Genomic DNA, 51,902 nt, shown 5'->3' with positions numbered 1-51,902 from the left:
CGTAGTGTGCGACGAGCGGCGCAAGCTCGCCGCCGAACAGGCGGTCCAGCAGCCCCTGGCTCTCGCCGGTGACGTACTCCTCGCGACTGACGAGCGGCCGGTAGCGGGCGCGCCCGCCCTCGCGCTGGGAGGCGACAGCTTTCTTCTTCAGGAGGCGGTTGATGAGGGTCTTGACGGTCGCCTCGCCCCACCCCTGCGGGCCGCCGACGTCGCGCACCAAGTCCTCGGCGCCCAGCGGGCCCTGGGCCCACAGCGCCTCCATGATCTGGCTTTCCGCTCCGGAGATCCGGGCCATCAGAGCCGCGCCATGTCTTACACCTGTAGCTCAGATGGAGCGTACGCCTGTAATCGAAAGCGTCAAGCGGCGCGGTCGGCGAACCGAAGGTGGGCGCGGAGTCCCGCCGCGAGCGAGGCGGCGAGCAGGCCCAGGAGGATGCACAGGCTGGCCTCCGCCAGGCCCGGGGCGATGGTGGCGAGGTCCGGCGTCGGCCGCACGTTGGCGAGCCCGATCGACATGTTGAGCAGGCCATAGGCCGCGGCGGTCAGGCCGAACAGCGGCGCCGCCACGAGCACCGACGACAGGATCGTCTCGCCGCGCGGCGTCCGGCGGCCGCCGAGCTGGCCCACCCAGACCGCCACGGCGGCGATCAACAGCACGAGAAGCAGGAACAGGAAGACCTGCACCACCACCGAGGCGTGGGCGAAGACGGCGATGAGGGTCAAGCGTTGCGCAGGCATGCGGGCTCTCCTGAACCACAACTGTATTCGCGCGAAAGTTACGCATGTAATCCAAACTGTCAACCGCGCCGTTCAGGGGAAATGCGCTGATTTCGCCGCATCGCAGCATCGCGTCGTCAGGCGAAGTGGGAACGGGTTCGCCGCCCGGAGGGCGCGATAAATTGAAGTTTGAGCGCAGCAGGACGCAAGAGCGGGGACCACTTTTGCTGGCTGTCGCCCTAGACGTGCGCACATCGGCGGACCTACATGCCGCCGATGCCCGGCAAGACGCTCTACGACAAGATCTGGGACGCCCACGTGGTCGCCGAACAGGACGGCGAGACGATCCTCTATATCGACCTGCACCTGATCCACGAGGTGACCACGCCGCAGGCGTTCGCCGGCTTGCGCGCCAACCATCGCCCGGTGCGCCGCCCCGACCGCACCCTTGCCGTCGCCGACCATAACGTGCCGACCGAGGGCCAGGGCCGGGGCGTGGACGCCGTCGCCGACGACGAGGCGCGCCTGCAACTGCAAACGCTCGAGCGCAACGTCCAGGACTACGGCATCGAGTTCTTCCCGATGGGCGATGTGCGCAACGGCATCGTCCATGTGGTCGGGCCCGAGCAGGGCCGCACCCAGCCCGGCATGACCATCGTCTGCGGCGATTCCCACACCTCGACGCACGGCGCCTTCGGGGCGCTCGCCCACGGCATCGGCACCTCCGAGGTCGAGCACGTGCTCGCCACCCAGACCCTGCGGCAGCAGAAGGCGAAGAACCTGCGCGTGCTGATCGAGGGCACGCCCGCTCCCGGCGTCGGCGCCAAGGACTTCGCCCTCGCCGTGATCGCCGCGATCGGCACGGCCGGCGGCGCCGGCTACGTCATCGAGTACGCGGGCTCGGCAGTCCGGGCGCTCTCGATGGAAGGGCGCATGACGCTCTGCAACCTGACCATCGAGGCCGGCGCGCGGGCGGGTCTGGTCGCGCCGGACGCGACCACCTTCGACTACCTGCAGGGCCGTCCCGCCGCACCCAAAGGCGGCGCCTGGGAGATGGCGCTCCCCTATTGGCGGACATTCTTCTCCGACCCCGAGGCCGTGTTCGACCGCGAGGTCAGGATCGACGCCGCGGCCATCGCCCCGCTGGTCACCTGGGGCACCAGCCCGGAGGACGTGATCCCGGTCACCGGCCTGGTTCCGGACCCCGCCGACTTCGCGAGCCCCGACAAGCGCGCCTCCGCCGAGCGGGCGCTGGAGTACATGGGCCTTCGCGCCGGCCAGCCGATCGCCGGCGCCGCGGTCGACGTGGTGTTCATCGGCTCGTGCACCAACAGCCGGCTGGAGGACCTGCGGACCGCCGCCGCCATCGCGCAGGGCCGCCAGGTCGCCCCCGGCGTCCGCGCCATGGTGGTGCCGGGCTCCGGGCTGGTGAAGGCGCAGGCCGAAGCCGAGGGCCTGGACGAGGTGTTCAAGGCCGCCGGCTTCGACTGGCGCGAGCCGGGCTGTTCGATGTGCCTGGGCATGAACCCCGACCGCCTGGCGCCGGGAGAGCGCTGCGCGTCGACCTCCAATCGCAACTTCGAGGGCCGCCAGGGCCGCGGCGGCCGCACCCACCTGATGAGCCCCGCCATGGCCGCGGCCGCCGCGCTCGCCGGCCGCATCGCCGACGTCCGGGAGTTCCTGCGGTGATCACCGGCCTGCACCACATCGCGATCGTCGTGCGCGACTTCGAGGCGGCCCGCTCCGGCTACGCGCGGCTGCTCGGCGTCGAACCGATGGCCCAGGATGGCGACGGCGCGCAGCGCGCCTGGTTCTGGCTCGACAACATGGGGCTGGAGGTCATCGCGCCGGCCGGCGAGGGGCCCGCCAGCGTGCGGGTCCGTGCGCGCCTCGATGAGGCCGGCGAGGGCGTCTGGCTGATCGCCTTCACGGTCGCGGACCTGCGGGCCGCCGCCGCGCTGTGCGAGCGGCGCGGCCTCGCCGTCTCCGAGCGGACCGAGCGCGCGGTGATGTTCGAGCAGGCCTCGACCGGCGGCGTGCAGATCGCACTCATGGGCTTCCCGCCGCTGCCGTCGCGGGCCGGGCCGCCGCTCTCGGCGCTCGACCACGTCGTCGTCCGCACCGCCAATATCGACCGGGCGGTCGCCAACTTCGGCGGCCGGCTCGGCCTAGACCTGCGGCTCGACCGCGCCAATCCGGGCTGGGGCGCGCGCCAGCTGTTCTTCCGCTGCGGCGACGCGGTGGTGGAGTTCGGCGCCAGCCTGAAGGCGCCGGTCTCCGAGGCGCCCGACAGCTTCGGCGGCCTCGCCTGGCGGGTCACCGATCCCGACGCCGTGCACGCCCGCCTTGCAGGAGCCGGCTTCGACGTCTCCGAGGTCCGACAGGGGCGCAAGCCCGGCACCAAGGTCTTCACCGTCCGCGATGCGCCGGCCGGCGTCCCCACGCTCATGCTTTCCGCCGAACCCGCGCCGCAGCCGGCCTAGCGTCGACCGTGCTGCGTTGAATCGGGAGGTCGCCGAACTGTCTGCTAAGGTGAGCGCGGAGCGGGTGGGAGTCCTGGAGAGCTGGAATGGCTATTTCGGCTGCTAAGATGGATGCGCGCGGGGCCGACGTGCGGATCACCGACGAGCGGCTGGAGGTCGCGTTGCGCGATGGCCGTACGGTGACGACGTCGCTGGCCTGGTTTCACCGCCTGGCGGCGGCCGCGCCCGAGGCCCCCCGCGTGTGGGAGCCCGCCGCCGCAGGACTTGGAATTCACTGGCCGCTGATCGACGAGGACCTCAGTGTCGAGGGCCTGCTGCGCAGCGGCGACTTCGGCTGATCCCTAAGAGACCTCATTCGCCAATGCAGCCCTTCACCCGACTCGACGCCAAGCTCGCGCCGCTGCCCTTGGCCAACATCGACACCGACCAGATCATCCCCAAGCAGTTTCTCAAGACCGTGGAGCGCGAGGGGCTGGCCAAGGGCCTGTTCTACGATCTGCGCTTCGACGCCGACGGCCGCGAGAAGCCGGACTTCGTCCTCAACCGCCCGGAGTACAAAGGCGCGGGCGTGCTGGTCGCCGGCGACAACTTTGGCTGCGGCTCGTCCCGCGAGCATGCGCCCTGGGCCCTGATGGACTTCGGGATCCGCTGCGTGATCTCCTCGAGCTTCGCGGACATCTTCTACAGCAACTGCTTCCAGAACGGCCTGCTGCCGGTGGTGCTCAAGCCCGACCAGGTCCAGCAGCTGATGGCCGAGGCCAAGGGCGGCAACCACCTCGTGACCGTCGACCTCGAGGCGCAGACCATCGTCGCGCCGTCCGGCGAGACGTTTCGCTTCGAGATCGATCCGACCCGCAAGGAGAAGATGCTGCAGGGTCTGGATGCGATCGGCGAGACGCTGCAGGCGGCCGGGGCGATCGACGTCTACGAGATGAAGCAGGCGCTCGCCCAGCCCTGGCTGGAGGGCGCGTGATCCAGCCCGCCCCGCCCCCGCCTGCGGTGCACGCGGCCGCGACCGCTCCGCCTTCGCCGCCGTCCTCGACCGTCATCGTCACCTGCGCGATCGGACCGGGCGAAGTCACTCGCGACTGCGCCACTGATCCCGATCCCGGGCATCCCGGCGCGGCCGATGCGGTGATCGCCAGTCTCGCCGCCCATCCGCTGCGGCTGCCCGGCGCACGCATCGAGCAGCGGGTCACCGTCGGGCTGGTCCGCGCCAACCTCGGCAAGCCGCACCCCTTCGGCCCCGCGCCCGTCGCGCCCTACAAACCCGACAGCATCACCATCGACAGCGCTGTCGAACCCGCCCGCTACTATCCGGATCGGGCCGCGCGGATGATGGTGCAGGGGCAGGCTCTCGCCCGCTGCAAGGTGACCGACGAAGGCCGGCTGGACGAGTGCTGGGTCCGCGGCGAGGAGCCCGCCGGCTATGGCTTCGGCGTCGCCGCTCTGCTGCTTGCGACCCAGGCCATGCGCGCCCCTCCGCCGGGTCCGGGCGAGCCCGCCTACGACTGGCGCAGCTTCGACGTGCCGATGAACTGGAGCCTGCCCGCCACCACGCCCCGCCCGGCATCTTCGCCATGACCGTCGTGATCGCCGGCACGGTGCGCGTGCCGCCGGAGAGCCTCGCGCGTTTCAAGCCGCACATGCAGGCGATGCTGGCCGCCAGCCGCGCGGAGGACGGCTGCCTCGTCTACTCCTACGCCGAGGACGTGGCCGAACCCGGCCTGATGCGGGTGTTCGAAGCCTGGCGCGACGAGGCGGCGTTGCAGGCGCACTTCCAGACCGCCCATATGGCCGCCTGGCGGGCCGCCTGGCCGCAGTTCGGCGTCGGCGACCGCCGGCTCACGCTCTACGAGGTGACCGCCGAGCGGCCGCTCTGAGGTTCGCGGCTAACTCGCAAGACCGCCAAGACGAGGCGCCCGCGGGCTTCCCCCGGCGCGCGCCATCCCCTAGGAGACCGCGCGGCAACCCGAAGGACGCCTATGACCGACCTGATTCTCCTGCCCGGCGACGGCATCGGCCCCGAGGTGCTGGCCGAGGTGAAGAAGGTGGCCGCGAGGCTGACGCCGGACCTCGCCCTGGACGAGCATCCGTTCGGGGGAACGAGCTTCGACCAGCTGGGGACGCCGCTCTCGGATCGGACGCTGGCCGCGGCCAGGGCCGCGCGCGCGGTGCTGATGGGCGCGGTCGGCGGCCCGAAGTGGGCCTCGGCGCCGCGCGACAAGCGCCCGGAGGCCGGTCTCCTCGCCCTGCGCGCCGGCATGGGCGTGTTCGCCAACATCCGGCCGGCGCTCTGCTTCCAGCCGCTGGCCGACGCCTCGACGCTGAAGCGCGAGGTGGTCGAGGGCCTCGACATCGTCATCGTGCGCGAGCTGACCGGCGGCGTCTATTTCGGCCAGCCGCGGTTCATCGAGGACCTGCCGGGCGGCGGCCGCCGCGGCGTCGACACCCAGGTCTACACCACCGCCGAGATCGAGCGGGTCGCGCGTGTGGCCTTCGATCTCGCCCGCGGCCGCCGGAACAAGGTCACCTCCTGCGAGAAGTCCAACGTCATGGAGACCGGCCTGCTCTGGCGCGAGGTGGTGACCGATCTCCACAGCCGGGAGTTCGCCGACGTCACGCTCGAGCACATGCTGGCCGACAACGCCGCCATGCAGCTGGTGAAGAACCCCCGTCAGTTCGACATCATCCTCACCGACAACCTGTTCGGCGACGTGCTCTCCGATGAGGCCGCCCAGCTCACCGGCGGCCTGGGCCTGCTGCCGTCGGCGGCGCTGGGCGAGCCCGGCGGCCCCGGGCTCTACGAGCCGATCCACGGCTCGGCCCCGGATATCGCCGGCCGCGGGATCGCCAATCCGCTGGCGGCCATCCTCTCCTTCGAGATGGCGCTCCGCTGGTCCCTGGGACGTCCCGAGGCCGCCGACCGGCTGTTCGCCGCGGTCGGCGCGGCCCTCGACTCCGGCGCGCGCACGCCCGACATCGGCGGCGCGCTCTCGACCGCCGACATGGGCGCGGCCGTCCTGGCGCAACTCTAGAGGCGCCTGCGGCGTCCTGCCGCACCCGGACGTCGCAGGCAAAAGCCTCGCCTGATCAGTTGCTTGCGTGAGGGGTGCTTCGCGGGGCGCGCAAGGTTGCTGAGATGTTAACCAAGCGCCGCCACCTTGGGTGCAGGCTGTACGCGAAAGCGCGTGTCCTGATTCCCCCAGCGGGAGGTCGGGGCCGCCGCAAAGGGGGTGTGGCCCGGCCACGACAATGGCGCTCGACGCATCGTCACGGGCGAGGTTCAACCTGGAGAAGGCTTCCATCCTGCTCCTGGACGACACCGCTATGGGCATGTCGATCCTGGTGCAGATCGTCACCGGGCTGGGGGCCAAGCAGCTCTACCGCTGCAACGCCTACGAGATGGCCCAGGAGGTCGCCCAGACGCACGAGATCGACCTGGCCATTGTCGACGCCCTGGCCCCCTCCGGCCAGGGCTACGACTTCGTCCAGTGGCTGCGGCGCGAGACCCAGGAGCCAAACTGCTACGCGCCCGTCCTGATCACCACGGCGCACACGCCCACCAGCGACATCGTCCGCGCGCGCGACGCCGGCGGCCACTTCATCATCAAGAAGCCGCTCGCGCCCATTGTGCTCCTCGAACGGATCGTCTGGGTGGCGCGCGCCGGCAGGCCCTTCCTGTTCACCGGGTCCTATGTCGGCCCGGACCGCCGGTTCCGCGACGACGGGCCTCCGGACGGCGTCGGTCGGCGCCGGGAGGACCTGGTCAAGGCCGAGGCGGAGGCCAAGGCCCAGGCCGAGGGCGAAGCCCAACCCGAGGCGGAGGCGCCGCCCGAACGGAGCACTGGTTGATGAGTTCGGTTCGATTTGTTTTCCCGAAGCCCAGGCTCGCGGAGCTTCTGGCCATGCCTGGGGGCCTGCCGGTCGCCGAGGCCGTCGAGCGCGCGCAGGCCAATCTCGAGTCGATCAAGCCGACCTGCTCGGCGGAGCTGCTGGCGCTGCTGGAGCTCTGCGAAGCCGGCTACGCGACGCTCGGCGACGGCTTCGACGACTCCGCGCTCGAAGGCCTCTACGCGATCGCCGTGAAGGGAATAGGCGCCGGCGAGGTCTGCGGCGCGCCGCCGGTGGACATCGCTCTCACCAGCTTCTGCGACCTGCTCGACCACCTGCGCACCCTGCGCCGCTTCGATCGCGCCGCGGTGGGCGTGCACGTCCAGGCGTGGCGCCTGCTGATGAGCCCGGGGGTGCCCAAGGCGGGCGCTGAGCAGATTCTCGAGGGCCTGCTCAAGGTCCGCGCCCGCTACGCCGCCGAAGCCGCCGCCGCGGCCTCCAACGCCGCCTAGACCGCCGCAGCGCATCTGCAAGGCTTGCAGCTCCGAGCTCCTCCTCCAGCGCGCAGCGCCCCGCCACCGGAGCCGTGGTCCTCGAGCTAATCCGCGATCGTCAGCTGGGTCTGGGTGACCAGCGCCAGCAGCTTGCCGGCCTCGTTGCTGATCCGCGTCTGCCAGACGCTGGATCTCCGCCCCACGTGCAGCGGGGTGGCCTCGCCGGTGATCGTCGCGCCCTCCGGCGCAGCGCCCAGGAAGTTCGTCTTGCTCTCCAGTGTCGTGGTCCGCGCGCCCGGCGGCAGGTTGAGGAATCCGCCGATCGCGCCCAGCGAATCCGCGAACGCCATGTAGGCGCCGCCGTGACAGATGTTGCCGCCCGTGCAGAGCTCGGGGCGGACCGTCATGCGGCCGACCACCCGGGTCTTCTCGCGGACCAGGACCTCGATCCCCAGCAGGTCGCCGAACGGCATGCCGGCGCCTCTCGCCTGGACCTCGGACATCTCCACCTCCTGCGGCTGCCGGCGAGAGCAGCCGTTCCTTCACGGCGCGTCAATGACCGGGGAGGTAGCTTGCGTCGGGCTCGGATCGCCGCCATCTGTCCCCCGGGCGCCCCGCGCCTTGCTTATGGGCCGGCGTCAGAGTAGGGGACGCCTCCCCGACCTTAGGAGACTTGCGATGGGTTACCGGGTGGCCGTCGTCGGCGCCACGGGCAATGTGGGCCGCGAGATGCTGAACATCCTCGAGGAAGTGAACTTCCCCGTGGACAAGATTCACGCGATCGCGTCGCGCAAATCCATCGGCGTGCCGGTCACCTTCAAGAACGACGACAACGTCCCCTGCGAGGACATCGAGCAGTTCGACTTCTCGAAGGTCGACATCGTGCTGATGTCGGTGTCGGGCGCTTTCTCCAAGGAGTGGTCGCCGAAGATCGCCGCCCAGGGCCCGATCGTGATCGACAACTCCTCGGCCTGGCGGATGGACCCGGACGTGCCGCTGATCGTCCCGGAGGTGAATCCGGACGACGTCAGCTACGCGCACAAGAAGAACATCATCGCCAACCCGAACTGCTCGACGGTGCAGCTGGTCGTGGCCCTGAAGCCGCTGCATGACCGCGCCCGCATCAAGCGCGTGGTGGTGGCGACCTACCAGGCGGTCTCCGGCACCGGCAAGGCGGCCATGGACGAGCTCTGGGACCAGACCAAGGACGTCTTCGTCCTCGGCCCCCGCGAGCCGAAGGTCTATCCGAAGCAGATCGCCTTCAACGTGATCCCCTACGCCGGAACGTTCCGCGACGACGGCTACACCGACGAAGAAGCCAAGATGTGGAACGAGACGCACAAGATGCTCGATCCCGACATCAAGCTCACCGTCACCTGCGTGCGCGTGCCGGTGTTCGTCGGCCACTCCGAGGCGGTGCACGTCGAGTTCGAGCGCGCGCTCGACGAGGACGAGGCCCGCGAGATCCTGCGCGAGGCGCCGGGCGTCGTGGTGATCGATAAGCACGAGCCCACCGGGTACGTCACGCCGAAGGAAGCGCAGGGCGAGTTCCCGGTGTTCGTCTCGCGCATCCGCAAGGACCCGACCGTGGAGCACGGCCTGACCATGTGGGTGGTCGCAGACAACCTGCGCAAAGGCGCGGCGCTCAACGCCGTGCAGATCGCCGAGCTCCTCCACCAGCGCGGCCTGATCCGCCAGAAGGCTCTGGCCTAGCCGTGGCCGCCGCTGCAGCGCCCGGCGACTCCCGCCTGGCGCTGACGGCGGGGACGCTCTGCTATCTGATCTGGGGCTTCGTGCCGCTGGTCTTCCAGGCTATCGGCCGCATGGGCGTCTCGCCCTGGGAGCTGATCAGCCACCGCATCCTGTGGAGCCTGCCGACAGCGGCCCTCCTGGTCGGCCTGGCGGGCCAGAGCGGCCACCTGCGCCAGGCGTTCCGCACGCCCGGCACTCTGGCCTGGCTCGGCCTCTCGTCGCTGCTGATCTCGATCAACTGGATGATCTACATCTGGGCGGTGACGTCCGGCCGGGTGCTGGAGGCGAGCCTCGGCTACTACATCACGCCGCTGATCAACATGGCCGCCGGCGCGCTGCTGTTCCGCGAGCGCATCGGCCGGCTGGGCGCCCTCGCCATGGCGCTCGCGGCCGTCGGCGTGGCGGTCCAGGCGCTGGCGCTCCGGGGATTGCCGATCGTCGCCGTGGCGCTGGCGCTGAGTTTCGGCGGCTACGGCGTGGTTCGCAAGCGCGTCGCCGCCGACGCCCAGACCGGCTTCCTGGTCGAATGCCTGGTCGTGAGCCTTCCGGCGCTCGCCTATGTGCTTTGGCTCGCGCGCCACGGCCAGTCGCACTTCGGCGCGAGCCCCAGGGTCAGCGCCTGGCTGATCGCCTGCGGCCCGATCACCGCCGGCCCGCTGGTGCTGTTCGCCTGGGCCGCGCGGCGGATCCCGCTCTCGGCCATGGGCTTCCTGCAGTTCCTGTCGCCGTCGATCAGCTTCGGCATCGGACTGGCGGAGGGCGAGGCCTTCACGCCTGCCCGGGCGCTCTCCTTCGCCTTCATCTGGGCGGGCGCGGCGGTGTTTCTCTGTGGCGCCTGGACGCGCGCGCGGTCGGTGCGGCTGGCCGTCGCCGAAGTGGCCGCCGCCGAATGACCGCGCGGCTCGCCGTCGAGAACCTGAAAAGCCCGCTCGCCGGCCCGTTCGAGCTCGAGCTGGCGCCCGGCGAGTGCGCCGCGATCAGCGGACCTTCCGGCGCCGGCAAGAGCCTGTTCCTGCGGATGATCGCCGACCTCGACCCGAACACCGGCGAGGCGGCGCTCGACGGAACGCCCCGCGCCGCCATGGCCGCGCCCGCCTGGCGTCGCAAGGCGCCCTATGTGGCCGCCGAGTCGGGCTGGTGGCGCGACGCCGTCGCCGAGCACGTGGAGGCGAGCGCGCGCGAGGCCGGTCGCGATCTGGCCGCGCAGCTGGGGCTCGCGCGCGAGCTGTTCGAGGGGCCGGTGCAGCGACTCTCGACCGGCGAACGCCAGCGGCTAGCCCTCGTCCGGGCGCTCGTGCTCGAGCCGCCCGTGCTGCTGCTGGACGAGCCCACCGCCCCGCTCGACCCGGATTCCATCGCGAAGGTGGAGGCCGTGCTCGCGGCTCGGCTGAAGGCCGGCGCCGCCCTGGTCCTCGTCAGCCACGATCCGCAGCAGGCGAGGCGCCTCGGGGCGCGGCCCTACGAGATGCGGGAGCGCCGGTTGAGGCCGCTCGGATGACCGCGATCTCCCTCAGTCCTGCGGACCTCGCGATCGGCGCCTCTCTGGTGGCGTTCGACGCCCTGCTCTCGGTGCTGCTCCGCCTCGCCCTGCATCGGCAGGTCTTGTGGGCCGCGGGCCGCATGGTCGTCCAGCTGGTCGCCGTGGGCTACATCCTCCGCGCGGTCTTCGCCCTGCGCCATCCGGCGGCGACCCTGCTCGTCGTCCTGGTGATGAGCGCCATCGCCGCGCACGAGATCGCCGCCCGCCCGGAGCGCCGGTTCAAGGGTTGGACAGGGCTCGGTCTGAGCGCCGGCGGCGTCGCCATCGCCACGGTGGTGACGGTCGGCCTGGCGCTGCTCACCGCGATCCGGCCGCATCCGTGGTACGACCCGCGCTATGCGATCACCCTGGTCGGCATCGTGCTGGGCTCGGTGCTCAACGCGGGCAGCCTCTCGCTCGACACCCTGCTCGGCGGGATCACCCGGGAGCGGGGCGCGATCGAGGCGCAACTGGCGCTCGGCGCCAGCTTCCACCAGGCCACGGCGCGGCTGCTGCGCGAGGCGATCCGGCGCGGCCTCATGCCGATCATCAACCAGATGTCAGCCGCTGGCCTGATCACGCTGCCGGGCATCATGACCGGCCAGATCCTCGCGGGGCTCGATCCGTTGGAGGCGGTGAAGTATCAGATTCTTTTGATGTTCCTGCTGGCCGGAGCGAGCGGGCTCTCGGCGTTGCTGATGGCCTATGGGGCGCTCCGGCGCCTGACCGACGAGCGTCAGCGCCTGCGCCTCGATCGGCTGCGGGAATAAACCGGCCGCGCCTCGCGTCTCCCTGTCGAACAACAACGGAGCGCGACCATGGCCGAGGCCCATCGCAGACGTTTTCTGGAATGCCTCGGCTGGGCCGGAACGGGCCTGGTCTGGACGGTGAGCGGCGGCGTCTCGACCGCCGCCCTGCTGGCCGCCGGCGAAGGCCTGGCCGCGCCGCGCAAGCCGGCGATTCAGCCCTTCACCTTCGTCCAGGTCTCGGACAGTCATATCGGCTTCAACAAGGACCCGAACCCTGACGCACGGGCGACCTTCCGCGAGGCCGTGGCCAAGATCAGAGCCCTGCCGGACAAGCCCGCGTTCATCCTGCACACCGGCGATGTGAGCCAGCTCTCCAAACCCGAAGAGTTCGACGACGCCGACCAGATCCTGCGCGAGGCCGGTCTGCCGGTGTTCCACGTCCCCGGCGAGCACGACATGCTGGACGAGCGCGAGGGCCAGGCCTTCCTCGAGCGCTATGGCCACGGGACGCTCGGCGACGGCTGGCGCTCGTTCGACCACAACGGCGTCCACTTCGTGGGCCTGGTGAATGTCAAGGACCTGAAGGCCGGCGGCATGGGCCACCTCGGCGAGCCCCAGTTGGCCTGGCTGAAAAAGGATCTCGCGCCGCTCGCCGCGTCCACGCCGGTGGTCGTCTACGCCCACATCCCGCTCTGGACGATCTACCGCGAGTGGGGCTGGGGCACCGACGACAGCGCCCAGGCGATGGCGCTCCTCAAGCGCTTCGGTTCGGTGACCGTGCTGAACGGGCACATCCACCAGGTCATCCAGAAGACGGAAGGCGACGTCACCTTCCAGACCGCGCGCTCGACCGCCTTCCCGCAGCCCGCGCCCGGCCAGGGTCGAGCGCCTGGGCCGCTCAAGTTGCCGGCGGGAAAGCTGCGCGCGGCGTTGGGCGTTCGCACCCTGAGCGTCGCGCCCGGCGCGCATCCGCTGTCGCTGGCCGACGCCGCGCTGGCTTGACCGGTTCGCTTTTCACAAGGACATCCCCCGTGCTCCAGACGCTCCTCAAGCGGGCTGCGCCCGCCGTGCTCGCGCCCTGCGCCGTCGTCAGCCTCGCCGCTGCGGCGCCCGCGCCGCAGACCGCCCAGGTGACGATCGGCAATTTCACCTTCGGTCCGGCCGTGCTGACGGTGTCTCCGGGCGCCACCGTCACCTGGCTGAACGGCGACGACATTCCCCACACGGTGGTGGCGGCCGATAAGCGGGCGTTCCGCTCCAAGGTCCTCGATTCCGGCGACAGCTTCGCCTTCACCTTCACCCGGCCGGGAAGCTATGCCTATTTCTGCTCGATCCATCCGCACATGACCGGCAAGATCGTGGTCAAGAGCCGCTGAGGCCGGGGGCGAGATCGTGGCGCGGATCCTTCCGTTCAGCACCGTCCGGGCGAGGCGGCCCGAGGCGCCGCCCGGGCGCGCGACGTCCCCGGGGGCGGGGCGGCGGGATGCCGGCGCGCGGTCCAGCAAGACCGACGGCGAACGATTTCGCACCCTGATCCTGCCGCACCTGGACGCCGCCTACGGTTTCGCCCGCTATCTCACCCGCGATGCGAGCCTGGCGGAGGACGTCGTCCAGGACGCCTTCCTCAGGGCCTTCCGAGCGTTCGACGGCTTCCGCGGCGGCGATGCGCGCGCCTGGCTGTTCGCGATCGTCCGTTCCTGCTTCCTGAGTTCGGTCCGCAGCCGCCCGGCCTGGACCAGCCAGGCGATGCCCGAGCCTGCGTCCGAGGAGGAGGATCCCGAAGCCGCCATGATCCGCCAGGGCGAGGCGCAGAGCGTCCGCGGCGCCATCGCCGCGCTGCCTGAGCCCTTCCGCGAGACCTTGGTGCTGCGCGAGCTGGAGGACCTCTCGTACCGCCAGATCGCCGAGGTCAGCGGCGTGCCGGTCGGCACGGTCATGTCGCGCCTGGCCCGCGCCCGCCAGATGCTGGTCGTCGCCTTGCGCGAGGAGTCCCGCCCATGAGCGTCTGTCCCGACAAGATCGAGCTGCTGCAAGCCTATTTCGATGGCGAGCTGGACGCCGCCAACGCCCAGGCGCTCGAGGCGCACCTGACCACCTGTCCCGGCTGCTCGGCGGCGCTGGACGAGCTTCGCATGCTGCGCGCGCGCTTCGCCGATCCGGCGCTGCGGGAGCGCGCGCCGGAGCATCTGCGGCGGCGCGTCGAGGCGATCCTGCAGGCGGAGGGCTCAGGGCCGTCCCGCCGCGCAGGGACTCGCGCGCTGCCCTGGGGCCTGTCTGCCGGTTTCGGCGCGATCGCGGCGGCGCTGGCCACGGTCGCCGTGCTGCCCTCGGCCGGCGCCCTGGAGACGCAACTCGTCGCCGATCACGTGCGCTCCACGCTCGGGACCCGCCTGGTCGACGTCGAGACCTCCGATCGTCACACGGTGAAGCCCTGGTTCAACGGAAAGGTGGACTTCGCCCCGCCGGTCGTGGACCTGGCCGGCGCGGGCTTCCCCCTGCAGGGCGGGCGGCTGGAGTATCTCGACGGCCGGCGCGTGGCCGCGCTCGTCTACCGGCGCAACAAGCACATCATCAATCTCTTCATCTGGCCGCAGGAGACGGGGCTGCGACTGCCGGCGCTCGGCGGCTCGGACGACGGCTACGCCATCGTCCACTGGACCGACGGCGGCCTGCAGTTCTGGGCGGTGTCGGACGTCGACCGCCGCGACCTGGAAGCCTTCAGCCGCCTGTTCGCCCAGCACATCCGGGGCTGATCCGAGCTGGACTGTAGCCGCGAAGCCGCCACGGGCCCGCCCCTCCAAGGCCGCATAGCTCCGAAACCCTGAAGTGTCGGGAAACGACAGACCAGGAGACCCTATGCGTTTCATCCCCGCCCTCAGCGCAACCGTGCTCTCGCTCGCCGTCCCGGGCCTTGCGCTAGCTCAGGCAAGAGGATCGACCGCGGCGACGCCGCCGCCTTCCACGGAGACCGCGCCGCCTAGCGCCTCGACCTTGCCGCCTTCGACGACGACCCCGACCCCAACCGCCGCGACTCCGCCCACAGCGGCCGCCGCGGGCCCTCCCGCCGGCGGCATGGTCACCGCCGGCCTGACCGTCAAGGACAAGACCGGGGCGAGCATCGGCCAGGTCGCCGGCGTCAAGACCGACGCCAGCGGCAAGCAGGTCGCCACGATCAAGATGGGCGCCGACAGCTTCGCCGTGGATACGTCGGCCCTCGCGGTCGACAACGGCGTCGCCACGATCAACGCCACTCAGGCGGAGATCAAATCGATGATGAAGAAGAAATAACGCGGGCGATCGGCCGTTCGATCTCGGGCGCCCCGGTCCGGCCGCGCCGGGGCGCTCGGCGTCTATAGTCGCGAATAGGCCGCTTCGATCAGGCGGCGGGGCCGTGGGTCGTCCAGGAGTTGCGCCGACTGCCGGTTCATCACGTAGGCCCCGCCGAGCCTCCGCTCGGGATCGGCGAAGGCGCACGAGCCGCCCCAGCCCGAGTGACCGAAGGTCTGCTCCCCCGGTCCCCAGGGATGCACAGTCTCGTTGCGCATGAAGCCGGCGCCCCAGCTCATTTCGAACGGAAGCACCAGGTCGGGTCCGCGGATGCGTGAACGCGCCGCCTCGCCGATCACCGCGGGCGAGAGGATGTCCGCCCCGTCCAGCCAGCCGTCGTCGGCGAGCGCGCCCATCAGCCGCGCGAGCGCTTCGGACGTCGCATGGCCGCTCGCCGATGGGATGTCGGCCCGCCGCAGCGCCTCCGGCCCGCGTCCGCCGGGCTGCGACCAGGGTCTCAGGAACGCCGCCACGGTGGCCGGATTGCGGTGGCCGAAGTCCGGCAGCGCCTTGGGCCGCTGCACCTCGGCCACCCGCGCGAACTCCGAGTCCGGCAGGCCGAACCAGAGATCGAGACCGAAGGGCTCTGCGAGGTCCTCCTTGAGCGACTGGCCCATGCGCCGGCCGTCCACCCGCCGGAAGATCTCGCCGGCCAGGTAGCCGAAGGTCAGCGGGTGGTAGCCGCTGGCCGTTCCCGGCGGCCACAGCGGCGCCATGGCCGCGAGCCTGGCGCAGATCAGGTCCCAGTCGAACCAGTCGGCCGGGTCCATCCGATCGGGGAACCCGGCGAGGCCCCCCTGGTGGCTCATCGCCTGCTCGACGGTGATCGCCGCCTTGCCGGCCCGGGCGAACTCCGGCCAGACCGAGGCGACCGTCTGCTCGTAGCTGAGCTTGCCCTGGTCCACGAGCCGGGCGACCAGCGTCGCGGCGAGCGCCTTGCCGGTGGAGAAGATCGGACAGAGCGTGTGCGCGTCCCATGGCCGGGTGCGCGCGCGGTCGGCGAAACCCGCCCAGAGGTCGAGCACCACCTCGCCGGCCTCGACGAGCGTGAAGCGCGCTCCGAGCTCCTCATCGGCGGCGAAGCTCGCCGCGAACGCATCCTTCACCGCGGCGAAGCGTGACTGGGCGGTTCCCGAGATCTCCACCATCTAGGCCGTCGCCCGCTCGTCGAAGCTCGGCGAGCCGTCATCCTGCGCTCGGGCGCGGCGCATCGATCGGACCACGGCGCCGGCGGGCCCTTGCGCGCACGCCCGCGCCAGCGCCTCCAGGGCTTCCATCTCGCCGATCGCCAGCACCTCGACGGAGCCGTCGCGTCGGTTGCGGACCCAGCCGGCGAGCCCCAGCGCCCGGGCCTGGCCCACCGTCCACCAGCGGAAGCCCACGCCTTGCACTCGGCCCTCGATCAACAGCCGTTCGGCGGTGCGCGGCATCTCATAGGCGCTCCCGCCTGACGGCGGCGGTCGGGGCGACGAGCCGCCCGGCGATGGCCACCAGGGGCAGGTCCGTCGCTTGCAGCGCCCGCGCCGCTTCGACGGCCTCGGCGGCGGCGCTGGCGGCCCGCTCGGCGGCGGCAGAGGGCGTAAGGCCTTGCGCCAGGCCCGCGCCGAAGCTGGCGGTCACCAGATCGCCCGTGCCGTTCGGCGCCTGCTCGCCTTGGGGGTGGGCGAAGAGGGTCGCGCCGTCGGCGTCGCAGAGCAGCAGCCCGATTTCGCCGACTCGGCCCGGGACGGAGGTGACCAGCGCCGGGACGCCGAGAGCGCGGGCCGCCGCCGCCGCATCGCGCGCGCCGGCCACCTCGCGCCCCGCAAGGCGGCCCAGCTCCCAGAGATTTGGCGTGATCCAGTCGGCGAGCGGGACGAGCCGGCCGGCGATCGCTTCGGCCACGTCCAGCTTCACGTAGAGGCCCTTCGGCCGATCGCCCATGATCGGATCGACGACGACGATCGGCGGCCGCGGCGAGCGCCGGCGGATCCGCTCCAGCAGGCCGGCGGCGGCCTCCACCTGCTCGGCCAGCGAGAAATGGCCGGTGATCACCAGGTCCAGGAAGCCGAAGACCGCGTCGGCCTCGATGTCGCCGAGCATGCGCCGAAACGCCTCCGGCGCGGTCGGCTCGCCCTTGGCGCCCGTCGCGGGGCTGCGGCCGAACATGGCGGTGGGCGCGAGCACCGGGTCGATCCGGTGCGCCGCGAGCACGTACTGCTGGGCCGCCCCGCCGATGCGGCTCGCCGCCACGAAGGAAGAGAGGATGAGCGCCGAGGGCATGCGGGCTTGCGGCGTCGGCATCGTCAATGCTGCAAACGCGCGCCGGGTTGCAATCAATAGCGGTAGTGGTCGGGCTTGAAGGGGCCTTGGGCCGGCACGCCGATGTAGTCGGCCTGGTCCTTGGAGAGCGTGGTGAGCTTCGCCCCGAGCTTCTCCAGGTGCAGCATGGCGACCTTCTCGTCGAGGTGTTTCGGCAGCGTATAGACCTTGGTCTGGTACTTGGCCCCGTTCTGCCACAGCTCGATCTGGGCGAGCGTCTGGTTGGTGAACGAGGCGCTCATCACGAAGCTCGGGTGGCCGGTGGCATTGCCGAGGTTCACCAGCCGGCCCTCCGACAGGACGATGATCTTCTTGCCGTCCGGAAACTCCACGTGGTGGACCTGGTCCTTGATCTTGTCCCACTTGTAGTTGCGGAGGCCCGCGATCTGGATCTCGGAATCGAAGTGGCCGATGTTGGCGACGATGGCGTTGTTCTTCATCCGCCGCATGTGTTCGACGGTGATGACGTCCTTGTTGCCGGTGCAGGTGACGAAGATATCGGCGGTGGCGCAAGCCTCGTCGAGGGTGTTGACCTCGTAGCCTTCCATCGCCGCCTGCAGCGCGCAGATCGGGTCGATCTCGGTGACCACCACGCGGGCTCCGCCGTTGCGCAGGGACGCCGCCGAGCCCTTGCCGACGTCGCCGTAGCCGCAGACCACCGCCACCTTGCCGGCCAGCATGACATCAGTCGCCCGGCGGATCCCGTCCACCAGGCTCTCGCGGCAGCCGTAGAGGTTGTCGAACTTCGACTTGGTCACGCTGTCGTTGACGTTGATCGCCGGGAACGGCAGCTCGCCGCGCTCGGCCATCTGGTAGAGGCGGTGGACGCCGGTCGTGGTCTCTTCCGAGACGCCCCTGACCGCCTTGCGGATCGCCGAATAGAAGCCGGGCTTCTCCTGCAGGTAGCGCTTCATCACCGTGAAGAGCGCCTCCTCCTCCTCGTTCGCGGGCTTGTCCAGGACCGAAGGGTCCTTCTCGGCTCTCGGCCCCAGCACGGTCAGCAGGGTGGCGTCGCCGCCGTCATCGAGGATCAGGTTGGGATGGCCACCATCGGCCCACTCGAAGATCCGATGGGCGTATTCCCAATACTCCACCAGGGTCTCGCCCTTGACGGCGAACACCGGCGTGCCCTTCACGGCGACCGCCGCCGCGGCGTGGTCCTGGGTGGAGAAGATGTTGCACGAAGCCCAGCGGACCTTCGCGCCCAGGTGCTGCAGGGTCTCGATCAGCACCGCCGTCTGGATGGTCATGTGCAGGGAGCCGGCGATCCGCGCGCCCTTCAGCGGCTGGTCCTTGCCGAACTCGGCGCGCACGGCCATCAGGCCGGGCATCTCGGTCTCGGCGATCTCGATCTCCTTGCGGCCCCAGTCGGCGAGCGCGATGTCCTTCACGACGTAGTCGGTCATGGGGGTCCTTACGGGAGGGTTGTCCGGGAGCCTGGGTCTATAGCCGCGCGCCGGCGCCCCTGCAAGGATGATATAAAGATTTCCTTATGTGATTTTCCGGACCGCTCGGCCCGAGGGCGCGGGCGGCGGCGCAGCGCCGAACTCCAGTTCCTGCTCATCCCGGCGGACGTGGGGATCCAAGCGGAGGATGGGTCGGATGGCGGGGTGACAGCCGAGACGCCGCTTTCGCCGGGACGAGCGGCGGAAATGTTCGCGAGATCGGGGATCGCCGGATCCAGCATCTGGCAGATGCGCGATCTGCCGGTCGGGGGTCGGCCCTAGGCCCAGAACGGGTCCGTGCGGCGCAGGCGGCCGAGCGCCCTGTCGGCGCGGGCGATCAGCTTGGACTTGCCGGCCGCGCGGAGGCCGGCGAGCTCGCCCGCCGCGAACGCCGCCTCGGGCGTCAGGCCGAGGTCGGCGGTCAGGGACTCGGCCGTGGCGATGTCGTTCAGCGTGCCGAGCACGTCCTGCAGATCCTTCACGCGCCCGACGAAGCGATCGACCCGCTTCTCCGCATAGAGGCCGGCGAAGCCTTCGCCCGCGTAGCGCAGCTTCTTGGCCTGGATCCGGACGGCGTGGCGCGCCTTATCGTCGCCGCTCTCGATCCGGCGGCCGCGCTTCAGCACCTTCCTCAGCCGCTGCTCAAGCACCCGGGCGGCATAGGCGCGGGCCGACTCGCACGCCGCCGCGCGGCCGACCCATGCGCCAGTCTCCACCCAGGCAGAGGCGTCGATCATCAGCCGGCGGAAACGGTCCGAGGCGGCGGCGCCGGCGGCGTCCTCGCGGGCGGTGTCGCGGGCGGCGGCCACCGCATCGTTGAGGCCGCCCAGGCCGGCCGGCGCAGCCGCCTTCAGCGCCGCCGGCGCCAGCACCTCCTGGGCGTAGACATCGAGATTGCGGGCCCTGTCGAACGCCTTGGCGAGCCAGCGAAGCTCCGCCTTCATGGGCCCATAGGCGTCGTCCTGGACCACCGTCCGGGAAGTGGAGAGCGCGCTCCGCAAGCGGCGTGCGGCGACCCGCAGCTGATGCACCGCTTCCGGCGTCGCCGCCTCGCGCAGCACGGCGGCGTTGGCGGCGATCTGGGCCAGCGCATTGCGGGCGTTCGCCTGGAACGCCTCGCCGATCGTGGCATGGCCGGCCAAGCGCACCTTGTCCTTGCGCCGCGCCTCCACGCCTTCGCCGGCGACCAGCGCCTGGCCGCGCGCCGACTTGGTGTCGAAGGAGAGGTAGAGCGGGGCGGCCTTGGTGAGCTCGCGGGCGAACTCGAACAGCGCCGCCGGGCGTCCGGACTTCAGCTCCAGCTCCACCTCGCTGATCGGGCTGGCCAGGCGCCCGCCCGAGACCTCGCCCTGGTCGCAGGCCAGTTCAATCTCCGAATCCCCGAACCGGACCAGCCGCTGGCGGCGGGTGACGCGGACGTTGTAGGCGGGCTCGAGCGCCGCGGCGTCGGCTTCGGACAGGATCTCGCGGAGCGGCGCCAGTTCGCTGGGCGGCTGGTCGCCTTCCAGCGGCGCCTCGTACTCCTCGCGCGCCAAGCCGTCGCCGCGTTTCATGGTGAGCACGCGGCCGGCCTTCGACTGGCGCACGCGCAGGCTGACGCCAGCCTTCTGCAGGCGAAGGTCCGGCGTGTCGAAATAGACGCTGATCAGTTCGCGGGAATCATCGTCGCCTTCCGGCGCGGCGGCCAGCACCGCGCTGAGGTCGCGCGGCGCGCAGAGGAACTTCAGCTCGATCTCCCGCGACCCGCTCACGGTCGGCCTCCAATCCCTCAACGGCCAAGATGGTTTAGGCAAATGCCAGGAACAAAGCTCGTGGCAGTTTGGTGACATGCGCTCCCCGGGCATTGATCTCGCTCATGACGCCGCGCCGATGGCCTGACGTCGCGTCAGGCCGCTTGCCTCGGCCCGCGGGCCAAGCTCTAAGAGCGGCGTTTCCCTCGAGCCAGGATGCGCCGATGAACGCCCCCCTCCTCCCCGCCCGCCAGGATGCGGCCCTGCCGCGCCACGACTGGACGCTCGAAGAGGTCGAGGCGCTGTTCGAGACCCCGTTTACCGAGCTGGTGTTCCGCGCCGCCGAGACGCATCGGCGCTGGTTCGATCCCACCGAGCTGCAGATCTCCCAGCTTCTGTCGGTGAAGACCGGCGGCTGTCCGGAGAACTGCGGCTACTGCGCCCAGAGCCAGCACTTCAAGACCGGTGTGGCGGCCTCCAAGCTGATGGACGCCGGCGCAGTGATCGCCAGGGCGCGCGAGGCCAAGGCGGGCGGCGCGCAGCGGTTCTGCATGGGCGCTGCCTGGCGCGACCTGAAGGACCGCGACCTGCCGAGGCTCGCGGCGATGATCGCGGGCGTGAAGGCGCTGGGCCTTGAAACCTGCGCCACGCTGGGGATGATGACGCCGGGTCAGGCCGAGGCGCTGAAGGCGGCCGGCCTCGATTTCTACAACCACAACCTGGACACCGGGCCGGACTATTACGACCGGGTGGTCACCACCCGGACCTACCAGGAGCGGCTGGACACCCTGTCGGCCGTGCGGGAAGCGGGGATCGCCGTCTGCTGCGGCGGCATCGTCGGCATGGGCGAGACCCGGCGCGACCGCGCGGGCCTCCTGCACCAGCTCGCCACCCTGCCGGCCCACCCGGAGAGCCTGCCGATCAACGACCTGATGCCGATCCCTGGCACCCCGCTCGGCGGCTCGGAGCCCGTGGACCCGCTGGAGTTCGTGCGCATGATCGCGGTGGCGCGCCTGGTCTGCCCGAAGTCGGTGGTGCGCATCGCCGCCGGGCGCGAGCACATGACCAAGGAGCTGCAGGCGCTCTGCTTCCTGGCGGGCGCGAACTCGATCTTCGTCGGCGGCCGGCTGCTGACCACGAAGAACCCCGAGCCCACCGCCGACGAGGCCCTGCTCGCCGACCTGAAGATGCGGCCGATGGGAAGCGCCCTGTCTCCTCTTTAGGGGGAAGGATGTCCCCGCAGCGGACAGGGCCGACCCTCCCCCTGAAGGGAGGATAGCGCTGTCGGTGGCGAGGGTGGCCGAACATCCCTATGTCGCGCCGAGGGGAGCCTCCGTGCAGCCGATCATCTCCATCGAGGGCCTGTCGAAGACTTACGCCGGCGGATTCCAGGCGCTGAAGGATGTCGACCTGACCATCGGCAAGGGCGAGATCTTCGCCCTGCTGGGTCCGAACGGCGCGGGCAAGACGACGCTGATCGGCATCGTCTGCGGCCTGGTCAACCCGACCGCCGGCAGGGTCATCGCCGACGGTCACGACGTGGTCCGCGAGTTCCGCGCCGCGCGCGCCAAGATCGGCCTGGTGCCGCAGGAGATCTCCACCGACGCCTTCGAACGGGTGTGGGACACCGTCAGGTTCTCGCGCGGCCTGTTCGGCAAGCCGCCCAATCCCGCCCACCTGGAGAAGGTGCTGAAGGACCTCTCGCTGTGGGACAAGAAGGACGAGAAGATCATGGCGCTCTCCGGCGGGATGAAGCGCCGGGTGATGATCGCCAAGGCCCTTTCGCACGAGCCCACGATCCTGTTCCTCGACGAACCCACCGCCGGCGTCGACGTCGAACTGCGCCGCGACATGTGGGAGATGGTGCGCGGGCTTCGCGAGAACGGCGTGACCATCATCCTGACCACCCACTACATCGAGGAGGCCGAGGAGATGGCCGACCGGGTGGGCGTCATCCACAGGGGCGAGCTGATCCTGGTCGAGGAGAAGACCGCCCTGATGCGCAAGCTCGGCAAGAAGCAGCTCACGCTGCACCTGCAGGAGCCGTTGGCCGCCGTGCCGCCGGGCCTTGACGGGTACCAGCTGGAGCTCGCGGCCGAGGGCGGCGAGCTGGTCTACACCTTCGACGCCCAGGCCGAGACGACCGGCATCGCAGAGCTGCTGCGGGCGCTCTCGGCCAAGGGGATCGACTTCAAGGACCTGCAGACGGCCGAGAGCTCGCTCGAAGAAATCTTCGTCAGCCTGGTCAGGGCACGCCCATGAACCTCTACGCCGTGCGCGCCATCTACCTGTTCGAGATGCATCGCTGGGCGCGCACGGTGGTGCAAAGCCTGGCGACGCCGGTGATCACCACCTCGCTCTACTTCATCGTGTTCGGCTCGGCGATCGGCCGGCGGATGCCGCTGGTGGACGGCGTCTCCTACGGCGCGTTCATCGTGCCGGGGCTGATCATGCTGTCGATCCTCACCGAGAGCATCGCCAACGGCAGTTTCGGCATCTACATGCCCAGGTTCGCGGGCACCGTGTACGAGGTGCTCTCCGCGCCGATCTCGGCGTTCGAGATCGTCCTGGGCTATGTGGGGGCCGCGGCCAGCAAGTCGGTGGTGCTGGGGCTGATCATCCTGGGCACGGCGCGCCTGTTCGTGCCGTTCTCGGTCGGCCATCCGCTGGCGATGGCGGCGTTCCTGGTCCTGACCTCGGTCACGTTCTCGCTGTTCGGCTTTCTCACCGGCGTCTGGGCCGACGGCTGGGAGAAGCTGTCGATCATTCCGATGATGGTGGTGACGCCGCTCACCTTCCTGGGCGGCAGCTTCTACTCGATCGCCATGCTGCCGGGCGTGTGGCGGCAGGTCGCCCTGTTCAACCCGGTGGTCTACCTGGTGAGCGGCTTCCGCTGGAGCTTCTACGGCGTCTCCGACGTGGGCGTGGGGCTTTCGCTGCTCATGACGCTCGCCTTCCTGCTCGCCTGCCTGATCGCGGTGAGCTGGATCTTCCGCACCGGCTGGCGGCTGAAGACGTGAACTCCCTCCCTTAACGGGGGGGAGGGGCGGGCGCAGCGAGCGTGGGAAGTTGCGGGAGAGAGTGCGAAACACGGGAGAAGCTAATCGGATGGGCTTGAGATCACGCCCGGGACTTCCCCACCCTGACCGCCCTCGGCGGTCCGTCCCTCCCCATTAAGGGAGGGACTACTCGTCCTCGTCGAAGCGGCTGGCGACGAGGGCGGCGAGCGCGTCGACCGCGGCGGCGGCCTGCTCGCCCTGGGCGTCGATCTCGATGCAGCAGCCGGGGCCGGCGGCCAGCATCATCAGGCCCATGATCGAGCGGGCGTCGACGGTCTGGCCGTCCTTGGTCACCCGCACCTCGGCGTCGAACTCGGTGGCCAGCTTGACGAACTTGGCTGACGCGCGCGCGTGCAGGCCGCGCTTGTTGGTGATCTCGACGGTGCGGCTTGCGCCTTCGCTCACTTCTCGCCGGCCAGGACGTAGGACGCGACCGAGATGTACTTGCGTCCCGCCTCCTGGGCGCAGGCGACGCACTCCTCCAGGCCTTGGCGGTGGCGCACGCTGGCCAGCTTGATCAGCATCGGCAGGTTGAGGCCTGCGATCACCTCGGCCTTGGTCTGCTCCATGACCGAGATCGCCAGGTTCGACGGAGTGCCGCCGAACATGTCGGTGAGCAGGATCACGCCCTGGCCGGAGTCCACCCGTCGGCAGGCGTCGAGGATGTCGCGCCGCCGGCGCTCCATGTCGTCGTCCGCGCCGATGCAGATCGCTTCCACCGCCGCCTGGGGGCCCACCACATGCTCCATGGCGAAGATGAACTCCTCCGCCAGTCGCCCGTGCGTGACGATCACGAGCCCGATCATGCAAGCTGTCTCAAGGGGGATCCCCACCCGACGCGGCGGCGCGTGCGTCCGCGGCCGTGCTAAATACGCCTGTTGGGGTCACGGTCAAACAGCGCGAGCGCGCGGCGGAGTTTCGCAGGAGCCGAGGCCTCCAGCGGCGACAGCGCCAGCCGTGGGACCTCGACGCCGAGCACGCTTTCCGCCTGCGGCTCGGGAAGCCGCTCCGCCGCCGCGCAGCGCACGAGGAGGCCGACCTCGGCGAGCGGCAGCGGCGAAAGGGCGATCACGTCCAGGCCGCGCACCTCCATCAGTCCGGCCAGCGTCTCGGGCGCGCGGCCGTAGAGCCGCCCGGCCGAGGACCAGAGCAGCACCCGGTCGTCGGCGACCAGCCGGAAGCCCGCGTCGAGCGCCCGGAACGCCAGGTCGCTCTTGCCGCAGCCGGCCTCGCCCTCGATCAGCACGCCGAGCCAGCGTCCGCCCATCCGGGTCGCGACCAGCCCGCCATGGCGGATCATCCCTGCGCCTCGGGCAGGGTGAGGATGAACATGGCGCCCCCGATGCTGCCGTCCGGCCACTGGCGGTTGGCGGCGCGCAGGGTGCCGCCGTGGGCCTCGGCGATCTGGCGCGCGATCGAGAGGCCGAGGCCGGAGTTGCCGCCGAACGCCGCGCCCTTCGGCCGCGAGGTGTAGAACCGCTCGAAGATGGTCTCCAGGTTCTCCGGCGGGATGCCCGGGCCGGAGTCGGCGACGGTCGCGACCACCGTGTTCCTGACCTTGGCGAGGCCGACCACCACCTCCCCGCCGCGCGGCGAGAAGGAGCGGGCGTTGTCGATCAGGTTGCGGAACACCTGCGACAGCGGCCCTTCGCGGCCCACCACCGCCGGCGCCTCCAGCCCGCCCGGCGGCTCGAACTTCACGGCGACGTCGCCGGGCTTGGCCGTCGCCTGGTAGAGCGCGACCACGTCGAAGATCAGCCGCTCCATGTCGATGCGCTTCGGCTGATCGCGCGACAGCTCGGCGTCGAGCCGCGAGGCGTTGGAGATGTCGGTGACCAGCCGGTCGAGCCGCTGGACGTCGTTCTTCAGGATGCCGAACAGCCGCTCGCGCGCGGCGGGGTCCTTGACCAGGTCGAGGGTCTCGACCGCCGAGCGCAGCGAGGTGAGCGGATTGCGGATCTCGTGCGCCACGTCGGCGGCGAAGCGCTCGATGGCGTCCATCCGCTCGGACAGCGCATGGGTCATGTCCTCGAGGCTGCGGGTCAGGTCGCCGAGCTCGTCGTCGCGGCGCGCCAGGTCGGGCAGCGAGATGGCCCGGGCGCGCGACAGGCGCACGCTGTCGGCGGCGCGGGAGAGCCGGCGCACCGGCTGGGCGATCAGCCGGTTGAGCAGCAGAGATGACGACAGCGTCACCCCAATGGCGATCAGGATGAACGGAATCAGCGCCGCGCGCTCGCGGGCGATGATCTGATCGACGTCGTTGGCCTCCAGGGTCAGCACCCCCAGCACGTCCTGCACGTGCTGGATGGGGATCGAGACCGAGACCACGCGGCGGCCGTCGTCGCCGGCGCGCAGATCGGCCACCTGCCGGCCCGACATCGCCTGGCGCACCTCGGCGGCGAGCTCGGCCCGCACCTCCGCCGGGCTGGGCTTGGGCAGCAGGCGGCGCACGTCGAAGCTGAACGGCGGCGGCTCGCCCGGCCGGCGCGCGGGCGGCAGCACTCGCCGCTCCACCCGGTCGGCCACCCACTGGGAATCCGCGACGAGGCGGCCCTTGGCGTCGAACAGGCGCGCCCGCTGGGTGCGCGGGTTGGCCAGCATCTGCAGCACGATCCGGTTGGCGAAGGTCGGATCCATCGAGGGCTCCGGCTCGCCCTCGGTCGCCGCCTGGTCGATGATGGTGGCCATCAGCTCGCCCTGGGTCGTCAGGCTGTCGATGCGGGCGTTGACCAGGCCGCGGCGCAGCTCGTTCAGCACCAGCGCCCCGGTGATCAGGATCGCCAGGCCCAGCACGTTCAGGACGACGATCAGCCGACCGAGCCTGGAGCCCGGCAGCCAGCGGAACCGCGACGGCTTCCTGCTGCGCCCCTGCGGCCCGTCAGGTTTCGCGGTACCGGTAGCCGACGCCATAGAGGGTTTCGATCGCGTCGAACTCAGGGTCGACCTCGCGGAACTTCTTGCGCATCCGCTTGATGTGGCTGTCGATGGTGCGGTCGTCGACATAGACCTGATCGTCGTAGGCCGCGTCCATCAGGTTGTCGCGGCTCTTCACGAACCCCGGCCGCTGGGCCAGCGCCTGCAGCAGCAGGAACTCGGTGACCGTCAGCTTCACCGGCTTGCCCTCCCACAGGCAGTCGTGGCGGGCCGGATCGAGGGTCAGCTTGCCGCGCTTGATCGCCCGGGCGCTCGCCTCCGCCGCCTGCGCGGCGGCGGTCTGGGCGTCCTCGCCCTCGATGCCGGAGCGGCGCAGCACCGCCTTCACGCGCTCGATCAGGAGCCGCTGGCTGAACGGCTTGTGGATGTAGTCGTCGGCGCCGAGGTTGAAGCCGAGGATCTCGTCGATCTCTTCGTCCTTGGAGGTGAGAATGATCACCGGCACATCCGAGGCGCGCCGCAGCCGGCGCAGCACCTCCATGCCGTCCATGCGCGGCATCTTCACATCGAGGATCGCCAGGTCGGGCGGCTCGTTCTCCAGCGCCGCCAGGCCAGCCGCGCCGTCGTAGTAGGCCTTCACTTCGTGGCCGTGGCTCTCCAGGGCGAGGCTCACCGACGTCACGATGTTCTCGTCGTCGTCGACCAGGGTGATCTTGGCCATCTTGGGTTCGAGGTCTCCGTCGGCAGAAGTCAAGCTATTCGGCCTGCACGGTGGCCTCAATGCGGCGAGGTCCGGGGCCGCTCCGCCGGTCAACAGAGCCTTAAGGTTGATGCGGTCAACCTTGCTCGTCTCCGGTAGGAGTTGCGTAGAGATGGGTGTCGGTAGCGTTCATTTCGAGGTCTACATCCGCAAGACGCCCCGATCTTCCTGGACGCTGGAGATGGCCTCCGAGAACAGGGCGGCGGCGATTTCCTGCGCCGAAGAGCTGATGAAAGAGGGCCGCATCGCGGCGGCCAAGGTCAGCAAGGAGACCCTCGACGAAGAGACCCGCGAATTCCAGACGGTGACGATCTTCAAGGCCGGCGCCCACGAGGGCGGCGCGAAGAAAACCAGGGCGGCTGAAGCGGTCGAACCGCTCTGCGTCACCCCGCAGGACCTCTACACCATCCACGCGCGCGAGCGGATCGGCCGGCTTCTGGAAGCCTGGCTCGAACGCAACCACGCCACGCCGTTCGAACTGCTGCACCGGCCGGACCTGGTGGAGCAGCTCGAGGCGTCCGGCACGGACCTGCAGCATGCGGTGCAGACGATCGCCGTCCCCGAGGCGCTGGCGCGCGGGATGTCGGTCCACGAGCTGATCCGCACCTTCCACGGGCTCGTCGAGCGCGCGATCGACCGCCTGCTCGCCGACTTCCGGCGGGGCGCGCTGCCCGACGTGGACGCCGAGGGCTTCGCCGCCGCCGCCCAGCGGCTCAGCCACGAGCCGGAGCGCGGCTATCTGCTGGGCGCCGGAGTGGCCGCCGCCATCGCCCCGGCCCACGGCTGGACCGACAAGGTGATGCGCCTGCTCGACCTGGCCGAGGCGGCGCCGGCGGCGGGCCCGGCGCGGCATCTGGCGCTCGCCACCCTCGCCCAGCCGCTGGCCGAGATCCTCGGCTGCAAGCCCGGCCTGGAGGAGATCCTCGGCAAGGGCCTCGACCTCGGCGGCCATCTGGCGGCCATGACCCGGCTCGCCGCTGCCGATGCGGTCGACGTCCTGATCCGCGTCGAGCCGTCGGTGGCCAAGGTGATGCCGACGCTGGCGCCGTCCGCGGCCCGCCTCGCCCGCTGGCTGGCCGACGAGGCCTTCATCGAGGTGCGCGCCGCGATCGGCCAGCGCATCCTGCGCGACCTCAGCGGACCGAGGCGCCTTCGGCGCAACGATGCGGTCGCGGAGATCGAGGTGCTGCGCGCGCTCGCCATGTCGCTGACCGCCGCGGCAGGCCAGCTGCTGCCGCTGGAGGACGTCCAGGCCGCCTTCTCGACCCGCTCCAAGATGCTGGTGACCGGCGAGTTCGTTGAGGCCTACCTCGGCCAGGACAAGACTTCGCGCGAGGAGGCCCGCGCCCTGGTGTGGCTGACCGAGAACGTCATCGGCGCGGCCAACAAGCGCGTCGCCGGCCGCTGGCTGGCGGCGGTCGTCGCCTCGCTGAAGTTCGAGAAGGAGCTGCGCAACGGTCCCGACTCCGCCGCCGTGCGGCTGGCGGCGCTGGCCGATTTGCAGCGCTCAGCGGGCCGCTGCGGCCTCGTCGAAGAGGACTACCGCCCGATCCAGGCCAAGCTCGGGGATCTCGGCGGGCTCGTGGAGGCCGACTCCCGGCTGGTCGCCCAGCTCGTGCAGGCCAAAGCGCCGGCGGTGCATCGCCTGACCCTTCTGCTGCGGCTGGCGTGCGGCGAAACCGCTCCGCTCGGCCCGGCCGCCGACCGCGCGCGCAGCGAGGCCATGAGGCTCGCCCGCCACGAGGACACCCGCGCCGAGCTGTCCAGCGCGCCCGAGCAGGTGGAGACCGTGCGCGACCTGATCCAGCAGGCGGGGCTCGCCGCATGACCCGCCGCGGGCTGCTCGCGGCCGCGGCGCTCGCCGCTCTCGCCGGCCCGTCGGCGGCGATCGCCGCCGAAACCGACAAGCGGAAGAAGAAGTCTGGGGGCGCGTCCTATCTGCCGATCGACACGCTGACCGGCGCGACCAACCGCTCCGGCGGCCGGCGGGGCGTCCTGACCGTCGAGTGCGGCCTCGACGTGCCGGATGCCGGGCTGCGCGCCCTGGCCGACGAATCGATGCCGCGGCTGCGCGCCGCCTACCTGGAGACGGTGATGACCTACGCCGCCGGCCTGCCCGAAGGCGCGACGCCCAACGCCGACTTCCTGGCCCGCGCCATGCAACGGCAGACCGACGCCCTGCTCGGTCGCGCCGGCGCGCGCCTACTCCTGGGCGCCATCCTGGTCAACTGAGCGCCGGTCCCCGAGCCGCGGGCTAGCGTGGCGCTATTCCGCTCACATCGCGCTGATGCCGCCGTCGAGCTTGAGCTCGGCCCCGGTCATGAACTTCGACTCGTCGGACGCCAGGTAGAGGCAGGCGTTGGCGATGTCGTCCGGCTCGCCGATGTGGCCGACCGGGACCTGCCGCGCGAGCTTGGCCTCGGCCGCCTCCTTGCCGAACTGCTGGCGCAGCGGATCGAGGATCGGGGTGTCGATGAAGGTCGGGTGGATGGAGTTGGAGCGGATGTCGAGGCCCTGCTTGGCGCAGTGCAGGGCGATGCCCTTCGAGAGCAGCCAGACGGCCGCCTTCGAGGCGTTGTAGGCCGGCGAGTTGTGGGCCGCGATCAGGCCCGCGATCGAGGAGATGTTGATGATCGAGCCCGGCTGGTGGGCGCGCATGTACTTGAGCGCATGCTTGGTCCCGAGGAACACCGAATCGACGTTGACGCTCATCACCTTCTTCCAGTCCTCGAAGGCGAGCTGCTCGATGTTGCCGCGGAGCGAGATGCCGGCGTTGTTGACCAGCACGTTGATCCCGCCCATGGCCTCGTCCGCCTCCTCAAGGGCGAAGATCCACTCCGCCTCCTTGCTGACGTCCAGGGGGAAGGCGAAGGCGATCCCCTCGCCATGCGCCGCGTTGATCTCGCCGGCGACAGCCCTGGCGCCCTCCAGGTTGAGGTCGCCGATCGCGACTTTCGCGCCTTCGGCGGCGAGCTTGCGCGCCATGGCCGCGCCGAGGCCCTGGGCGCCGCCCGAGATGAAGGCCTTCTTGCCTGCGACCCGACCGGGCATGCCCCGCTCCTAGTCCTCTTTCATGCCGGCGGACTTCGCCGCCATGTCCATCAGCTTCGCGAGGGTGACGTCGAGCTCGCTCACCCCCTCGACGTCGTGGGTGGCCAGGGTGACGTCCACGCGATTGTAGACGTTCGACCACTCGGGGTGATGGTCCATCTTCTCGGCCATCAACGCGATGCGGGTCATGAACCCGAACGCCGCCGTGAAGTCGGAGAAGCGGAAGGTCCGGCAGATCGCATCGCGTCCGCCCGGCGCGGCGGCCCACTTCGGCAGGGTCTTCAGCGCCTCGGCGGCGCCGATCTTCGCGGGTCGGCTCATGCGGGCGCCTCCTGATCGAAGCTGAGGCCGGTCGCCCGGGAGAGCTCGGCCAGGGTCTGGTCGACGTCCACCACCTTGATCGCGGTCATGCCGAGCTGGTGCGCCGGCTTGCAGTTGATGCCGAGGTCGTCGAGGTAGACGCAGGCCTGCGGCTGCACGCCCAGGAGCTCGCACATCATCACGTAGATGCGGGGGTCCGGCTTGCGCACGCCCGCCTTGGAGCTCTCCACGATAGCGTCGAAGAAAGGCATCACCAGGCCCATCGCGCCGGCGGCCCGCTGCGGCTCGTTCTGTCCGGGGCTGTGCGTCGAGACCACGTTGTTGGTGATGCAGCCCACCTTGAAGTGCTGCTTGCAGGTCTTCAGGGCCGCCACCATCCGCGGCCGCAGTTCGCCCGAAAGCTTCGGCAGCACGTCGCGGCCGCGGATCGGAAAGCCGAGCGCCGTGGATTCCTCGAGAAACAACTCGTCGAAGCGCGCCGCGTCGATTTCGTTGCGCTCGAACAGGGCCCAGGCGTTGTCGTGATGGTTGGTCGCGTTCACCCGACGGATGTGGTCCTTGGGCGCGCCAAGCTCGGCCTCGAGGCGATTGAAGGCCTCGAACGGCGAAGAGGTGAACACCCCGCCGAAATCCCAGATCACTGCCTCGATGCCCGACCTTGGCGCCATCGGCTTCTCCGCTGCCCAGCCCCGGCGGTCTAGAGAGCCCGGGCGGGACGTGCAAGAAGCCCCTATGCGCCCCCACCGCCTTTCCCCGCCGCTTCGGCTGGCGCTCTACGCCGCCGCCTGCCTCGTGCTGCTGTACCTCACCCAGGCGCCCAGCCGCCAACTCCCGGAGCTCGATCTGTGGGACAAGGCCGAGCACGCCATCGCCTGGTTCGTGCTGGCGGCGAGCGGGTTGGTCCTGTTCCCACGCCGGCCCGGACGCATCGCGGGATTTGCGCTCGCCTTCGGCGGCCTGGTCGAGCTGCTGCAGGCATGGCTGCCGTTCGGGCGCGACCCCGACTGGCGGGACTGGATCGCCGACAGCGCGGGCGTGGCCGCAGCGCTCCTCGCCGGCGCGGCGATCCGACGAGTGCGCCGATGAGCCTGCGCCACCGCCCGTGGGAGCAGGCGGCCGACTTCGCGATCGGGTTGCGGCCAATCCCGGCCGCCGCATGGCTGGAGGGCGGCGAGGCCGACCCGGCGTCCCGCAAGGACGCGCTGTTCGAGACCGCGCGCGAGCTGGTCTGGGCCGAGACCGAGGGCTCCCGGCCTGGACAGCAGGAGGCGCTGGCGCTGGTGGAGGCGGCGCTCGGCCCTTCCGCCCCGCTGTCCGGACTGCCGCCGCTCTACGCCGCCGCGCGCCGCGTCCCCGACGACCTCTGCCTGATGGAACGGCGCGCGGGCGACTGGCGGCTGACCGCCCTGTCGCTCTCGGCCGGCACCTTCTTCACCGCCCGCGAGGTGATCGGCCGCTCGGTGGGCGAGCTGCACGGGCCGGTCACCGGCTTCTCCGAGCGGTTCCTGGCGCGGGTGAGCCGCATCTTCGAGGGCCTGCGTCCCGACCTGGTGCTCGAACGGCGCAACTGGACGCTGACCAACTCCGCCGAGCTGCACGCGCCCGATCCCGCGCCGATCCGCGCCCGGATCGCGGCGATCGCGCCGCAGGACGCGGGCCGCGCGCTGACGGTCCGGGTGGAACGGCAGACGCTGCGGCGGCTGCCGGCGACGAACGGGGCGCTGTTCAGCATCCGCGTGTGGCTCGCCCCGCTCGCCGAGCTGGCGCATGAGCCGGACGCGCTCGCCGGCTTCGCCCGCGCCTGGCGCGCCGCCACGCCGGAGTTCCGCGCCTACAAGCGGCTCGACCTCTACGACGCACTGGTGGAGGGCTTCCTGGCCAATCCCGGCCGCGTCGACGACGACTGAGCCACGCCCTATCCTTCGCCGCCATGGCCGCCCCGCCCCGCCCGTTCGTCTATCTCGCCGCGCCCTGCTACGGCGGGCGGGTCACCCTGCACTTCATGACCTCGGTCCTGGCGCTGGCGGCGGCCTGCGAGACGCGCGGGATCGGCCTGCACGTCGAGCTGCTGGCCAACGATGCGCTCATCGCCCGCGCCCGCGCCCGCCTCGCCGCCCGCTTCCTCACACACGCCGATGCCAGCCACATGCTGTTCTGCGACGTCGACATCGGCTTCCAGCCTGAGAACCTGTTCCGGCTGCTGGACGCGCAGAAGGACATCGCCGCCGGCGTCTATCCGCTGAAGGCGTTCGACTGGGAGAAGGTGCGGGCCGCCGCCAAGGCAGGCGCCGACGACCTGCAGGCCGCCGCCCTGAGCTATGTGGTCCGCTTTCTGCCGACCACCGACCGCTCCGTCGAGGTGGAGGACGGGTTCGCCCAGGTCGCCTACGGCGGCGCCGGGTTCCTGCTGATCCGGCGAGAGGCGTTGCAGCGGATCGTGGCGGCCCATCCGGAGCTCGCCGCGACGCTCGACGACGGCTCCCGCGCCGCGATGGTGTTCGACCCGATGGTCGAGCCGGAAACCGGTCAGCACCTCTCCGAGGACTACGCCTTCTGTCGCCGCTGGCGCGCGCTCGGCGGGCAGATCTGGGCCGACGTCGAGGCGAGGCTCACCCACGTCGGCCACACCGCCTATTCCGGCGCCTTGATCCACGCGCTGCGGCCCGCGTGAGGGGCGTCGGACTCACATTCAGGATGCAACTTCCGCGCGATCAGCCGGCAGGGCGGCCCGGCGCACGGCGGGTCCGGTTCCATGCGGCGCTTGCCGCCGACCGGCGTGGCGGGCTGCGGCGAGGCCGACCGAACGTCGCCGAGATTGGCGAGGTCGCAGGCGCCCGGATGCGTCGCGGATGTGGGAGCCGCACGGCTCCGGCCGCAACCCCCCGCGCGGCCTTCGGGGGCAGATCGGGCCGGCCGCCGAACCCCGTCGTTCAGCACCGTGAGCCGCCGCGCGCCATCCGGCGTGCGCCGTCCGGGTGACCAAAGGCGCGTCCGGAACCTCACCTTGGACGTCGCCGCGCCGCCCGCAGTCGGGCCATGCGCACGGCGCAGGGACGCGCGGATCCAAGCGTCCGCAGGGTCGCCGATTGCGCTTTTTCCAGTCGCCGATCCTCGCCGGGCCGGACGCCATGATTCGTCCGCGACGAGCCCGCAGCGCCGCGCCCCCGGTCCCCTGTCCGCGCGCACTCCCGCCTTCGGTATGGCCGCCTCCCTGGGGAATTTGACCGGTAGGGCTGGCGTCGCGCAGCGCGGTATGGCCGCGGCGACCCGGCTGCGGTCCGACCCGGGCATACCGGGGTCCCCGCGTCGCCGCGCCACACTGACGCGACACTGTCCCATGCCTCACTCTGCCGTGGCGCTTCGTTGGAGCTGAGTTGTAGCCGAGGTGGCCCTGCCGTGAGGTTCGATCCCGTCAAGCTCAAGGATGCCCGGACGCGGATGGCGATGTCGCAGGAACGGCTCGCGAAGCGATGCGAACTGAGCCGAAAGAGCATCCAGCGGGCCGAGAACGGCGAGGTCGTCCGGCCGGAGACCGCCGCCCTCATGGCCGCGGCGCTGGGGGTCGTGCTCGACGACCTGCGGCTGGCGTCCGGCTCGGCGGCGGACCGCGCGGACCTGCGCCTCACTCTCCGGCGGGCAAAGTCTGGGACCCGGGTGTTCGAGACCCTCGCCCAGTCCTACGCGGGACGGATCAGCTGCGACGTGGAGGCCACTGGCGACACCATCGATGCGCTCGCCGGGCTGGTGGCCAGCCTGGGCCGCCTCTTGTCGGATTCCTGGGGCGCTGGGCCGGCCGTGCCGGCCGACCTGCCGATCGTAGACCGGCTGCGGATCATCGCGGAGCTCAACGACGCGCTGCGCGTGCTGGAGCGGCACGGCATCGGCTGCTTCATGGGCCACTATTATCGGTATGTGGTTTCCGGGCGGGGCGAGACCCGTCCGCAGGGCGAGGCGGGCGGCAGCGCCGTGATGCTGACCCGCATTCAGCTCAGCGACTGCCCGCGCGACGCCCTGCAGGTGACGATCGACCAGGAGTGGAGTAGCCGCCGCGCCGCGGCCACCCCGGCGCAGACCTCGGCTGTCCCGCTCGGCGACGACGAGCGGTTCGTTTTCCTGGAAAGCCGATCGCCGCTGGGGGTCGTGGATGCCGACGCCGGCGGCGATGTGATCGAGGGAGCATTCTCTGTCCGCGTCGCCTAGCCGCGCGCCCGCGGCGTTCGCGCTCTGGCCCGACGCGCGCGTCAGCGCTACCCATGCGGTCCCGGCAAGCGGTTCGTCAGGGCCTGGAGCATGAAGGAATTCATCGACCTCAAGGGCGCATCCGGCGTCGCCTATCGTTTCCGGCTGTCGGCGGACGGCGAGTTCCAGCAGCCGATCGCCGGCAACTACGCCTACGTGCAAGCCGACGGCACCGGGGTGAAGGTGATCGTGCTGGGCGAGACACCGGACCTCTCGCGCAGCCGCGCCGGCCTGCCGAAAGGGCCGCGGCGCGCCGGGACCCACCTCTACACCCGGCTCAACGTCTCGCGCGCGGTCAGAATGGCCGAGCACGAGGACCTCGCCGCCCATTACGCCAGCGCCCGGGTGGTCAACGGCTCCAGCTGAACGCAGCCGGCTGCTGCATCGCCGCCGCGGCCGCGCTATGCTCAGCGCCCACCGGGAGGCGCCCATGCGGGTCAATGCGCTGGATCACGTGAATATCTTCACCGACGACATGGCGGCCTCGGCGCGGTTCTACGCCGAGCTCTTGGAGCTTTCGGTGCGCGACGGCCCCGCGCCGCTGAAGCCCGACCAGGTGCAGTGGGTCTATGACGACCAGGACCGGCCGATCGTGCACCTCAACGCCCGCGGGGCGCCCCAGGCCTTCCCGCGCGACTGTCCGCCCGGCCCGACCGGGCCGATCCACCACGTGGCGCTGAACTGCTCGGGCAAGGCCGAGGTGGTGGCGCGCCTGAGCGCGCGCGGCGCGGCCTTTTCGCGGAACGAGATCGCCTCGATCGGGCTAACCCAGATCTTCACCCAGGACCCGAACGGCGTGCTTCTGGAGCTCAACTTCTACGGCGACTGAGTGGCCGCAACGCAAGTTTCGAGTGGAAGATCTGCTGGCGCCTGCGAATTTGCCTGTTGGCAGGCAACCAACTGGCTTTCCACGCGCAGCCGCGTCCCCCTGGCGTTCACCGATTTCCAGGACCACCGCTTCGGACCGGTCTCCTTCATCCGGCTGCGCAAGACGTTCGGCTGAAATCGGTCTCGCCGGCGCGCCCGACAGCCTCAGCGGGCCGTATACCCGCCGTCGATGACGATCTCCGCGCCGGTGACGAACTTGGCTTCGTCCGAGGCGAGATAGACGCACCCCCACGCGATGTCGTCCGGCTCGCCCATGTGGCCCAGGGGATGCAGCAGGTCGACGGCGTGCCGCGCCTCGGCCTGGTCCGTCTGATCCTTGAGATAGCCCTCGACCATCGGTGTCCAGATGAAGCCGGGATGGACGGAGTTCACGCGAATCCTGTCCGCCGCGTAGATCAGCGCGTCGGTCTTGCTCATCAGGCGCACCGCCCCTTTCGAGGCGTGGTAGGGGGGCGCGTCCGGCGCGCCCACGAGTCCGTAGATCGACGACAGGTTGATGATGGCGCCGCCGCCCGCCTGCTTGAGATGCGGGATGGCGTGTTTGGTGCAGAAGAACACGCCCTTGACGTTGATCGCCTGCACCCAGTCCCACTCGGCCTCGGTCAGCTCATGCGTCGGCTTGTTGGCGCCCGCCACGCCGGCGTTGTTCACCAGGACGTCGAGGCGGCCGAAATGGCGCGCCGCGGCGTCGATCACCCAGGCGACCTCGTCCTCCTTCTGGACCTCGCAATGCCAAAACCGCGCCTTCAGCCCGCGGCCCGCGAGCTCCGTCGCAAGCGCCTCGCCTGGAGCATCCTGCACGTCGAGGATTGCGACCGCGGCGCCTTCCTCGGCCATGCGGATCGCGGTCGCGCGACCGAGGCCTACGGCGGCGCCGGTGATCACGGCGACCTTCCCCTTCAATCGATCCATGGCGGTCTCCTCACTGGCTTGGCCTGGAAACTGGCCTGCGCCCTCACGGGCCGAACTGGCCGGGCTCAACGTCGCCATTCGCTGTGGCCGCGCGGACCCGGATATCGGATGCAAGGCTGGGGGCGAGCGCGGCCCTGAGGCGGTCATCCCAGCCGTAGGGATCGGGGCGGAACGTGACGGCGCCGGAGGCGTCCGCTTCGGCGGTAGTGTAGATCACAAAGAGCGGCGGGGCGCCCTTCAACTCCACCCGCTGGGTGGCCCCTTGGGCGATCGCCGCATCGATGCGCTCGGCCGTCCACCCCTGGTTGGCGAGCAGCGCGGCGGCCAGCTCGCGGGGCTTCTCCAGCCGCATGCAGCCGTGGCTGAGCGCGCGCACGGCGCGGCCGAACAGACTCTTGGCCGGCGTGTCGTGCAGATAAACGCCGAAAGGACTCGGGAAATCGATCTTCAGCTGGCCCAGGGCGTTCTTCGGGCCGGGACGCTGCTGCAGCCGGCCGTCGACGAAAGTCATGTTCTCGCGCGCGAGATAGCCAGGATTCTTGGCCGCCTTTGGCAGGATCTCGGCCCTGGCGATCGAGTCAGGCACGTTCCACGGCGGATTGAACACCACCGCCTGCAGGCGCGGCGCCGTGAACAGGGGCGTGTGGTGGCGCGGGTCGCCGACGATCGCGCGCATGGTCAGGGCCGGGACGCCGTCACGGTAGAGCGTCATCTGGGCCGCAGCCACGTCGACCTCGGCGCGATTCGCTGGCAGCGGGCGGGCCAGCCAGCGCCAACGCTCCAGATTGACCTCGATCTGCTGGAGACGGGCCTCGGCGCTGACGTTGAGCGCCGCGAGGGTCTTGCGGTCGACCAGACCGTTCGCCGCCAGCCCATGCCGCTGCTGGAAGCTGCGCAAGGCCCGTTGAACGCTTTCGTCGAAGGTGACGGAAGCCGTCGCCTGGCGTGGCAGGTAGCCTTCCGCGGCCAGCCGTTGGCGCAGCAGCTTCACGTCCGGGCGCTGCTCGCCGAGGCTGAGCCGCAGGCCGGCCGGCAGCGGGCGCCAGCCGCCGGACCACGCCATCGCCTGGTAGCGGCACCGGGCCGCGATCAGGGCGCGATACCGGGGGTCGCTCGGCGAGAGCGACTTCAGCCAGGCGCCGAGCCGGCCGGCCTCGCGCGCCGCGGCAAGCTCGGCGGCGATATCGTGGCGCGGCGGATCGTAGGCCCAGGCGCGATCGACGTCGGACGGTCGCACGCGCTGCGCCAGCTCGGCCTCGGCGGCCTCGCTCACCGCCTCGAGCAGGCCGGAGTCGGCGAACTTGATCGCCTCCCCCGAGCTCGGATCGCAGTTGGCGCGAAGCGCATCGATGATGGCGCCGCGCTCGGCGGGCGTGAGCGGCGGCGCAGCGGGACCTGCGCCAGAGGCGAGCGGCGCGAGGCTCACCAGGGCGGCGAGCAGGCAGGGGCGAGCGAAGCGAAACATGCGACGCAGCATGCGCCGGGCGCGGCGACGCGGACTTGAGGTCAATCAAAGGGCGCGGAGAAAGCGGAGCCGCCGGTGCGCGCGCCTAGCTTGCGCAGGACATCGCCAGGAGACGGCCCTTGAGGAAACCGCGACGCACCATTCCCGCGGTGACTGCGGCCCGCAGCCGGCGGTCGCGTCGCTCGGCGCCGCTCACCGTGCGAACCACGCTGCGGTACGGCAAACCAACGGCGCCGGCCACCGCGCCGGTGATGAGGTCCGTCGCGCTGAGACCGGAGGCGGGCTTTTCGGCCGCGCCGACATCGGGGCCGAGGGCGGCGTCGAGGGCGGCGATCTCCGCCCGAAGCGCGCCGCAGCTGTCGTCGGGCGCTGCGCGGTAAGGCTCGGCCCAGGCGCTGGCGAGCGCCGCGGGCGCCTGCTCGCGGATGAGGCTCAAGTCGCGGATCGGGGTCTCGACCGCACGTTCGACGCCCTGCGCCTGGTTGGGCGGCGGCATGGATCGCGTGGCGCACGCGCCGAGGGTCAAGGCGGCCAGCAGCGGAAGCAGGGTGCGGACTCCCATCACGCTCCTTCAGGACCGCGGACCGGCCTCTCCGCACGGGCGGAGAGCCCAGCCCTGAGTTGTCCCACTCCGCCGCCGACGTCCTCGTGCCGCAGCTTTGGAGGCGTTGGGCTAAGCCGGTCCAGCCGAGCCCCGCCGGGTGAGCATGGAGATACTCAGCCGGCGTCTCCCCATAGCCGAGCCGCGGGAGGCCCGAATTGATTGGGGTCAATGCCCGAGCGCCCATCGGGGCGAAGGCTCATCGTGTCGCCGGAGGAACATCCCATGACGCTCCATCCCATCCGCACCGGCTTCGCCCTCGGATCCGTGGTCGGCCTTTGGCACCTCGCCTGGGCCGGCCTGGTTGCGGTCGGCTGGGCGAAGCCTCTGCTCGATTTCGTGCTCTGGATGCACTTTCTGCAATTCAGCGTTTCCGTGCAGCCCTTTGACGCCGGGCGGGCGGCGGTGCTCGTGGCGGTGACGTTCGGCGCGGGCTTCGCCCTTGGCGCCCTGTTCGCCGCCGTGTGGAACCGCCTGCAGGGCAGCGCGGCCGCGCCGGCCCGCAAAATCGCCTGACTACCGCGTCGGCGGCTCCGCCAGGGTCGCGATATATGCCGCGATGTCGGTGGCGTCGGACTCGCTGATGGCGACCGGACGCATCTGGTAATGGCCAGATTTCACGATCCGCCGGAGCGCCTGCTCGAGCCCGATCGGGTTGTTGCGGCGCGCCAGGACCCGGAACGCCAGCGCTCCGGAATTGCGGCCGTGGTCGGCCTGTCCGATCGCGTGACACGCCTCGCAGCGCTGCGCGAGCTGCGCGCCGTGCCGGACCTGGCCGTTCAGGAGGCCGCCCTGCGCCGCACCCGCCGCGAGCGCGGCCGAGAGCGCGCCCGCCAGCATCAGGGCGCCCATCACCCGGCCCTCAATCGCGCCCGGTCGTGCGGCGCCGGCCCATCGCCGCGAAGGCGGCCAGGGTGAGCGCGACGCCGATGAGCGCGACGGTCGCCACGGGCCACGCGCGGGCTTCCCGCGCGGCGCCGGCGCCCAGCAGCCTGGCGCGGCCGCGAGTCTCGCGGGCGAGCGCGTGCGAGGCGACGCTCAGGCGGTGAGCGGCTTCCGCCACGGCGCGCGGCGCATGGTCGGCGATGCGGCCGCCGACCTTCCTGAGCGAGTGGCGGACGTCATCGGCGGCTTCCTCGACGTCGCGGAAGAGATCGCGGGCGAGCGGCTGGTTCATGCGGAGGCTCCCGGACAGGTTGCGACGGAAGGGGAGCCGCTTCGCGCGGGTCACGCCTTGATCGAGGTCAAGCTGGCGCGCGGCCCACCCGCAGCCGGATCGAGAGCGGCGCGCACGACGTCCAGCAGCCGTTCGCGGGCGGCATCGTCCGGGGCCGCTTCCAGCCGCTCCTCGAGTCTCCCCCAGGAGCTGGGCGCGCAGGTTATGCCCGTCGAGGGTCGCGACCTCGGCCGCGGGCAGGCGCGGGCTCGCGCCCGGCAAGGCCGTGGCCGCCGCGCACCGCAGGTCGAAACTCTCGTCGAGGAGCCCCTGGTGAGCGCAATGGGCCGGCGATGCGACCGGCAGACTGTGATCTCGATCAAGGCGACGGTGGCGCGGAGGAGGTCTCGTGCCCGCCGAGGAGGCCCGTGATGAAGCATGCCGTCATCTTCGCCCATCCGAGGCCCAAGAGCCTGACGGGAGCCATCGCTGCGACGTACGCGTCTGCGGTGCGCGAGCTTGGCCACACGGCCAAGGTGCGCGACCTCTATCGAATGGGCTTCGACCCTCGCCTGCAGGCCAGCGAGATCCCCGGCCCCGCCGAGCCGCGTTTCGGCGATGACGTGACGGCGGAGCGAAAGCTCCTCGCAGACTGCGATGTCTTCGCCTTCGTCTACCCGCTCTGGTTCAACGCTCCGCCGGCGATGATCAAGGGCTATGTGGACCGCGTTTTCAGCATGGGTTTCGGCTATGAGCCCGCGCTGCACGGCTCCGATCCGCTGCTCACCGGACGGCGGCTGATCACCTTCACGAGCTCGGGCGCCCCGGAGGCCTGGGTCCGCGACACCGGCGCGATGAACGCGCTCACGGCGATCTTCGACAGCCATCTGGCGGCGGTGTGCGGGCTGACCATCGCGGACCACGTGCACACCGGCGGCGTTACGCCGGGCGTGACCGCCGAGGCCGTCGAGCAGATCCTGGGCGACGTCCGCGCCGCCGTCAGGCGGGCCTTCGCGCCTGAGCTCGTGAGCTAGGGGAAAGCCCTTAAGCGAAAGACCCGGATTTCGGCGCCCCCTGAGCGAGGCGCACCCTGCGGCCATCGACAACAGGAGGTCCCGCCATGAGCCTGGTGCAAGACGCCCCGGCGCGCGCCGCGCTCCGGTCCGCCACGCAAAGCGGCTGGAGGACCGTGCTCACCCACGTTGAGCCCGGCAAGTCCTCCGTGCCCCGGATCGAGGCGGCGGTCGCGCTCGCCAAGCGTTTCGACGCCCTTCTGATCGGACTGGGTGCGGAGATGATCGAGCCGGTCACCTTCGCCGATCCCTACGGCAGCTGGGACGGACAGGTCCTGACCGCGATGCGCGAGCAGGTGCAGGTCAACATCGCCCATGCCGAACGCGCGTTCACGAGCCACACCGGGCAGGTCCGGGCCGAATGGCGGCGGGTCGAGGACCGTCCGGTCCCGGCCATGGCGCGGGTCTCGCGCAGCGCCGACGTGATCGTGGCCGGCGGGATGCCGATCCGGTCCGTCGACGGCTACCGCACCGCCGATTCCGCCGAGCTCGCGCTCACCAGCGGCCGCCCGGTCCTGGTCGTCCCTCCGAACGGGGGCGTGCTGGAAGGCAAGAAGATCCTCGTGGCCTGGAAGGAGACCCGCGAGTCCCGCCGCGCGATCGCCGACGCCTTGCCGCTCCTGAAGCTCGCTGACGAGGTCGTGGTCGTGGAGGTCTGCGAAGGCGGCGACGCGGTTGGCGACGCGGTCTTCCACGCGGGCGAAGTGGCCGAGGGCCTGAAGCGCCACGGTGTGAACGCCCGCGGCAAGGCGGTGACCGCCAAGGATGACGACGTCGTCCCGATGCTGAACGCCGAGGCCAAGGTCGTCGGCGCGGATCTGATCGTCGCCGGCTGCTATGGCCACAGCCGCATGAACGAGTGGTTCTTCGGCGGCGTGACCCGCGGCCTGCTGGGCGCTCCCCGGCGCTTCGTGCTGATGAGCCACTAGGGCCTGAGCACCGCCGCCCCCGCGAAAGCGCCGTCCCGCAGGTCCTGCAGGGCGGCGTTGGCGTCTTTCAGCTCGTAGACCGTCACATGCGGCCGCACGCCGGCTTTCGCGGCGAGCGGCAGGTAGTCCCGACCGTCCTGGCGCGTCAGGTTGGCGACCGAGACCAGCCGCCGCTCCTGCCACAGGATCGCATAAGGGAACGCAGGGATGTCGCTCATGTGGATTCCGCCGCAGACGACGGTCCCGCCCTTGCGAACCGCCTTGAGGGCCGCGGGCACGAGCGCGCCGACCGGGGCGAAGATGATCGCGGCGTCGAGGGACTCCGGCGGAGCCTCGTCCGAGCTTCCCGCCCAGACGCAGCCGAGCTCGAGCGCCAGCGCCTGGGCCGTGGCATCGCCGCTGCGCGTGAAGGCATAGACGGACTGGCCGTCGAAGAGCGCAAGCTGGGCCAGAAGATGCGCGGCTGCGCCAAAACCGTAGAGCCCGAGCCGCTCCACCGGTCGGGCTTCCGCCGCCTTCCTCCAGCAGCGGTAGCCGATCAGGCCGGCGCACAGCAGAGGCGCCGCCTCGGCGTCCGAGAATCGCTGCGGAATGAGAAAGCAGAAGTCGGCCCGGACGACCGCCTTGTCCGCATAGCCGCCGTCGCGGGTCCATCCGTTGAAGCCGGGTGCGTCGCACAGGTTCTCCTCGCCGGCCAGACAGTAGCGGCACCTGCCGCAGGTCTCGCCGAGCCACGGGGCGCCCAGCCGGTCGCCAAGGCGCAGGCCCTGGACGCCTGGGCCGATCGCCTCGACCCGGCCGACGATCTCGTGGCCCGGCACGACGCTCGGCCGCACAGGGGCGAGCTCGCCGTCCACCACGTGCAGGTCGGTCCGGCAGACGCCGCAAGCCTGAACCGCCAGGCGCACCTCGCCGGGACCCGGCTCCGGATCGGGCCGCACCTCCTCGCAAAGCCTGGTCGCTGGCGGGCGGTGCGCCATGGCGAACATCAACGACCTCCAACCAACAGCGTCGCTCAGGATATCCGCGCCGCTCGCCGGCTCCTACAGGGCGCAGGCGCCACGGTCGGGAGCGTTGACGCCGATCAACGCGCGGATCGCCCGGCTCGGCCAAGAAGCGCCATGACCACCCGCAACCTCGAGGCGCTGTTCGAGCCGCGGTCGATCGCCCTGATCGGCGCGAGCTCGCGCCCCGGCTCCGTCGGACAGGTCGCCGCGCGCAATCTGACCGCCGCCGGTTTCGCGGGGTCGATCAGCTTCGTCAATCCACACGAGACCGAGGTCGCGGGCCGGACCGTCGCCCGGACGGTCGCCGACCTTGCCGAGGCGCCCGACCTCGCCCTGATCGCGACGCCCGCGGCCACGGTCCCGGACCTCGTCTCCGAGCTCGGCCGCGGCGGGTGCCGGGCGGCCGTTGTGCTGAGCGCCGGCTTCGAGGCGCCCGGCGAGGAGATGCGGCTGCGCCAGGCCGTGCTGGACGTCGCCAGGCCGCACCTGCTGCGGATCGTCGGGCCCAATTGCCTCGGCGTCCTTTCGCCCGCCAGCCGGGTGAACGCGAGCTTCGCCCACGTCATGCCGGACGCCGGCGGCGTCGCCCTGGTCTCCCAGTCGGGCGCGATCGCCGCGGCCGCCCTCGACTGGGCGCCGGCGCATGGGGTGGGCTTCTCGCATGTCGTGACGGTCGGCGATTCCGCCGACGTGGACGTCGGCGACCTCCTGGACTACCTGGCGACGGATCGGGCCACCCGCGCCGTCATGCTGTACCTGGAGGGCGTCGGCGATGCGCGGAAGTTCATGAGCGCCGCGCGCGCCGCGGCGCGGAACAAGCCCGTGGCCGTCCTCAAGGCCGGCCGCAGCGCGGAAGGCGCCAAAGCGGCCTTCTCCCACACGGGAGCGCTCGCGGGCGCCGAGGCCGTCTACGACGCCGCGCTGCGCCGGGCGGGCCTGCTGCGGGTGGAGACCCTGGATGCGCTGTTCGATGCGATTCTCGCCTTCAATGCGGGACTGAGCACGTGCGGCGAGCGGCTGGCGATCCTCACCAACGGCGGCGGGGCGGGCGTGCTCGCCGTGGACGCCCTGGAGGTCACGGGCGCGCGCCTGGCCGAGTTCGGACCCGAGACGCTCGCGGCGCTCGGAGCGGTTGCGCCCCCGCACAGTTCGCGCCGCAATCCCGTCGACATCCTGGGCGACGCCCGGCCGGACCTCTATGGCCGGGCCATGGACGTGCTCCTGGCCGCGGCGGAGGTCGATGCGGTCGCCGTCTTCAACTGCCCGGTCGCGGTGGCTGACAGCTCAGAGGCCGCGCAGGCGGTGATCGAGGCGGCGCGTCGGGCGAAGCGGCGCCTTCCGGTGCTTGGCGCCTGGCTCGGCGAGACAGCCGCCCAGCCTGCCCGCGCGAAGTTCGCCGCAGCCCAGATCCCCGCCTACGCCACGCCAGAGCGGGCGATCGCCGCCTTCGCTCAGCTGGTCCGCGCCCGGCGCGCCCACGACCTTCTCATCGAAGCGCCGGGCGCGGATCCGGCCCCCTTCGACGCCAAGTCCGCTCGCGCCGTCGTCGAGGATGCCTTGGCCCAGGGCCGCACGACGCTCACCGATCCTGAGGCCCGATCCATCCTGCGGGCGTACGGCGTGCCCGTGGTGCAGAGCCTCTCGGCGGAGACGCCACAGGCGGCGGGCCAGGCGGCGGCGCGCCTCGGCGGCAGGGTGGCGCTGAAGATCCTCTCGCGCGACATCAGCCACAAGTCGGACGTGGGCGGGGTCAGGCTCGGCCTCGCCGGCGCGGCGGAGGTCGAGCTAGCGGCCCGCGACATGCTGGCCTCCGTGACGGCGATGCGCGCCGCGGCCAAGATCGACGGCTTCGTCGTGGAACGTTTCATCGAGCGGCCGCACGCCGAGGAGCTGCTGGCAGGGCTGGTCCAGGATCCGACGTTCGGTTCGCTGGTCATGGTGGGCCAGGGCGGGATTGCGGTGCAGGTGGTTTCGGATCGGACGCTGGGCCTGCCGCCGCTGAACGCTCCGCTGGCGCGCGACATGATTGCGCGCACGCGTGTCGCCAGGCTGCTCGCGGGATACCGCGACCGCCCGCCCGCCGACGTGGCGGCGCTCGAGCGCGTGCTGGTGGCGTTGGGCGGTCTGGCGATCGACCTTCCCGAAGTCACCGAGCTCGACATCAACCCGCTGCTTTGTGACGCCGAGGGCGTGCTGGCGGTGGACGCGCGAATCGCCATCCGCCGACCGGACGCCGCGACTCCCAGGCCGGCGATCATGCCCTATCCGGCCCAGCTGGCCCGCGATGTGGAGATCGGCGGGGAGAGGCTGCACATCCGCGCCATCCAGCCGCAGGACGCCGCCGGACTCGTGGACATGGTCGATCGAAGCGACCCGCGCGATGTGAACCTGCGCTTCAGCGGCGGGATGCGTCATCTCACCCCGGAGCTCGCGCGACGGCTCAGCCAGATCGACTACGACCGGCACCTTGGGTTGGTCGCCGTCGATGCGAGCGGCGCAACCATCGGCGTCGTCCGCCTCGTGCGCGATCCCGAAGGCGAGAGCGGCGAGTTTTCGCTGATGGTCCGGAGCGACCATCAGGCGCGCGGGATCGGCGGGCGGCTGCTCCAGCTGATCGTGGATTACGCGCGGTCCGTCGGCCTCACGACGGTCTGGGGCGATGTGGCGCGAGCCAACGACCGCATGCGCGCCTTGGCGTACGAGCTTGGGTTCGCGGCTTTGCCCTCAAAGGATTCGTCGCGCGTCCGCGTGACCCTGCGGCTCGCGAGCTCCCGCAGACCGATCGCCGCCCCGGCCCCGGCCGGATCTCAAGGGTCCGGCTGAGTCCCGACCTTCAAGCCCATGTCGAGGAGCACGCTCCAGGCCTGCTCGGCATGCTCGGCGAAACGGAACAGCGAGAGGTCCGCGGCGTCGATCATTCCCGCCTCCTGCAGCGCCTCGAAGTCGACGATCCTGCGCCAATAGGCTTCGTCGAACAGCACGACGGGGATGTGGGGCGCCTTGTTGGTCTGCCGCAGGGTGAGGATTTCGAAGAGCTCGTCCAGGGTGCCGAACCCGCCCGGGAACACCACCAGCGCCTTGGTCCTCATCGCGAGGTGCATCTTGCGCATGGCGAAGTAGTGGAAGCGGAAGCACAGTTCCGGCGTGATGTAGGGGTTCGGCTGCTGCTCCAGGGGCAGCGAGATGTTGAAGCCGACAGAGGGCGCTCCGGCGTCCCGGGCGCCTCGGTTGACCGCCTCCATCACGCCGGGGCCGCCGCCGGTGGCGATGACGTTCTCCCGCGCGCCTTCGGACGACAGCAGGGCGCCGCCGCGAGACGAGGCGAGCCGCCCGAAGGCGCGGGCCTCAGCGTACCAGCGCGGCTGGTCGCCCGGCCCGTCCTCCCGCACCCGCGCGCTGCCGAACACGACGATCGTCGAGGCCACGCCCCACGCGCGCAGCGCCTCTTCGGGCTTGGCGTACTCGAGCAGGAAGCGGACGCCGCGCATGGAATCGCTCAGCAGGAAGTCCTGATCCAGAGCGGCGAGCCGGTAGGATGCGGACGCGAGCTGAGCGGCGTTGTCGGTCATCTGGCTTCACCTTTCTGCCGGTGGCGCGGGACTCCTTGAGCGACCAAAGCTGTGATCTGGACCTGCGCGAAAGAAAAGATGTTCAAGCCTAGGGGAAGCTACGTATTCCGCAGGACTTGCTCGGGCCGCACAGTTGCGTAAGCGTCCTTGTGGGCAAGAGAGAGCATGACGACCTCCGATCTATTCACGAGGCGCGCACGTCGCGAGCTGCTGATCGGTTGCGTAGTCGCCGCCGCCGCGGTCGGGATCGCGCTGCTGATCAGGTTGGCGCTGGATCCCTATCTCGGCGACCAGGATCTCGCCTTCGCGCTCTATGTGCCGGCGGTGGTCGCGGCCGCCGCGGTGGGCGGGGTCGCGCCGGGCGCGCTCGCCACCGTGCTCGGCGTGGCGGCCGGCCTCTCGGCGCCGATCAGCAAGCACCACATGGAGCCCGGGGACTTCATGGCCGCCGCCTTCTTCGTGGTCGCCGGCGGCGCGGTGGTGCTGGGCGGCGAGTTCTTCCAGCGCGCCCGCAGGCGCACCGAGCAGTTCAACGTGGTCCTCGCCAACCGCGAGGCGCATCTGCAGTCGATCCTCGACACCGTCCCCGACGCCATGGTGGTCATCGACGAACGGGGCGTGATGCAGTCCTTCAGCCAGACCGCTCAGCGCCTGTTCGGCTGGACGCCTGACGAGGTGATCGGGCGCAACGTCTCCATGCTCATGCCCTCGCCGTACCGGGAGGAGCACGACTCCTACCTCGAACGCTATCTCACGACCGGCGAGCGGCGGATCATCGGCATCGGCCGGGTCGTGGTGGGCGAGCGCAAGGACGGCTCGACCTTTCCCATGGAGCTCGCCGTCGGCGAGGCGCGGTCCGGCCAGGCGCGATTCTTCACGGGGTTCGTCCGCGACCTCACCGAACGGCAGACCACCGAGCGAAGGCTGCAGGAGCTGCAGTCGGAGCTGGTGCATGTCTCCCGGCTGACGGCGATGGGCGAGATGGCCTCTGCCCTGGCGCACGAGCTCAACCAGCCGCTCTCGGCGATCGCCAACTACATGAAGGGCTCGGCCAGGCTGCTCGGCGCGCCTGAGATCCCGCGCGACCGCCTGGCCGATGCGCTGGACAAGGCCAACGAGCAGGCGCAGCGGGCCGGGCAGATCATCCGGCGCCTGCGCGACTTCCTCGCCCGCGGAGAGATCGAGCGGCGGGTGGAAAGCCTTCCCAAGCTGGTGCAGGAGGCGAGCGCGCTGGCCCTGGTGGGCGCGAAGGAGCATGGCGTCCGCGTGAGCTTCAGCTACGCCCGGGGGGTCGACCTGGTCCTGGCCGACAAGGTGCAGATCCAGCAGGTCGTGCTCAACCTCATCCGCAACGCCATGGATGCGATGCTGGAGTCTCCCCGCAAGGAGATGGCGATCGCCGTGCGGCGCGCGCCCGACCACATGGCCGAGGTCGTGGTCTCCGACACCGGGCCCGGAGTTGCGCCCGATGTGGCCGCCCAGCTGTTCCAGCCGTTCGTCACCACCAAGCCGACCGGAATGGGCGTCGGGCTTTCGATCTCCCGCACCATTGTCGAGGCTCACGGCGGGCGCATATGGGTGGACGTCGCACCCGGCGGCGGGGCGGCGTTCCACTTCACCCTCAAGACGGGGGATGTTGAGGAGTTGGTCGATGACTGACGGCGTAGTGCATGTGATCGACGACGATGCGGCCATGCGCGATTCGCTGCAGTTCCTGCTGGAGTCGGCCGAGCTCTCGCCGCGGACCTATGACTCGGCCGTCGAGTTCCTGAACCAGCTCGCGGGCCTGAAGCCGGGCTGCATCGTCACCGACGTGCGCATGCCTGGGATGAGCGGTCTCGAGCTGATGGGGGAGCTGAAGGCGCGCGGCATCACCTGGCCGGTGATCGTCATGACCGGCCACGCCGACGTGCCGCTCGCGATCCAGGCCATGAAGGCGGGCGTCCTGGATTTCATCGAGAAACCCTTCGCGGACGAGGCCCTGCTCTCGGCGATCCGCAGCGGGCTCGCCAGAGCGGGCGAGGAGGGGCGGCGCTCGGCGGAGCTTGGCCAGATACGCGCCAGGCTCGCCTCGCTCTCGCCGCGCGAACGCGATGTGCTGGAGGGGCTTGTCGCCGGGCGGCCCAACAAGGTGATCGCCTACGATCTCGGCATCAGCCCAAGAACAGTGGAAATCTACCGCGCAAACCTGATGACCAAGATGGGCGCGGGCTCGCTGTCGGAACTGGTGCGCATGCGTCTGACGACGGACGAGGTTAAGTAGAGTCCCTTAAGCGAGACACCCGAATTTCCTCTGGGGCCGCCCCGAGCGATGCTGCAGGCCTGATCGCTCGGAGCCCGTCATGTCGCCATCCTCTCTCTATCTCGGCATGGTGATCGCCGCCTTCGTCATCTTCGGCGTCGTGTTGTTCGGCGTCTCCGCGTGGCTTCGCCTGCAGAAGTAGCCATTCCGCGCCGTTTGGCCGTTCTCGCCGCCGCGTTGGCCGGGAGCGGGACGGCGCGCCTAGGCGATGACCTCCGGCGCGTCCCTCGGGTCGCCGTGCGAACCGGGCCCATGACCCGTATCAAGGCGGCAGCCTGGCGCTCGGCGATGATCGCCTACAGGCTGCGGCCGGGAGAAGGAGCCTGCGCGTCATGTCCTGGCTGATCGCCGTCCTGCTGGCGAGCGCGCCGCCGCCGACCGGCGTCCCGCCGATGCTGGGCTTCGTCGACGCCGCCTCGCTGAGCGGGTTCTGCACCGCGGCCGGCGACAAGGCGCGCGACGGCAAGCTGGTCTGCCTGAGCTATGTGACCGGCGCTGTCGATCAGCTGCTCGCCGAACAGTCCCTGCGGACGCCTGACGACCGCACCATCTGCGTGCCGTCCGACGTCACCGCCGCGGGGGTGATGCGCGCCGTGACCGCCTATGCCGGCTGGAGCAAGTCGGGCGTGGGGATCAGCGGGGCCAGCTTCGTCAGGTACGCCCTGGAACGGGCCTACCCCTGCGACCTGACCGACACCCGGCCGATGTGACCGCCTCAGTGCAGGCGTTGCGCGGCCAGTTCGGCGCCCAGAGGGACGCTGTAGGCGCGCAGCACGCCCGGGAGCCGCATGGCCATGCGCGTCGCCTCCCGCAGCGAGGCGAACGCCGTCGCCTGCCGGGATTCGGCGACCCAGGTCGGCTCACCGCTCTCGGAAACCTTCAGGAACGCTTCGTGATGAGCAAGGTCCGCCTTCGCCACGATGGCCGGGGCGGCGGTGCGCGGCGTCTTGATCGCGTCGAGCATGGGGCGTCTCCGTTCCCGCTCACCTAGCCCCGCCGGCGCGCAGCCCGCCATTCGGGGCGCCTCCTTAGGGGCTTCTACGGAGCGCGCGCGGCAACTCGCGTTGATCTCGCTCAAGGCGCCCGGCTGGGGGAAGGCGGCCGGGCCGTGGCCCGGGCGCGCGCCAGTCGCGGCGCGATCGAGCCTAGCCCAGTCATTGAATTCGCTGGCGCACCCGACACGATTCGAACGTGTGACCTTTGCCTTCGGAGGGCAACGCTCTATCCAGCTGAGCTACGGGTGCGTTTCCGCGAGCCGGGTTGTCTAACCGAAAGGGCGCGGGCCTGCAAACGCCCTCAGGCGACGCCGGTGACTTCCTCCCAGAACCGCCGGGCCTTGCCCATGAAGCTGGCGGCCTTGGGGTGCTGCTGCTCGCCGCAGATCTGGGCGAACTCGGCCAGCAGCTCCTTCTGGCGTCCGGTGAGCCGGGTCGGGGTCTCGATGAACAGCTCGACGACCAGGTCGCCGCGCTCGCGGCTGCGCAGCGAAGGCATGCCGCGGCCCTTGATGCGCACGGTCTGGCCGGTCTGGGCGCCTTCCGGCACCTTGACCTCGAGCTTGCAGTTGCCGTCGCAGTTCTCGCCGCCCAGCAGGCAGGGGGCGTCGACCGCGCCGCCGAGCGCCGCGGTCGCCATCGGCACCGGCACCGAGCAGAGCAGATCGAGCCCGTCGCGCTCGAACAGCTCGTGCGGCCGGACCGAGACGAAGATGTAGAGGTCGCCGCGCGGGCCGCCTCTCGCGCCCGCGTCGCCCTCGCCGGCCAGCCGGATGCGCGCGCCGTCGTCGACGCCGGCCGGGATGCGCACCGAGAGCGTCCGCTCGCGGCGCACCTGGCCCAGGCCGTGGCAGGCCTGGCAGGGGTCGAGCACCATGCGCCCGGAGCCGCCGCAGCGGGGGCAGGCCCGCTCGATGGAGAAGAAGCCCTGCGTCGCGCGCACGCGGCCCGCGCCGTTGCAGGTGGCGCAGGTGGTCGGGCTGGTGCCGGGCTTGGCGCCCGACCCTTCGCAGGCCTCGCAGTTGAGCGTGGTGGGGGCGGTGATCTCCACCTCGGCGCCGGCGTAGGCCTGCTCGAGGGTGATCTCCAGGTCGTAGCGCAGGTCCTGGCCGCGGGCCGGGCCGCGGCTGCGCCGTCCGCCCATGCCGAACATGTCGCCGAAGACGTCACCGAACACCTCGTTGAAGATGTCGTGCACGTCGTGGAACTGGCCCGGGCCGCCGTGGCCGTTCAGGCCGGCGTGGCCGAAACGGTCGTACACCGAGCGCTTCTGCGGATCGGAGAGGACCGAATAGGCCTCGTTGATCTCCTTGAACCGGGTGGCGGCGTCCTCGCACCCGCCGTTGCGGTCGGGATGGTGCTCCATCGCGAGCTTGCGAAACGCCTGCTTGAGGGCGCCGTCATCGCAGCCGCGTTGGACGCCGAGGATCTCGTAATAATCCCGCATCGATCGTCAGGCGCTCTGGACTGTCACTGCAATGGAAGTGGGATAGCTCCCGCCGCGCTGCAAGGCTTGTAGCCGAGCGGGCGGGAGCGCTTTCCCCCGAGGTGCGGCGGCGACGTTCCCCAAGGCGACCTCTTCGCACTGGACGCCAAGGATCGCCATGGGGCGGGTTGTCACGCCGACTTCTTCTCGTCGCCGTCGACTTCCTCGAACTCCGCGTCGACGACGTCTTCCGGACCGCCGGCCGGACGGCCCTCCTCGGATGTCTCGGCCCCGGCGGTGTTCTGCTGGGCCTGGTACATCGCCTCGCCCAGCTTCATGGACGCCTGGATCAGCGTCTGGGTCTTGGCCGAAATGGTCTCGGCGTCCCCGGACTCCAGCACGCCCTTGAGGTCGGCCAGCGCGGTGGTGATGGCGCTGCGCTCGGCCTCGCCCACCTTGTCGCCGTGTTCGGCCAGCGCCTTCTCCGTGGAGTGGATGATGGCGTCGGCCTGGTTCTTGGCCTCGACCACCGCCTTGCGCTTGTCGTCATCGGCCTTGTGGCTCTCGGCCTCCTTGACCATCGCGTCGATGTCGGTGTCCGAGAGGCCGCCGTTGGCCTGGATGCGGATCGACTGCTCCTTGTTGGTCGCCTTGTCGCGCGCCTGGACGTTGACGATGCCGTTGGCGTCGATGTCGAAGGTGACCTCCACCTGCGGCACGCCGCGCGGCGCGGGCGGGATGCCGACCAGGTCGAACTGGCCCAGGAGCTTGTTGTCGGCCGCCATCGGCCGCTCGCCCTGGAACACCCGGATGGTCACCGCCGACTGATTGTCCTCGGCGGTCGAGAACACCTGGCTGCGCTTGGTGGGGATGGTCGTGTTGCGCTCGATCAGCGGGGTGAACACTCCGCCCAGGGTCTCGATG

63 protein-coding genes and 1 tRNA gene (1 of these 64 running past the window's edge) are annotated in these 51,902 nt (G+C 70.8%); 36 read left to right on the top strand and 28 right to left on the bottom strand.

Features of this window, described 5'->3' with window-relative positions; genetic code table 11:
* Nucleotides 1-295: the 5' portion of a BlaI/MecI/CopY family transcriptional regulator gene (locus Q0W60_RS02555; protein WP_297692247.1), read on the bottom strand. 80 nt of this gene lie to the left of the window's left edge; 295 of the gene's 375 nt are visible here — the first part of the coding sequence; it begins with the start codon at nt 293-295; its stop codon lies beyond the left edge, outside the window.
* Nucleotides 296-357: 62 nt separating this feature from the next.
* A complete protein-coding gene (locus tag Q0W60_RS02550; RefSeq protein ID WP_297692245.1) occupies nt 358-738 on the bottom strand; it encodes a MotA/TolQ/ExbB proton channel family protein in 381 nt (126 codons plus the stop codon).
* Nucleotides 739-993: 255 nt separating this feature from the next.
* On the opposite strand from Q0W60_RS02550, the gene leuC reads away from it, so the two are divergent.
* From leuC to Q0W60_RS02505, 9 genes are all read left to right on the top strand, one after another.
* Nucleotides 994-2,406 carry a 3-isopropylmalate dehydratase large subunit gene (gene leuC / locus Q0W60_RS02545; RefSeq protein WP_297692313.1) on the top strand — a complete coding sequence of 471 codons (1,413 nt, stop codon included), beginning with the start codon at nt 994-996 and terminating at the stop codon, nt 2,404-2,406.
* Nucleotides 2,403-3,200, top strand: a complete 798-nt coding sequence (locus tag Q0W60_RS02540; protein ID WP_297692243.1) for a VOC family protein — start codon at nt 2,403-2,405, stop codon at nt 3,198-3,200. Before leuC ends, Q0W60_RS02540 begins: the two co-directional genes overlap by 4 nt.
* 86 nt (nt 3,201-3,286) lie before the next feature.
* Complete coding sequence (locus Q0W60_RS02535) at nt 3,287-3,538, top strand: DUF2442 domain-containing protein (RefSeq protein WP_297692242.1); 252 nt, start codon at nt 3,287-3,289, stop codon at nt 3,536-3,538.
* A 23-nt stretch (nt 3,539-3,561) separates the two neighbouring features.
* Nucleotides 3,562-4,173 carry a 3-isopropylmalate dehydratase small subunit gene (gene leuD / locus Q0W60_RS02530; protein WP_297692240.1) on the top strand — a complete coding sequence of 204 codons (612 nt, stop codon included), beginning with the start codon at nt 3,562-3,564 and terminating at the stop codon, nt 4,171-4,173.
* Nucleotides 4,170-4,784: a hypothetical protein gene (locus tag Q0W60_RS02525; protein ID WP_297692238.1), complete on the top strand. Its 615-nt coding sequence runs from the start codon at nt 4,170-4,172 to the stop codon at nt 4,782-4,784. Before leuD ends, Q0W60_RS02525 begins: the two co-directional genes overlap by 4 nt.
* Nucleotides 4,781-5,083, top strand: a complete 303-nt coding sequence (locus Q0W60_RS02520) for a putative quinol monooxygenase (protein ID WP_297692236.1) — start codon at nt 4,781-4,783, stop codon at nt 5,081-5,083. The genes Q0W60_RS02525 and Q0W60_RS02520 overlap by 4 nt, the downstream gene beginning before the upstream one ends.
* Nucleotides 5,084-5,185: 102 nt before the next feature.
* A complete protein-coding gene (gene leuB, locus Q0W60_RS02515; RefSeq protein ID WP_297692235.1) occupies nt 5,186-6,238 on the top strand; it encodes a 3-isopropylmalate dehydrogenase in 1,053 nt (350 codons plus the stop codon).
* 217 nt (nt 6,239-6,455) lie between these two features.
* Nucleotides 6,456-7,055 carry a response regulator gene (locus Q0W60_RS02510; protein WP_297692233.1) on the top strand — a complete coding sequence of 200 codons (600 nt, stop codon included), beginning with the start codon at nt 6,456-6,458 and terminating at the stop codon, nt 7,053-7,055.
* Nucleotides 7,055-7,546: a hypothetical protein gene (locus Q0W60_RS02505; protein WP_297692231.1), complete on the top strand. Its 492-nt coding sequence runs from the start codon at nt 7,055-7,057 to the stop codon at nt 7,544-7,546. The genes Q0W60_RS02510 and Q0W60_RS02505 overlap by 1 nt, the downstream gene beginning before the upstream one ends.
* Nucleotides 7,547-7,632: 86 nt before the next feature.
* Here the strand turns inward: Q0W60_RS02505 and Q0W60_RS02500 are convergent, their stop codons facing one another.
* Nucleotides 7,633-8,031, bottom strand: coding sequence for a PaaI family thioesterase (locus Q0W60_RS02500; protein ID WP_297692229.1), 399 nt, complete (start codon nt 8,029-8,031; stop codon nt 7,633-7,635).
* Nucleotides 8,032-8,206: 175 nt separating this feature from the next.
* On the opposite strand from Q0W60_RS02500, the gene Q0W60_RS02495 reads away from it, so the two are divergent.
* Genes Q0W60_RS02495 through Q0W60_RS02460 form a run of 8 tightly spaced genes read left to right on the top strand, consistent with a single transcriptional unit; the run spans nt 8,207 to nt 14,301 of the window.
* Nucleotides 8,207-9,241 carry an aspartate-semialdehyde dehydrogenase gene (locus Q0W60_RS02495; RefSeq protein ID WP_297692227.1) on the top strand — a complete coding sequence of 345 codons (1,035 nt, stop codon included), beginning with the start codon at nt 8,207-8,209 and terminating at the stop codon, nt 9,239-9,241.
* Between the two features lie 2 nt (nt 9,242-9,243).
* Entirely contained in the window at nt 9,244-10,173 is a 930-nt protein-coding gene (gene rarD, locus Q0W60_RS02490) for an EamA family transporter RarD (protein WP_297692225.1), read from the top strand.
* Nucleotides 10,170-10,778, top strand: a complete 609-nt coding sequence (locus Q0W60_RS02485) for an ATP-binding cassette domain-containing protein (RefSeq protein WP_297692223.1) — start codon at nt 10,170-10,172, stop codon at nt 10,776-10,778. Before rarD ends, Q0W60_RS02485 begins: the two co-directional genes overlap by 4 nt.
* Nucleotides 10,775-11,569: an iron export ABC transporter permease subunit FetB gene (fetB, locus tag Q0W60_RS02480; RefSeq protein ID WP_297692221.1), complete on the top strand. Its 795-nt coding sequence runs from the start codon at nt 10,775-10,777 to the stop codon at nt 11,567-11,569. The genes Q0W60_RS02485 and fetB overlap by 4 nt, the downstream gene beginning before the upstream one ends.
* Nucleotides 11,570-11,617: 48 nt before the next feature.
* Entirely contained in the window at nt 11,618-12,550 is a 933-nt protein-coding gene (locus tag Q0W60_RS02475) for a metallophosphoesterase (protein WP_297692219.1), read from the top strand.
* Between the two features lie 29 nt (nt 12,551-12,579).
* Complete coding sequence (locus Q0W60_RS02470) at nt 12,580-12,924, top strand: cupredoxin family copper-binding protein (protein WP_297692217.1); 345 nt, start codon at nt 12,580-12,582, stop codon at nt 12,922-12,924.
* Between the two features lie 16 nt (nt 12,925-12,940).
* Nucleotides 12,941-13,549: a sigma-70 family RNA polymerase sigma factor gene (locus Q0W60_RS02465; protein WP_297692214.1), complete on the top strand. Its 609-nt coding sequence runs from the start codon at nt 12,941-12,943 to the stop codon at nt 13,547-13,549.
* Nucleotides 13,546-14,301: an anti-sigma factor gene (locus Q0W60_RS02460; protein ID WP_297692212.1), complete on the top strand. Its 756-nt coding sequence runs from the start codon at nt 13,546-13,548 to the stop codon at nt 14,299-14,301. Before Q0W60_RS02465 ends, Q0W60_RS02460 begins: the two co-directional genes overlap by 4 nt.
* 168 nt (nt 14,302-14,469) lie before the next feature.
* Here the strand turns inward: Q0W60_RS02460 and Q0W60_RS02455 are convergent, their stop codons facing one another.
* Complete coding sequence (locus Q0W60_RS02455; protein WP_297692210.1) at nt 14,470-14,622, bottom strand: hypothetical protein; 153 nt, start codon at nt 14,620-14,622, stop codon at nt 14,470-14,472.
* Here Q0W60_RS02455 and Q0W60_RS02450 point away from each other — a divergent pair.
* Complete coding sequence (locus Q0W60_RS02450) at nt 14,621-14,836, top strand: hypothetical protein (RefSeq protein ID WP_297692208.1); 216 nt, start codon at nt 14,621-14,623, stop codon at nt 14,834-14,836. The two genes, Q0W60_RS02455 and Q0W60_RS02450, sit on opposite strands and share 2 nt — an antisense overlap.
* A 62-nt stretch (nt 14,837-14,898) precedes the next feature.
* Here Q0W60_RS02450 and Q0W60_RS02445 read toward each other — a convergent pair whose 3' ends face one another.
* From Q0W60_RS02445 to Q0W60_RS02425, 5 genes are all read right to left on the bottom strand, one after another.
* Nucleotides 14,899-16,023, bottom strand: a complete 1,125-nt coding sequence (locus Q0W60_RS02445) for a serine hydrolase domain-containing protein (protein ID WP_297692206.1) — start codon at nt 16,021-16,023, stop codon at nt 14,899-14,901.
* Nucleotides 16,024-16,305, bottom strand: a complete 282-nt coding sequence (locus Q0W60_RS02440) for an acylphosphatase (RefSeq protein ID WP_297692204.1) — start codon at nt 16,303-16,305, stop codon at nt 16,024-16,026.
* A 1-nt stretch (nt 16,306) separates the two neighbouring features.
* On the bottom strand, nt 16,307-17,158 hold the full coding sequence (locus tag Q0W60_RS02435) for a PfkB family carbohydrate kinase (RefSeq protein ID WP_297692202.1): 852 nt from the start codon (nt 17,156-17,158) through the stop codon (nt 16,307-16,309).
* Between the two features lie 32 nt (nt 17,159-17,190).
* The gene (gene ahcY, locus Q0W60_RS02430; protein ID WP_297692200.1) at nt 17,191-18,582 is read right to left on the bottom strand and encodes an adenosylhomocysteinase; all 1,392 of its coding nucleotides are present in this window, start codon (nt 18,580-18,582) and stop codon (nt 17,191-17,193) included.
* Between the two features lie 317 nt (nt 18,583-18,899).
* Nucleotides 18,900-20,372, bottom strand: a complete 1,473-nt coding sequence (locus Q0W60_RS02425; protein WP_297692198.1) for a CYTH and CHAD domain-containing protein — start codon at nt 20,370-20,372, stop codon at nt 18,900-18,902.
* A 203-nt stretch (nt 20,373-20,575) separates the two neighbouring features.
* Here Q0W60_RS02425 and bioB point away from each other — a divergent pair, with 203 nt between their 5' ends.
* From bioB to Q0W60_RS02410, 3 genes are all read left to right on the top strand, one after another.
* A complete protein-coding gene (gene bioB / locus Q0W60_RS02420; RefSeq protein ID WP_297692196.1) occupies nt 20,576-21,574 on the top strand; it encodes a biotin synthase BioB in 999 nt (332 codons plus the stop codon).
* 112 nt (nt 21,575-21,686) lie between these two features.
* Nucleotides 21,687-22,613: an ABC transporter ATP-binding protein gene (locus Q0W60_RS02415; protein ID WP_297692311.1), complete on the top strand. Its 927-nt coding sequence runs from the start codon at nt 21,687-21,689 to the stop codon at nt 22,611-22,613.
* Nucleotides 22,610-23,371: an ABC transporter permease gene (locus tag Q0W60_RS02410; protein WP_297692194.1), complete on the top strand. Its 762-nt coding sequence runs from the start codon at nt 22,610-22,612 to the stop codon at nt 23,369-23,371. The genes Q0W60_RS02415 and Q0W60_RS02410 overlap by 4 nt, the downstream gene beginning before the upstream one ends.
* Nucleotides 23,372-23,536: 165 nt before the next feature.
* Here Q0W60_RS02410 and Q0W60_RS02405 read toward each other — a convergent pair whose 3' ends face one another.
* The 5 genes from Q0W60_RS02405 to Q0W60_RS02385 are packed head-to-tail and all read right to left on the bottom strand — an operon-like array spanning nt 23,537 to nt 27,005.
* Nucleotides 23,537-23,815: an HPr family phosphocarrier protein gene (locus Q0W60_RS02405; RefSeq protein WP_297692192.1), complete on the bottom strand. Its 279-nt coding sequence runs from the start codon at nt 23,813-23,815 to the stop codon at nt 23,537-23,539.
* Nucleotides 23,812-24,216: a PTS sugar transporter subunit IIA gene (locus Q0W60_RS02400; RefSeq protein ID WP_297692190.1), complete on the bottom strand. Its 405-nt coding sequence runs from the start codon at nt 24,214-24,216 to the stop codon at nt 23,812-23,814. Before Q0W60_RS02400 ends, Q0W60_RS02405 begins: the two co-directional genes overlap by 4 nt.
* Before the next feature lie 59 nt (nt 24,217-24,275).
* The gene (locus Q0W60_RS02395; protein WP_297692188.1) at nt 24,276-24,710 is read right to left on the bottom strand and encodes an HPr kinase/phosphorylase; all 435 of its coding nucleotides are present in this window, start codon (nt 24,708-24,710) and stop codon (nt 24,276-24,278) included.
* Entirely contained in the window at nt 24,707-26,320 is a 1,614-nt protein-coding gene (locus Q0W60_RS02390; RefSeq protein WP_297692186.1) for a stimulus-sensing domain-containing protein, read from the bottom strand. The genes Q0W60_RS02395 and Q0W60_RS02390 overlap by 4 nt, the downstream gene beginning before the upstream one ends.
* Nucleotides 26,289-27,005 carry a response regulator transcription factor gene (locus Q0W60_RS02385; protein WP_297692184.1) on the bottom strand — a complete coding sequence of 239 codons (717 nt, stop codon included), beginning with the start codon at nt 27,003-27,005 and terminating at the stop codon, nt 26,289-26,291. Before Q0W60_RS02385 ends, Q0W60_RS02390 begins: the two co-directional genes overlap by 32 nt.
* 151 nt (nt 27,006-27,156) lie before the next feature.
* Here Q0W60_RS02385 and Q0W60_RS02380 point away from each other — a divergent pair, with 151 nt between their 5' ends.
* Both Q0W60_RS02380 and Q0W60_RS02375 read left to right on the top strand, forming a co-directional pair.
* Complete coding sequence (locus Q0W60_RS02380; protein ID WP_297692182.1) at nt 27,157-28,872, top strand: hypothetical protein; 1,716 nt, start codon at nt 27,157-27,159, stop codon at nt 28,870-28,872.
* Complete coding sequence (locus tag Q0W60_RS02375) at nt 28,869-29,276, top strand: Tat pathway signal protein (protein WP_297692180.1); 408 nt, start codon at nt 28,869-28,871, stop codon at nt 29,274-29,276. Before Q0W60_RS02380 ends, Q0W60_RS02375 begins: the two co-directional genes overlap by 4 nt.
* A gap of 42 nt (nt 29,277-29,318) precedes the next feature.
* Here Q0W60_RS02375 and Q0W60_RS02370 read toward each other — a convergent pair whose 3' ends face one another.
* From Q0W60_RS02370 to Q0W60_RS02360, 3 genes are read right to left on the bottom strand one after another with little or no spacing between them, the layout of a single operon-like run.
* Complete coding sequence (locus tag Q0W60_RS02370) at nt 29,319-30,095, bottom strand: SDR family oxidoreductase (protein WP_297692178.1); 777 nt, start codon at nt 30,093-30,095, stop codon at nt 29,319-29,321.
* A 9-nt stretch (nt 30,096-30,104) separates the two neighbouring features.
* Nucleotides 30,105-30,416, bottom strand: a complete 312-nt coding sequence (locus Q0W60_RS02365) for a 4a-hydroxytetrahydrobiopterin dehydratase (RefSeq protein WP_297692176.1) — start codon at nt 30,414-30,416, stop codon at nt 30,105-30,107.
* Complete coding sequence (locus Q0W60_RS02360) at nt 30,413-31,084, bottom strand: HAD-IA family hydrolase (protein WP_297692174.1); 672 nt, start codon at nt 31,082-31,084, stop codon at nt 30,413-30,415. Before Q0W60_RS02360 ends, Q0W60_RS02365 begins: the two co-directional genes overlap by 4 nt.
* 64 nt (nt 31,085-31,148) lie before the next feature.
* On the opposite strand from Q0W60_RS02360, the gene Q0W60_RS02355 reads away from it, so the two are divergent.
* The 6 genes from Q0W60_RS02355 (at nt 31,149) to Q0W60_RS02330 (ending at nt 35,484) form a co-directional block, all read left to right on the top strand.
* Nucleotides 31,149-31,502 (top strand): VanZ family protein, encoded by a 354-nt coding sequence (locus tag Q0W60_RS02355; RefSeq protein WP_297692172.1) that lies wholly within the window; start codon nt 31,149-31,151, stop codon nt 31,500-31,502.
* Nucleotides 31,499-32,323 (top strand): heme-dependent oxidative N-demethylase subunit alpha family protein, encoded by an 825-nt coding sequence (locus Q0W60_RS02350; RefSeq protein WP_297692170.1) that lies wholly within the window; start codon nt 31,499-31,501, stop codon nt 32,321-32,323. The genes Q0W60_RS02355 and Q0W60_RS02350 overlap by 4 nt, the downstream gene beginning before the upstream one ends.
* A 23-nt stretch (nt 32,324-32,346) precedes the next feature.
* Nucleotides 32,347-33,087 carry a hypothetical protein gene (locus Q0W60_RS02345; RefSeq protein ID WP_297692168.1) on the top strand — a complete coding sequence of 247 codons (741 nt, stop codon included), beginning with the start codon at nt 32,347-32,349 and terminating at the stop codon, nt 33,085-33,087.
* A gap of 725 nt (nt 33,088-33,812) precedes the next feature.
* Nucleotides 33,813-34,616, top strand: coding sequence for a helix-turn-helix transcriptional regulator (locus Q0W60_RS02340; RefSeq protein ID WP_297692167.1), 804 nt, complete (start codon nt 33,813-33,815; stop codon nt 34,614-34,616).
* A 90-nt stretch (nt 34,617-34,706) separates the two neighbouring features.
* A complete protein-coding gene (locus Q0W60_RS02335; protein WP_297692166.1) occupies nt 34,707-35,021 on the top strand; it encodes a hypothetical protein in 315 nt (104 codons plus the stop codon).
* 64 nt (nt 35,022-35,085) lie between these two features.
* The gene (locus Q0W60_RS02330; RefSeq protein ID WP_297692165.1) at nt 35,086-35,484 is read left to right on the top strand and encodes a VOC family protein; all 399 of its coding nucleotides are present in this window, start codon (nt 35,086-35,088) and stop codon (nt 35,482-35,484) included.
* A gap of 203 nt (nt 35,485-35,687) precedes the next feature.
* Here the strand turns inward: Q0W60_RS02330 and Q0W60_RS02325 are convergent, their stop codons facing one another.
* The 3 genes from Q0W60_RS02325 to Q0W60_RS02315 form a co-directional block, all read right to left on the bottom strand.
* A complete protein-coding gene (locus tag Q0W60_RS02325) occupies nt 35,688-36,455 on the bottom strand; it encodes a glucose 1-dehydrogenase (protein WP_297692164.1) in 768 nt (255 codons plus the stop codon).
* 43 nt (nt 36,456-36,498) lie between these two features.
* A complete protein-coding gene (locus Q0W60_RS02320; RefSeq protein ID WP_297692163.1) occupies nt 36,499-37,920 on the bottom strand; it encodes a L,D-transpeptidase family protein in 1,422 nt (473 codons plus the stop codon).
* A gap of 85 nt (nt 37,921-38,005) precedes the next feature.
* The gene (locus Q0W60_RS02315; protein WP_297692162.1) at nt 38,006-38,482 is read right to left on the bottom strand and encodes a hypothetical protein; all 477 of its coding nucleotides are present in this window, start codon (nt 38,480-38,482) and stop codon (nt 38,006-38,008) included.
* A gap of 264 nt (nt 38,483-38,746) precedes the next feature.
* Here Q0W60_RS02315 and Q0W60_RS02310 point away from each other — a divergent pair, with 264 nt between their 5' ends.
* Nucleotides 38,747-39,037: a hypothetical protein gene (locus Q0W60_RS02310; protein ID WP_297692161.1), complete on the top strand. Its 291-nt coding sequence runs from the start codon at nt 38,747-38,749 to the stop codon at nt 39,035-39,037.
* On the opposite strand, the gene Q0W60_RS02305 is transcribed toward Q0W60_RS02310, so the two are convergent.
* Together Q0W60_RS02305 and Q0W60_RS02300 are read right to left on the bottom strand one after the other, a co-directional pair.
* Entirely contained in the window at nt 39,038-39,373 is a 336-nt protein-coding gene (locus tag Q0W60_RS02305) for a hypothetical protein (protein WP_297692160.1), read from the bottom strand.
* A gap of 10 nt (nt 39,374-39,383) precedes the next feature.
* Nucleotides 39,384-39,698: a hypothetical protein gene (locus tag Q0W60_RS02300; protein ID WP_297692159.1), complete on the bottom strand. Its 315-nt coding sequence runs from the start codon at nt 39,696-39,698 to the stop codon at nt 39,384-39,386.
* 410 nt (nt 39,699-40,108) lie between these two features.
* On the opposite strand from Q0W60_RS02300, the gene Q0W60_RS02295 reads away from it, so the two are divergent.
* Entirely contained in the window at nt 40,109-40,711 is a 603-nt protein-coding gene (locus Q0W60_RS02295) for an NAD(P)H-dependent oxidoreductase (protein WP_297692158.1), read from the top strand.
* 86 nt (nt 40,712-40,797) lie between these two features.
* Nucleotides 40,798-41,679, top strand: coding sequence for a universal stress protein (locus Q0W60_RS02290; RefSeq protein ID WP_297692157.1), 882 nt, complete (start codon nt 40,798-40,800; stop codon nt 41,677-41,679).
* On the opposite strand, the gene Q0W60_RS02285 is transcribed toward Q0W60_RS02290, so the two are convergent.
* A complete protein-coding gene (locus Q0W60_RS02285; RefSeq protein WP_297692146.1) occupies nt 41,676-42,668 on the bottom strand; it encodes a zinc-dependent alcohol dehydrogenase family protein in 993 nt (330 codons plus the stop codon). The two genes, Q0W60_RS02290 and Q0W60_RS02285, sit on opposite strands and share 4 nt — an antisense overlap.
* A gap of 132 nt (nt 42,669-42,800) precedes the next feature.
* Between Q0W60_RS02285 and Q0W60_RS02280 the strand changes: the two genes are divergently transcribed.
* Nucleotides 42,801-45,509: a bifunctional acetate--CoA ligase family protein/GNAT family N-acetyltransferase gene (locus tag Q0W60_RS02280; RefSeq protein WP_297692144.1), complete on the top strand. Its 2,709-nt coding sequence runs from the start codon at nt 42,801-42,803 to the stop codon at nt 45,507-45,509.
* On the opposite strand, the gene Q0W60_RS02275 is transcribed toward Q0W60_RS02280, so the two are convergent.
* Nucleotides 45,494-46,255 carry an LOG family protein gene (locus tag Q0W60_RS02275; protein WP_297692142.1) on the bottom strand — a complete coding sequence of 254 codons (762 nt, stop codon included), beginning with the start codon at nt 46,253-46,255 and terminating at the stop codon, nt 45,494-45,496. The two genes, Q0W60_RS02280 and Q0W60_RS02275, sit on opposite strands and share 16 nt — an antisense overlap.
* A gap of 165 nt (nt 46,256-46,420) precedes the next feature.
* On the opposite strand from Q0W60_RS02275, the gene Q0W60_RS02270 reads away from it, so the two are divergent.
* The 3 genes from Q0W60_RS02270 (at nt 46,421) to Q0W60_RS02260 (ending at nt 49,267) form a co-directional block, all read left to right on the top strand.
* On the top strand, nt 46,421-47,914 hold the full coding sequence (locus tag Q0W60_RS02270; protein WP_297692140.1) for a PAS domain-containing sensor histidine kinase: 1,494 nt from the start codon (nt 46,421-46,423) through the stop codon (nt 47,912-47,914).
* Nucleotides 47,907-48,518 (top strand): response regulator FixJ, encoded by a 612-nt coding sequence (gene fixJ / locus Q0W60_RS02265; protein WP_297692138.1) that lies wholly within the window; start codon nt 47,907-47,909, stop codon nt 48,516-48,518. The genes Q0W60_RS02270 and fixJ overlap by 8 nt, the downstream gene beginning before the upstream one ends.
* 371 nt (nt 48,519-48,889) lie before the next feature.
* Nucleotides 48,890-49,267 carry a Rap1a/Tai family immunity protein gene (locus Q0W60_RS02260; protein ID WP_297692136.1) on the top strand — a complete coding sequence of 126 codons (378 nt, stop codon included), beginning with the start codon at nt 48,890-48,892 and terminating at the stop codon, nt 49,265-49,267.
* Nucleotides 49,268-49,272: 5 nt separating this feature from the next.
* On the opposite strand, the gene Q0W60_RS02255 is transcribed toward Q0W60_RS02260, so the two are convergent.
* The 4 genes from Q0W60_RS02255 to Q0W60_RS02240 all read right to left on the bottom strand — a co-directional run.
* Complete coding sequence (locus Q0W60_RS02255; protein WP_297692134.1) at nt 49,273-49,521, bottom strand: hypothetical protein; 249 nt, start codon at nt 49,519-49,521, stop codon at nt 49,273-49,275.
* Nucleotides 49,522-49,724: 203 nt separating this feature from the next.
* Nucleotides 49,725-49,801, bottom strand: a tRNA-Arg gene (locus Q0W60_RS02250).
* Nucleotides 49,802-49,853: 52 nt separating this feature from the next.
* Nucleotides 49,854-50,999, bottom strand: coding sequence for a molecular chaperone DnaJ (gene dnaJ / locus Q0W60_RS02245; RefSeq protein ID WP_297692132.1), 1,146 nt, complete (start codon nt 50,997-50,999; stop codon nt 49,854-49,856).
* 170 nt (nt 51,000-51,169) lie between these two features.
* On the bottom strand, nt 51,170-51,902 hold a 733-nt coding region (locus Q0W60_RS02240), incomplete at its 5' end, for an Hsp70 family protein (RefSeq protein WP_297692130.1).

It is taken from the genome of Phenylobacterium sp. (genome assembly GCF_025934275.1).
In the GTDB taxonomy this organism is placed as follows: Bacteria; Pseudomonadota; Alphaproteobacteria; order Caulobacterales; family Caulobacteraceae; genus Phenylobacterium.
Note: the sequence above shows the minus strand (reverse complement) of the source record. Positions and strands in the feature narration are given on the sequence as shown.

Bases quoted from the DNA above. Each gene is read 5' to 3' on its own strand.
- Q0W60_RS02550 (WP_297692245.1), bottom strand. From the start codon at position 738: ATGCCTGCGCAACGCTTGACCCTCATCGCCGTCTTCGCCCACGCCTCG.
- leuC (WP_297692313.1), top strand. From the start codon at position 994: ATGCCCGGCAAGACGCTCTACGACAAGATCTGGGACGCCCACGTGGTC.
- Q0W60_RS02535 (WP_297692242.1), top strand. From the start codon at position 3,287: ATGGCTATTTCGGCTGCTAAGATGGATGCGCGCGGGGCCGACGTGCGG.
- leuD (WP_297692240.1), top strand. From the start codon at position 3,562: ATGCAGCCCTTCACCCGACTCGACGCCAAGCTCGCGCCGCTGCCCTTG.
- Q0W60_RS02520 (WP_297692236.1), top strand. From the start codon at position 4,781: ATGACCGTCGTGATCGCCGGCACGGTGCGCGTGCCGCCGGAGAGCCTC.
- leuB (WP_297692235.1), top strand. From the start codon at position 5,186: ATGACCGACCTGATTCTCCTGCCCGGCGACGGCATCGGCCCCGAGGTG.
- Q0W60_RS02510 (WP_297692233.1), top strand. From the start codon at position 6,456: ATGGCGCTCGACGCATCGTCACGGGCGAGGTTCAACCTGGAGAAGGCT.
- Q0W60_RS02505 (WP_297692231.1), top strand. From the start codon at position 7,055: ATGAGTTCGGTTCGATTTGTTTTCCCGAAGCCCAGGCTCGCGGAGCTT.
- Q0W60_RS02500 (WP_297692229.1), bottom strand. From the start codon at position 8,031: ATGTCCGAGGTCCAGGCGAGAGGCGCCGGCATGCCGTTCGGCGACCTG.
- Q0W60_RS02495 (WP_297692227.1), top strand. From the start codon at position 8,207: ATGGGTTACCGGGTGGCCGTCGTCGGCGCCACGGGCAATGTGGGCCGC.
- Q0W60_RS02485 (WP_297692223.1), top strand. From the start codon at position 10,170: ATGACCGCGCGGCTCGCCGTCGAGAACCTGAAAAGCCCGCTCGCCGGC.
- fetB (WP_297692221.1), top strand. From the start codon at position 10,775: ATGACCGCGATCTCCCTCAGTCCTGCGGACCTCGCGATCGGCGCCTCT.
- Q0W60_RS02475 (WP_297692219.1), top strand. From the start codon at position 11,618: ATGGCCGAGGCCCATCGCAGACGTTTTCTGGAATGCCTCGGCTGGGCC.
- Q0W60_RS02460 (WP_297692212.1), top strand. From the start codon at position 13,546: ATGAGCGTCTGTCCCGACAAGATCGAGCTGCTGCAAGCCTATTTCGAT.
- Q0W60_RS02450 (WP_297692208.1), top strand. From the start codon at position 14,621: ATGGTCACCGCCGGCCTGACCGTCAAGGACAAGACCGGGGCGAGCATC.
- Q0W60_RS02455 (WP_297692210.1), bottom strand. From the start codon at position 14,622: ATGCCGCCGGCGGGAGGGCCCGCGGCGGCCGCTGTGGGCGGAGTCGCG.
- Q0W60_RS02445 (WP_297692206.1), bottom strand. From the start codon at position 16,023: ATGGTGGAGATCTCGGGAACCGCCCAGTCACGCTTCGCCGCGGTGAAG.
- Q0W60_RS02440 (WP_297692204.1), bottom strand. From the start codon at position 16,305: ATGCCGCGCACCGCCGAACGGCTGTTGATCGAGGGCCGAGTGCAAGGC.
- Q0W60_RS02435 (WP_297692202.1), bottom strand. From the start codon at position 17,158: ATGCCGACGCCGCAAGCCCGCATGCCCTCGGCGCTCATCCTCTCTTCC.
- ahcY (WP_297692200.1), bottom strand. From the start codon at position 18,582: ATGACCGACTACGTCGTGAAGGACATCGCGCTCGCCGACTGGGGCCGC.
- bioB (WP_297692196.1), top strand. From the start codon at position 20,576: ATGAACGCCCCCCTCCTCCCCGCCCGCCAGGATGCGGCCCTGCCGCGC.
- Q0W60_RS02410 (WP_297692194.1), top strand. From the start codon at position 22,610: ATGAACCTCTACGCCGTGCGCGCCATCTACCTGTTCGAGATGCATCGC.
- Q0W60_RS02400 (WP_297692190.1), bottom strand. From the start codon at position 24,216: ATGATCGGGCTCGTGATCGTCACGCACGGGCGACTGGCGGAGGAGTTC.
- Q0W60_RS02395 (WP_297692188.1), bottom strand. From the start codon at position 24,710: ATGATCCGCCATGGCGGGCTGGTCGCGACCCGGATGGGCGGACGCTGG.
- Q0W60_RS02390 (WP_297692186.1), bottom strand. From the start codon at position 26,320: ATGGCGTCGGCTACCGGTACCGCGAAACCTGACGGGCCGCAGGGGCGC.
- Q0W60_RS02385 (WP_297692184.1), bottom strand. From the start codon at position 27,005: ATGGCCAAGATCACCCTGGTCGACGACGACGAGAACATCGTGACGTCG.
- Q0W60_RS02380 (WP_297692182.1), top strand. From the start codon at position 27,157: ATGGGTGTCGGTAGCGTTCATTTCGAGGTCTACATCCGCAAGACGCCC.
- Q0W60_RS02375 (WP_297692180.1), top strand. From the start codon at position 28,869: ATGACCCGCCGCGGGCTGCTCGCGGCCGCGGCGCTCGCCGCTCTCGCC.
- Q0W60_RS02370 (WP_297692178.1), bottom strand. From the start codon at position 30,095: ATGCCCGGTCGGGTCGCAGGCAAGAAGGCCTTCATCTCGGGCGGCGCC.
- Q0W60_RS02365 (WP_297692176.1), bottom strand. From the start codon at position 30,416: ATGAGCCGACCCGCGAAGATCGGCGCCGCCGAGGCGCTGAAGACCCTG.
- Q0W60_RS02360 (WP_297692174.1), bottom strand. From the start codon at position 31,084: ATGGCGCCAAGGTCGGGCATCGAGGCAGTGATCTGGGATTTCGGCGGG.
- Q0W60_RS02355 (WP_297692172.1), top strand. From the start codon at position 31,149: ATGCGCCCCCACCGCCTTTCCCCGCCGCTTCGGCTGGCGCTCTACGCC.
- Q0W60_RS02350 (WP_297692170.1), top strand. From the start codon at position 31,499: ATGAGCCTGCGCCACCGCCCGTGGGAGCAGGCGGCCGACTTCGCGATC.
- Q0W60_RS02345 (WP_297692168.1), top strand. From the start codon at position 32,347: ATGGCCGCCCCGCCCCGCCCGTTCGTCTATCTCGCCGCGCCCTGCTAC.
- Q0W60_RS02335 (WP_297692166.1), top strand. From the start codon at position 34,707: ATGAAGGAATTCATCGACCTCAAGGGCGCATCCGGCGTCGCCTATCGT.
- Q0W60_RS02330 (WP_297692165.1), top strand. From the start codon at position 35,086: ATGCGGGTCAATGCGCTGGATCACGTGAATATCTTCACCGACGACATG.
- Q0W60_RS02325 (WP_297692164.1), bottom strand. From the start codon at position 36,455: ATGGATCGATTGAAGGGGAAGGTCGCCGTGATCACCGGCGCCGCCGTA.
- Q0W60_RS02320 (WP_297692163.1), bottom strand. From the start codon at position 37,920: ATGTTTCGCTTCGCTCGCCCCTGCCTGCTCGCCGCCCTGGTGAGCCTC.
- Q0W60_RS02315 (WP_297692162.1), bottom strand. From the start codon at position 38,482: ATGGGAGTCCGCACCCTGCTTCCGCTGCTGGCCGCCTTGACCCTCGGC.
- Q0W60_RS02310 (WP_297692161.1), top strand. From the start codon at position 38,747: ATGACGCTCCATCCCATCCGCACCGGCTTCGCCCTCGGATCCGTGGTC.
- Q0W60_RS02305 (WP_297692160.1), bottom strand. From the start codon at position 39,373: ATGGGCGCCCTGATGCTGGCGGGCGCGCTCTCGGCCGCGCTCGCGGCG.
- Q0W60_RS02300 (WP_297692159.1), bottom strand. From the start codon at position 39,698: ATGAACCAGCCGCTCGCCCGCGATCTCTTCCGCGACGTCGAGGAAGCC.
- Q0W60_RS02295 (WP_297692158.1), top strand. From the start codon at position 40,109: ATGAAGCATGCCGTCATCTTCGCCCATCCGAGGCCCAAGAGCCTGACG.
- Q0W60_RS02290 (WP_297692157.1), top strand. From the start codon at position 40,798: ATGAGCCTGGTGCAAGACGCCCCGGCGCGCGCCGCGCTCCGGTCCGCC.
- Q0W60_RS02285 (WP_297692146.1), bottom strand. From the start codon at position 42,668: ATGTTCGCCATGGCGCACCGCCCGCCAGCGACCAGGCTTTGCGAGGAG.
- Q0W60_RS02280 (WP_297692144.1), top strand. From the start codon at position 42,801: ATGACCACCCGCAACCTCGAGGCGCTGTTCGAGCCGCGGTCGATCGCC.
- Q0W60_RS02275 (WP_297692142.1), bottom strand. From the start codon at position 46,255: ATGACCGACAACGCCGCTCAGCTCGCGTCCGCATCCTACCGGCTCGCC.
- Q0W60_RS02270 (WP_297692140.1), top strand. From the start codon at position 46,421: ATGACGACCTCCGATCTATTCACGAGGCGCGCACGTCGCGAGCTGCTG.
- fixJ (WP_297692138.1), top strand. From the start codon at position 47,907: ATGACTGACGGCGTAGTGCATGTGATCGACGACGATGCGGCCATGCGC.
- Q0W60_RS02260 (WP_297692136.1), top strand. From the start codon at position 48,890: ATGTCCTGGCTGATCGCCGTCCTGCTGGCGAGCGCGCCGCCGCCGACC.
- Q0W60_RS02255 (WP_297692134.1), bottom strand. From the start codon at position 49,521: ATGCTCGACGCGATCAAGACGCCGCGCACCGCCGCCCCGGCCATCGTG.
- dnaJ (WP_297692132.1), bottom strand. From the start codon at position 50,999: ATGCGGGATTATTACGAGATCCTCGGCGTCCAACGCGGCTGCGATGAC.